Annotated in this window: 54 protein-coding genes (2 of these 54 only partly in view); 11 read left to right on the top strand and 43 right to left on the bottom strand. The window is 66.4% G+C overall.

Translation table 11 applies throughout. The features are described 5' to 3' along the window. The 3 genes from HNQ73_RS13075 to HNQ73_RS13065 form a co-directional block, all read right to left on the bottom strand. Positions 1-542: the start of a GGDEF domain-containing protein gene (locus HNQ73_RS13075; RefSeq protein WP_183335301.1), read on the bottom strand. It extends 703 nt beyond the left edge of the window; only the first 542 of its 1,245 coding nucleotides appear in the window; the start codon lies at positions 540-542; its stop codon lies beyond the left edge, outside the window. Between the two features lie 211 nt (positions 543-753). Beyond that, entirely contained in the window at positions 754-1,095 is a 342-nt protein-coding gene (gene hmuQ / locus HNQ73_RS13070; RefSeq protein WP_183335300.1) for a heme-degrading protein HmuQ, read from the bottom strand. A gap of 313 nt (positions 1,096-1,408) precedes the next feature. Then, on the bottom strand, positions 1,409-3,532 hold the full coding sequence (locus tag HNQ73_RS13065) for a TonB-dependent hemoglobin/transferrin/lactoferrin family receptor (protein ID WP_183335299.1): 2,124 nt from the start codon (positions 3,530-3,532) through the stop codon (positions 1,409-1,411). Between the two features lie 300 nt (positions 3,533-3,832). Here HNQ73_RS13065 and hemP point away from each other — a divergent pair, with 300 nt between their 5' ends. From hemP to HNQ73_RS13045, 4 genes are read left to right on the top strand one after another with little or no spacing between them, the layout of a single operon-like run. After that, positions 3,833-3,946 carry a hemin uptake protein HemP gene (gene hemP, locus HNQ73_RS18240; RefSeq protein WP_244650183.1) on the top strand — a complete coding sequence of 38 codons (114 nt, stop codon included), beginning with the start codon at positions 3,833-3,835 and terminating at the stop codon, positions 3,944-3,946. 4 nt (positions 3,947-3,950) lie between these two features. Further along, entirely contained in the window at positions 3,951-4,868 is a 918-nt protein-coding gene (locus HNQ73_RS13055; protein ID WP_183335297.1) for a heme/hemin ABC transporter substrate-binding protein, read from the top strand. Positions 4,869-4,882: 14 nt separating this feature from the next. Further along, positions 4,883-5,959 (top strand): FecCD family ABC transporter permease, encoded by a 1,077-nt coding sequence (locus HNQ73_RS13050; protein WP_183335362.1) that lies wholly within the window; start codon positions 4,883-4,885, stop codon positions 5,957-5,959. After that, the gene (locus tag HNQ73_RS13045) at positions 5,956-6,753 is read left to right on the top strand and encodes a heme ABC transporter ATP-binding protein (RefSeq protein ID WP_183335296.1); all 798 of its coding nucleotides are present in this window, start codon (positions 5,956-5,958) and stop codon (positions 6,751-6,753) included. Before HNQ73_RS13050 ends, HNQ73_RS13045 begins: the two co-directional genes overlap by 4 nt. Positions 6,754-6,771: 18 nt before the next feature. Here the strand turns inward: HNQ73_RS13045 and HNQ73_RS13040 are convergent, their stop codons facing one another. The 6 genes from HNQ73_RS13040 to HNQ73_RS13015 all read right to left on the bottom strand — a co-directional run bounded on the left by HNQ73_RS13040 (position 6,772) and on the right by HNQ73_RS13015 (position 12,006). Next, complete coding sequence (locus tag HNQ73_RS13040; protein WP_183335295.1) at positions 6,772-9,531, bottom strand: HAD-IC family P-type ATPase; 2,760 nt, start codon at positions 9,529-9,531, stop codon at positions 6,772-6,774. 167 nt (positions 9,532-9,698) lie between these two features. Beyond that, positions 9,699-10,085, bottom strand: coding sequence for a periplasmic heavy metal sensor (locus HNQ73_RS13035; protein WP_183335294.1), 387 nt, complete (start codon positions 10,083-10,085; stop codon positions 9,699-9,701). Continuing rightward, positions 10,082-10,510: a hypothetical protein gene (locus HNQ73_RS13030; protein WP_183335293.1), complete on the bottom strand. Its 429-nt coding sequence runs from the start codon at positions 10,508-10,510 to the stop codon at positions 10,082-10,084. Before HNQ73_RS13030 ends, HNQ73_RS13035 begins: the two co-directional genes overlap by 4 nt. Continuing rightward, positions 10,510-11,109 carry an RNA polymerase sigma factor gene (locus tag HNQ73_RS13025; protein WP_183335292.1) on the bottom strand — a complete coding sequence of 200 codons (600 nt, stop codon included), beginning with the start codon at positions 11,107-11,109 and terminating at the stop codon, positions 10,510-10,512. The genes HNQ73_RS13030 and HNQ73_RS13025 overlap by 1 nt, the downstream gene beginning before the upstream one ends. Before the next feature lie 21 nt (positions 11,110-11,130). Continuing rightward, the gene (locus HNQ73_RS13020) at positions 11,131-11,520 is read right to left on the bottom strand and encodes a hypothetical protein (protein ID WP_183335291.1); all 390 of its coding nucleotides are present in this window, start codon (positions 11,518-11,520) and stop codon (positions 11,131-11,133) included. A gap of 48 nt (positions 11,521-11,568) precedes the next feature. Beyond that, a complete protein-coding gene (locus tag HNQ73_RS13015; RefSeq protein WP_183335290.1) occupies positions 11,569-12,006 on the bottom strand; it encodes an EF-hand domain-containing protein in 438 nt (145 codons plus the stop codon). Positions 12,007-12,178: 172 nt separating this feature from the next. On the opposite strand from HNQ73_RS13015, the gene HNQ73_RS13010 reads away from it, so the two are divergent. Continuing rightward, positions 12,179-12,601 (top strand): EF-hand domain-containing protein, encoded by a 423-nt coding sequence (locus HNQ73_RS13010; protein WP_183335289.1) that lies wholly within the window; start codon positions 12,179-12,181, stop codon positions 12,599-12,601. 145 nt (positions 12,602-12,746) lie between these two features. Here the strand turns inward: HNQ73_RS13010 and cydX are convergent, their stop codons facing one another. The 25 genes from cydX to HNQ73_RS12885 form a co-directional block, all read right to left on the bottom strand. Further along, complete coding sequence (gene cydX / locus HNQ73_RS13005) at positions 12,747-12,893, bottom strand: cytochrome bd-I oxidase subunit CydX (protein WP_183335288.1); 147 nt, start codon at positions 12,891-12,893, stop codon at positions 12,747-12,749. A 16-nt stretch (positions 12,894-12,909) separates the two neighbouring features. Beyond that, the gene (gene cydB / locus HNQ73_RS13000) at positions 12,910-14,067 is read right to left on the bottom strand and encodes a cytochrome d ubiquinol oxidase subunit II (protein ID WP_183335287.1); all 1,158 of its coding nucleotides are present in this window, start codon (positions 14,065-14,067) and stop codon (positions 12,910-12,912) included. Positions 14,068-14,072: 5 nt separating this feature from the next. Next, complete coding sequence (locus tag HNQ73_RS12995; RefSeq protein ID WP_183335286.1) at positions 14,073-15,650, bottom strand: cytochrome ubiquinol oxidase subunit I; 1,578 nt, start codon at positions 15,648-15,650, stop codon at positions 14,073-14,075. A 78-nt stretch (positions 15,651-15,728) separates the two neighbouring features. After that, positions 15,729-17,420, bottom strand: a complete 1,692-nt coding sequence (gene cydC, locus HNQ73_RS12990) for a thiol reductant ABC exporter subunit CydC (RefSeq protein ID WP_183335285.1) — start codon at positions 17,418-17,420, stop codon at positions 15,729-15,731. Then, complete coding sequence (gene cydD, locus HNQ73_RS12985; RefSeq protein WP_183335284.1) at positions 17,417-19,168, bottom strand: thiol reductant ABC exporter subunit CydD; 1,752 nt, start codon at positions 19,166-19,168, stop codon at positions 17,417-17,419. Before cydD ends, cydC begins: the two co-directional genes overlap by 4 nt. Positions 19,169-19,170: 2 nt before the next feature. Further along, on the bottom strand, positions 19,171-19,743 hold the full coding sequence (locus tag HNQ73_RS12980; RefSeq protein WP_183335283.1) for a GbsR/MarR family transcriptional regulator: 573 nt from the start codon (positions 19,741-19,743) through the stop codon (positions 19,171-19,173). A 366-nt stretch (positions 19,744-20,109) separates the two neighbouring features. Beyond that, a complete protein-coding gene (locus tag HNQ73_RS12975; RefSeq protein WP_183335282.1) occupies positions 20,110-21,000 on the bottom strand; it encodes a glycosyltransferase family 2 protein in 891 nt (296 codons plus the stop codon). Between the two features lie 68 nt (positions 21,001-21,068). Continuing rightward, entirely contained in the window at positions 21,069-22,148 is a 1,080-nt protein-coding gene (locus HNQ73_RS12970) for a glycosyltransferase (RefSeq protein ID WP_183335281.1), read from the bottom strand. Next, positions 22,145-23,038: an alpha-1,2-fucosyltransferase gene (locus tag HNQ73_RS12965; protein ID WP_183335280.1), complete on the bottom strand. Its 894-nt coding sequence runs from the start codon at positions 23,036-23,038 to the stop codon at positions 22,145-22,147. Before HNQ73_RS12965 ends, HNQ73_RS12970 begins: the two co-directional genes overlap by 4 nt. Before the next feature lie 245 nt (positions 23,039-23,283). Next, a complete protein-coding gene (locus HNQ73_RS12960) occupies positions 23,284-24,633 on the bottom strand; it encodes a glycosyltransferase family 4 protein (RefSeq protein ID WP_210305199.1) in 1,350 nt (449 codons plus the stop codon). Positions 24,634-24,648: 15 nt separating this feature from the next. Then, entirely contained in the window at positions 24,649-25,572 is a 924-nt protein-coding gene (locus tag HNQ73_RS12955) for a glycosyltransferase family 2 protein (protein ID WP_183335279.1), read from the bottom strand. Then, positions 25,559-26,509 carry a glycosyltransferase family 2 protein gene (locus tag HNQ73_RS12950; RefSeq protein ID WP_244650192.1) on the bottom strand — a complete coding sequence of 317 codons (951 nt, stop codon included), beginning with the start codon at positions 26,507-26,509 and terminating at the stop codon, positions 25,559-25,561. The genes HNQ73_RS12955 and HNQ73_RS12950 overlap by 14 nt, the downstream gene beginning before the upstream one ends. Before the next feature lie 167 nt (positions 26,510-26,676). Further along, the gene (locus HNQ73_RS12945; protein ID WP_338077628.1) at positions 26,677-27,423 is read right to left on the bottom strand and encodes a cephalosporin hydroxylase family protein; all 747 of its coding nucleotides are present in this window, start codon (positions 27,421-27,423) and stop codon (positions 26,677-26,679) included. Between the two features lie 10 nt (positions 27,424-27,433). Then, on the bottom strand, positions 27,434-28,516 hold the full coding sequence (locus HNQ73_RS12940) for a class I SAM-dependent methyltransferase (protein WP_244650179.1): 1,083 nt from the start codon (positions 28,514-28,516) through the stop codon (positions 27,434-27,436). Then, a complete protein-coding gene (locus HNQ73_RS12935) occupies positions 28,513-29,355 on the bottom strand; it encodes an NAD-dependent epimerase/dehydratase family protein (RefSeq protein WP_183335276.1) in 843 nt (280 codons plus the stop codon). Before HNQ73_RS12935 ends, HNQ73_RS12940 begins: the two co-directional genes overlap by 4 nt. Beyond that, on the bottom strand, positions 29,352-30,575 hold the full coding sequence (locus tag HNQ73_RS12930) for a class I SAM-dependent methyltransferase (RefSeq protein WP_183335275.1): 1,224 nt from the start codon (positions 30,573-30,575) through the stop codon (positions 29,352-29,354). The genes HNQ73_RS12935 and HNQ73_RS12930 overlap by 4 nt, the downstream gene beginning before the upstream one ends. Continuing rightward, on the bottom strand, positions 30,572-31,132 hold the full coding sequence (rfbC, locus tag HNQ73_RS12925) for a dTDP-4-dehydrorhamnose 3,5-epimerase (RefSeq protein ID WP_183335274.1): 561 nt from the start codon (positions 31,130-31,132) through the stop codon (positions 30,572-30,574). Before rfbC ends, HNQ73_RS12930 begins: the two co-directional genes overlap by 4 nt. Next, positions 31,132-32,190 (bottom strand): CDP-glucose 4,6-dehydratase, encoded by a 1,059-nt coding sequence (gene rfbG / locus HNQ73_RS12920; protein WP_244650176.1) that lies wholly within the window; start codon positions 32,188-32,190, stop codon positions 31,132-31,134. The genes rfbC and rfbG overlap by 1 nt, the downstream gene beginning before the upstream one ends. Next, positions 32,187-32,960, bottom strand: a complete 774-nt coding sequence (gene rfbF / locus HNQ73_RS12915; RefSeq protein WP_183335272.1) for a glucose-1-phosphate cytidylyltransferase — start codon at positions 32,958-32,960, stop codon at positions 32,187-32,189. Before rfbF ends, rfbG begins: the two co-directional genes overlap by 4 nt. Then, positions 32,960-34,228, bottom strand: coding sequence for an ABC transporter ATP-binding protein (locus HNQ73_RS12910; RefSeq protein WP_244650174.1), 1,269 nt, complete (start codon positions 34,226-34,228; stop codon positions 32,960-32,962). Before HNQ73_RS12910 ends, rfbF begins: the two co-directional genes overlap by 1 nt. 2 nt (positions 34,229-34,230) lie before the next feature. Further along, positions 34,231-35,067: an ABC transporter permease gene (locus HNQ73_RS12905; RefSeq protein WP_183335270.1), complete on the bottom strand. Its 837-nt coding sequence runs from the start codon at positions 35,065-35,067 to the stop codon at positions 34,231-34,233. A gap of 82 nt (positions 35,068-35,149) precedes the next feature. Continuing rightward, complete coding sequence (gene fcl, locus HNQ73_RS12900; RefSeq protein WP_276513679.1) at positions 35,150-36,100, bottom strand: GDP-L-fucose synthase; 951 nt, start codon at positions 36,098-36,100, stop codon at positions 35,150-35,152. Then, positions 36,093-37,169, bottom strand: a complete 1,077-nt coding sequence (gmd, locus tag HNQ73_RS12895) for a GDP-mannose 4,6-dehydratase (protein ID WP_210305197.1) — start codon at positions 37,167-37,169, stop codon at positions 36,093-36,095. Before gmd ends, fcl begins: the two co-directional genes overlap by 8 nt. Further along, positions 37,166-37,864: a winged helix-turn-helix transcriptional regulator gene (locus HNQ73_RS12890; protein WP_183335268.1), complete on the bottom strand. Its 699-nt coding sequence runs from the start codon at positions 37,862-37,864 to the stop codon at positions 37,166-37,168. The genes gmd and HNQ73_RS12890 overlap by 4 nt, the downstream gene beginning before the upstream one ends. A 115-nt stretch (positions 37,865-37,979) precedes the next feature. Continuing rightward, positions 37,980-39,410: a mannose-1-phosphate guanylyltransferase/mannose-6-phosphate isomerase gene (locus HNQ73_RS12885; RefSeq protein ID WP_183335267.1), complete on the bottom strand. Its 1,431-nt coding sequence runs from the start codon at positions 39,408-39,410 to the stop codon at positions 37,980-37,982. Between the two features lie 334 nt (positions 39,411-39,744). On the opposite strand from HNQ73_RS12885, the gene HNQ73_RS12880 reads away from it, so the two are divergent. After that, positions 39,745-41,076: a solute carrier family 23 protein gene (locus HNQ73_RS12880; RefSeq protein WP_183335266.1), complete on the top strand. Its 1,332-nt coding sequence runs from the start codon at positions 39,745-39,747 to the stop codon at positions 41,074-41,076. Between the two features lie 96 nt (positions 41,077-41,172). Here the strand turns inward: HNQ73_RS12880 and HNQ73_RS12875 are convergent, their stop codons facing one another. The 6 genes from HNQ73_RS12875 to HNQ73_RS12850 all read right to left on the bottom strand — a co-directional run bounded on the left by HNQ73_RS12875 (position 41,173) and on the right by HNQ73_RS12850 (position 46,086). Next, positions 41,173-42,078, bottom strand: coding sequence for an NAD(P)-dependent oxidoreductase (locus tag HNQ73_RS12875; RefSeq protein WP_183335265.1), 906 nt, complete (start codon positions 42,076-42,078; stop codon positions 41,173-41,175). A gap of 69 nt (positions 42,079-42,147) precedes the next feature. Continuing rightward, entirely contained in the window at positions 42,148-43,065 is a 918-nt protein-coding gene (locus HNQ73_RS12870) for a dihydrodipicolinate synthase family protein (protein ID WP_183335358.1), read from the bottom strand. 77 nt (positions 43,066-43,142) lie between these two features. After that, on the bottom strand, positions 43,143-43,949 hold the full coding sequence (locus HNQ73_RS12865) for a transporter substrate-binding domain-containing protein (protein WP_183335264.1): 807 nt from the start codon (positions 43,947-43,949) through the stop codon (positions 43,143-43,145). A 59-nt stretch (positions 43,950-44,008) separates the two neighbouring features. Further along, positions 44,009-44,737, bottom strand: a complete 729-nt coding sequence (locus HNQ73_RS12860) for an amino acid ABC transporter ATP-binding protein (protein ID WP_183335263.1) — start codon at positions 44,735-44,737, stop codon at positions 44,009-44,011. A 12-nt stretch (positions 44,738-44,749) separates the two neighbouring features. After that, positions 44,750-45,394 (bottom strand): amino acid ABC transporter permease, encoded by a 645-nt coding sequence (locus HNQ73_RS12855; RefSeq protein ID WP_183335262.1) that lies wholly within the window; start codon positions 45,392-45,394, stop codon positions 44,750-44,752. Between the two features lie 8 nt (positions 45,395-45,402). After that, positions 45,403-46,086, bottom strand: a complete 684-nt coding sequence (locus HNQ73_RS12850; protein ID WP_183335261.1) for an amino acid ABC transporter permease — start codon at positions 46,084-46,086, stop codon at positions 45,403-45,405. A 253-nt stretch (positions 46,087-46,339) separates the two neighbouring features. Between HNQ73_RS12850 and HNQ73_RS12845 the strand changes: the two genes are divergently transcribed. The 3 genes from HNQ73_RS12845 to HNQ73_RS12835 all read left to right on the top strand — a co-directional run bounded on the left by HNQ73_RS12845 (position 46,340) and on the right by HNQ73_RS12835 (position 49,607). Then, entirely contained in the window at positions 46,340-47,884 is a 1,545-nt protein-coding gene (locus HNQ73_RS12845; RefSeq protein ID WP_183335260.1) for a UxaA family hydrolase, read from the top strand. Positions 47,885-47,897: 13 nt separating this feature from the next. Next, entirely contained in the window at positions 47,898-48,875 is a 978-nt protein-coding gene (locus tag HNQ73_RS12840) for a GntR family transcriptional regulator (RefSeq protein ID WP_183335259.1), read from the top strand. Between the two features lie 75 nt (positions 48,876-48,950). Next, positions 48,951-49,607, top strand: coding sequence for a hypothetical protein (locus tag HNQ73_RS12835; protein ID WP_183335258.1), 657 nt, complete (start codon positions 48,951-48,953; stop codon positions 49,605-49,607). Here the strand turns inward: HNQ73_RS12835 and HNQ73_RS12830 are convergent. Genes HNQ73_RS12830 through HNQ73_RS12820 form a run of 3 tightly spaced genes read right to left on the bottom strand, consistent with a single transcriptional unit; the run spans position 49,604 to position 52,314 of the window. Continuing rightward, positions 49,604-50,347, bottom strand: coding sequence for an ABC transporter ATP-binding protein (locus tag HNQ73_RS12830; RefSeq protein WP_183335257.1), 744 nt, complete (start codon positions 50,345-50,347; stop codon positions 49,604-49,606). The genes HNQ73_RS12835 and HNQ73_RS12830 overlap by 4 nt on opposite strands. Positions 50,348-50,356: 9 nt before the next feature. Next, the gene (locus tag HNQ73_RS12825; RefSeq protein ID WP_183335256.1) at positions 50,357-51,166 is read right to left on the bottom strand and encodes an ABC transporter permease; all 810 of its coding nucleotides are present in this window, start codon (positions 51,164-51,166) and stop codon (positions 50,357-50,359) included. A gap of 59 nt (positions 51,167-51,225) precedes the next feature. Then, complete coding sequence (locus HNQ73_RS12820) at positions 51,226-52,314, bottom strand: glycosyltransferase (protein ID WP_183335255.1); 1,089 nt, start codon at positions 52,312-52,314, stop codon at positions 51,226-51,228. 557 nt (positions 52,315-52,871) lie between these two features. Between HNQ73_RS12820 and HNQ73_RS12815 the strand changes: the two genes are divergently transcribed. After that, on the top strand, positions 52,872-55,226 hold the full coding sequence (locus HNQ73_RS12815; protein WP_183335254.1) for a glycosyltransferase: 2,355 nt from the start codon (positions 52,872-52,874) through the stop codon (positions 55,224-55,226). Position 55,227: 1 nt separating this feature from the next. Next, on the top strand, positions 55,228-55,789 hold the start of the coding sequence (locus HNQ73_RS12810) for a glycosyltransferase family 4 protein (protein ID WP_183335253.1). 1,943 nt of this gene lie beyond the right edge of the window; only the first 562 of its 2,505 coding nucleotides appear in the window; its start codon is at positions 55,228-55,230; the stop codon falls past the right edge of the window.

Below are 55,789 nucleotides of genomic sequence, written 5' to 3'. Positions count from 1 at the left end.
GCCGCGCTGAGACAGAACAGCACCCGCTGCGCCGGCGACCGGTGCCGGTGCCGCCACAGGCTTGTGGCGATCAGCGTATAGGCGGAGAGCGCTGCCGTGTGGTAGAGCGCCATGCGGAAACTGACGCTGTCCGCGAATTGCGGCGCCGGCATCCCGGCCAGCCAGATGGCGAGCGGCAGGAGGAAGGCCGGGCGCAGCGGCTCGTCGTTGACACGGGCGATGCCGCAGAGCAGCAGCACAAGGCCGGCCAGCATCAGCGCATTGCCGAGATGGATGGAAAAAACGTCGGCGATCTGCCCTCGCGCGCCGATCAGGAGGCCGCCTGTCGCCAGCACCGTGAAGGCGGCTGCCCAGAAGAGGCTGCCATGATGGTGGCGGTTGCGCAGCCAGACATGGAACAGCACCCCGCCGACCGTCGCGACGACAGCCGAGAACACGACGAAGCCCGTCACAAGGTCCAGCACCGCCGCGCCTTTCGCACTGATGAAGCCGCCCGCCCCGGCCGGCCCGAAGGCCCCCACCTCGGCCGGCCTAATCCGCAAGCGTATCTATCATCCCTTGACGGGAAGCGAAATGCGGCTCTGCGCCGTCGAGGCCTGGCACCCACGAGGCTGGTGGGGCACCACGGCGCGAAGGCCTCGTTGCCGCGCGCCATGAGCCTGAAGCTTTCTTGGGACGCAGCCTCGTTGCGCAAACGACAAAGGGCGCGCCGGTGAGGCGCGCGCTTTCCGTTCCCCGGGAAGGCCTCCCACGTCAGGCGGCGGCGTTCACCCGCTCGCCGTCCTTGGTGATGGTCTGGATGACCTCGAAGCCCTCGAACTGCGGTCCGCCGATGTAGAGCACCTTGTTCCGGCCCGCATCCTTGTGCGCATTGCGGAACGCCTCGGACTTCGTCCAGTTCTCGAAATCCGCCTTCGTGGCCCAGATCGTGTGCGAGGAGTAGAGCACATGGTCGTCATACCGGGGGCCGCGCAGCAGGTGGAATTCGACGAAGCCCGGCACCTGGTGCAGATAGACTTCGCGATCGAGCCAAACCCGCTCGAAGTCGGCGCAGGAATCGGGATGAACCTTGAAGCGGTTCATGGCGATGAACATGGTCTCTTCTCCTTCGATGGACCTGGGCAGGCGCCCTGCGGCGCCCGGGGCGCGCCGTGCCCTGCGAGGCCCGCATCCTCGCAGGGCTCGACGAATTCGCGCAATTCGCGGCCGGCAACAACCTCTTTCCCGTGCTGCGGCAGGTCCGCGGCGGCGCGGCTCCGCGGGCCACGGGCCTTTCGGTGGCGGCTGGCGGGCGCAAGTCCGCTCCGTGCGCGACAGGTGTCCGGGCACGGAAGGCCGCGACTGGGCAGGGCCGGCATCGCAATGTCCGTCGGCACCTTCGGCATCGGCTTTCCCCGGCGCGGGCCCGTCACTTCGCCGCGAACTTGACGGTCAGACCGAACTTCGCCGTCAGACCGGGGCTCGCATCAGAGTTGAGGTACTGGGTGTACTGGCGATCGAATACGTTCTTGATGATGATGTCGCCGCGGATACGGTCGCTGTACTGATAGGAGGCGAACAGGTCGACGAGCCCGTAGCCCTTCGTCGGGTTGGTCACGTTCTTCTTCGAATCGTCGACGAAGGTCAGGCGCGTGCCAATCGTCAGCTTGTCGTCGAGGAAGCGCAGACCGAGCGTCGTACTCACCTGGTCCGGCATGACACTGTTGAGCGGGCCGTTCGTCTGCTTGTTCTTGCCGTTGATGTGCGTGCCCGCCACGGAGATGAAGCCGCCACCCCAGTCATAGGCGGCCTCCACCTCGACACCCGTCAGGCGGGCCTTGGCGATGTTCTGGTACTGCTGGTCGTACAGCGAGATGCACATCGCCGGCACGAACTGGCACACGAAGGCCGGCATGCCAGGAACGATCGGCGTGAGGTGGGGCGTGCCAACGTCAACGCTATCGATATAGTCGCTGACGTTGTTCAGGAACACGTTGGCCTTGGCGCGGAACTTGTCGTTCTCGGTGAAGATGCCGTCATACTTCACGTTGACCCCGGCTTCCCAGTTGCGCGCCACTTCCGGCTTCAGGGCCGGGTTCGGCAGGATGTTGAAGGCCGGGAAGGGATGGACGCCGTTGACAAGGGTCTCCGTGATGGTCGGCGCGCGGTAGCCCTCGGCATAGGTGCCGTAAAGCTCGATGCCCTGGATCGGCGAAATGCCGATCGTGATCTTCGGCGACAGGCGGCTGCCGTCGGAATTGTAGCCGCCGCCGTCCAGCTTGTAGGAGTCGTAGCGCAGGGCGCCGATCACGCGCAGCCAGTCGCCATAGCGCAGCTCGTCCTGGATGAACGCGCCCGTCAGGCGGCGGTTGCCGGACGGCGTCAGGGCCGAGCCGAAGCCGCCCGCCTGGTCCTGCACGGTCACATGGTCGCGCAGAGCGTCGAAGCCGACGGTCACGGCATGATCGACGCTCCCCGTGCTGAAGCGGGACGTGTTGTGGATATCGACACCGGTTGTTTCGACGTCGAAGCGCCGCGCATCGCCGGCACGGGCTCCCGACGCGACGTAAGGTGAAGACGGATTGATGAGGCGCTGGTCATCCGTCGTCGTCACGTAGTAGCCCTTGATCGACAGGTCGAGCCACGGCACGTCCGGACGCTGGAAGCGATAGCCCAGCGTGTAGTTGCCGGTCTGCACCTCGTGGCCGAACCGGGCGCCATCGGTGCCGTTGGCGTTGTTCGTGAAGCGGTATTCCTGGAACAGCGCCGTGGCCGAGATGGTGTGGCCGTCGACCGGACGCAGGTTGAACTTGACGTTGCCGGCCGAAAGCTTCGAGCCGGTGTCCACGATCGTGTTGCCGGCGCCGTCCCTGTAGGGTGTCTCGTTGCGCCAGACGAACTGGCCGAAGATGTCCGCCGCCGTGCCGAGGCGCGCACCGACCATCGTGCTGTTCACGAAGTTGGCGCCATTGGTGCCGGCGCCGAGATGCTGGACAGCGCCGATCTGCTCGTCCTCGGCCAGCACGTCGTCGATGGACCGCGTGCGGAAGGACGCAACGCCGCCGATGGCGCCCGAGCCGTAGATCGTGGAGACGGGGCCGCGCGTGACGTCGATGCCACCGACGAGCTCCGGATCGAGATAGAACGTGCCGTTGGCGCCGTGCCCCTCCCTGCCGTAGTTCTGCCGGGCGCCGTCGATGAGGACGGCGACGCGCCCGTAATCCTGCATCCCGCGGATGTTGATGGCCTGGCCAGGGTCCTGCACGGTCGTCTGTGTCGTCACGCCGGGCATGCCGAGGAAAACATCCGAGATGCGCGACGGCTGAAGACGCTGGATGTCCTGCTCGCTCACCGTGCTCACGCCGGCGAGCGCATCGATGGCCTTTTCCTCGGTCTTCGTGGCCGTGACCGTGATCTCGTCGAGGGTAATGTCCCCGCCCGGGATCGAGGCCTGCCAGGCAGCCGGCTGATTGGCACCGTCCTGGGCCAGGGCGGCGGACAGAGCCATGAGAGAAACAGTGGCGCAGAGCGCCGCGCGAGCGAAGACGCGCATGAGAACGAAGCCCCCAATGTCCGAATGATGAGGTTCGGCTGGCTGGCTACGGGCTCGCGCCCCCGGCTGGCTGGCGTTGTGCGGCTCCCCGCAAGGAGGAGTTTGCGCTTCCTATACGTGTTGTGTATGCACGTCAATCGAAGCAAACCAACAATAGTTTTTTACAATTCAAAACTACTTCCAAGATCAGAATCATTCAAAAGAGACTCTTGAACAGTTAAAAGAAAGCGACCTGCCATGCCTACGCCAACCCCGCCTTCCGCGCCACACCCGGCGCCGCCCAAGGCCCCGGAACCGCCCGTGATCGACGTGCGCTCGCTCTTCGGGGGCGGGCGCGAGGTGGTGCTGCTGCACAACGGCGAGCGCTACCACCTGCGCATCACGGCCAACGACAAGCTCATTTTGACGAAGTGACGCCATGACCGGCAGACCGAACCGCTCCCTGTCGCGGCGCACCCTCGCCCGGCTCATCGCCATCGCCTTCCTCCTCGCCCCCGGGCCGGCGGCGCTCGCTCAGGCGGGCGATCCGCCGGGCGGCAACCGCATCGTCGCCCTCGGCGGTGCCGTCACGGAGATCCTCTATGCGCTCGGCCTTGAGGCGCGGGTCGCCGCCGTAGACACGACCAGCACCTTCCCCGAGCGCGCGCTGAAGGAGAAGCCGAACGTCGGCTACGTGCGCTCACTTTCGGCCGAGGGCATCATTGCGCTCAACCCGACGCAGGTCATCGCGATCAGCACAGCCGGCCCGCCCGATGCCGTCCGGCTCATCGAGGAGACAGGCGTGCCGTTCACGCAGCTGCCGGACGAGCCGTCGGCCGAAGGGGTCATCCACAAGATCGAGACCATCGGCAGGCTGACCGGAACCGAGGCGAAGGCCGAGGCGCTCGCCGCCGAGGTGCGCCGCGGCTTTGCCGATCTCGCCGCGGCGCGGGAGCGCATCGACAAGCCGGTGAAGGCGCTCTTCGTCCTTGCCATGCAGAACGGGCGCCCCCTCGTCGGCGGCCGCGGCACCTCCGCCGACGCCATCCTGCGCCTTGCCGGCGCGGAGAACGCCGCCACCGTCATCGAGGGCTTCAAGCCGATGACGGACGAGGCCATCATCGCCGCGGCGCCGGACGTCATCGTCATGATGTCCAACGGCGGCCATGCCGCCGGCCACGCCGAGGAGGTCTTCGCGGCCCCCGCCTTCGCCGGTACTCCCGCCGCCCGCGATCGGGCCCTGGTGACCCTGGACGGGCAGCTGATGCTCGGCTTCGGGCCGCGGGCGCCGCAGGCGGCCGCCGAGCTGATGCGTGCCTTCTATCCCACGCTGGCAACGGGCGAGAAGGCACAGTGACCACGGCCACGGATATGCCAGGCGAATCGATCGACGCCGCGCTGGCCCGCCGCCGGCTGCGCGCGCTTGTGCTCTTTCTGCTGCTCGCGGCGGGCGTCGTGATCGTCTCGATCCTGTCAATCGGCACCGGCGCGCTCGCCCTCGCCCCCTCCCGCGTCGTCGACGTGCTGCATGCCGTTCTTACGGGGAAGGTACCGGACGAGATGGCTCGCGATGCTCTCGTCGTCGTCGGTATCCGCCTGCCGCGCACGCTGCTTGGGCTGCTCGTCGGGGCGGCGCTCGCCGTCTCGGGCGCGCTCATGCAGGGGCTGTTCCGCAATCCCCTCGCAGATCCGGGTCTCACCGGCGTTTCCTCCGGCGCGGCCCTCTTCGCCGCCGGCATGATCGTTTTCGGAGAGCGTCTCGCCGCGGGAACGGGCCCCCTGCCCTTCGTTACCCTGCCGACAGCGGCCTTCGGCGGTGCACTGCTCACCACCTTCACACTCTACCGCATCTCGACGCGCGCCGGCCGCACCTCCGTCGCCACGCTGCTCCTTGCCGGCGTCGCGCTCGGCGCCGTTGCCGGCGCGATCACGGGCGTGCTCACGTTCATCAGCGACGACCGGCAGTTGCGCGACCTCACCTTCTGGTCCCTCGGCAGCCTCGGCGGCGCCACCTGGGCGAAGACGGCCACGGTCGCCCCAGCCATTTTGCCCGTGCTGGTCGCTGTCCCGTTCCTCGCCCGCGGGCTCAACGCCCTCACGCTCGGCGAGGCGGAGGCTTTTCACCTGGGCATTGCCGTCGAGCGGCTGAAGCGGACCGCGATTTTCCTCGTTGCCGTGGCCGTCGGCGCCTCGGTTGCCGTCTCGGGCATCATCGGCTTCGTCGGCATCGTCGTGCCGCACCTGCTCCGCCTCGCGGTCGGCCCCGACCATCGCGTGCTGCTGCCCGCAAGCGCCCTCCTGGGCGGCATGTTGCTCGTCCTTTCCGACATGCTGGCCCGCACCCTCGTCCAGCCGGCGGAGTTGCCCATCGGCATCGTCACAGCGGCCATCGGCGCGCCCTTCTTCCTCTGGCTGCTGCTTGCGGGCCGCCGGAGCCTCGCGTCATGACAGCCGTCGTTACCGCCACCGGCATCAGCCTGCACGCCGCGGGCCGCACCATCCTGATGCCGACGAACCTCGCGCTCGCCGCCGGCGAGCTCACCGTCGTCGTCGGGCCGAACGGCGCCGGCAAGTCGACGCTGCTCAAGATCCTCGCCGGCGAGATCGCCCCGGCGAGCGGCTCCGTCCTCTACGGCGACACGCCCGTCTCCGCCATGCCGCCCTGGCGCCTCGCCATGAAGCGGGCCGTGCTGCCCCAGAGCGTGCAGCTCGTCTTTCCCTTCACGGTCGCCGAGGTGGTGCGCCTCGGCCTCGACGGGGCCGGCAGCGCCGCCGAACGACTGGACATGATGCGCCGCGCGCTCGCGGCGGCTGACGTCGCCCATCTGGCCGCGCGCAACTACCAGACCCTGTCCGGCGGCGAGCAGCAGCGGGTGCAGTTTGCCCGCGTGCTCGGCCAGCTCATGGCCGGCGGGCGGAGCGAGAAGCATCTCGCCCTCTTCCTCGACGAGCCGGTCTCGAGCCTCGACCTGCGCCACCAGCTCGGGCTGCTCGAGCACGGCCGGCGCCTTGCCCGCGAGGGTGTCGCCGTCTTCGCCATCCTGCACGACCTCAATCTCGCCGCCGCCTACGGCGACCGGCTGGTGGCGATGAAAGGGGGCGCCATCGTCGCCGACGGGCCGCCGCGCGTGGTCCTGACAGACGCCTTGTTGCGTGAGGTCTTCGACGTGCAGCTGAAGGTTGGCGCCGTGCCCGCCGGGCCCTTCGTGCTGCCCCACCCGGCGGCAGGGGCCGCGGCCTGAGGGGCGGCACGCCGCCCCTCAGCGGACGACGAGGCGCTTCTCCACCTCGACGATGAGAAGGAGCACCACGCCGACGCCGACAATCACCAGCCCGTCAGCGAACGCGACCGGCCCGCTGCCGAAGATGCGCTGCATGAACGGCAGGTAGGTGAAGGCGAACTGCGCCAGCACGACCGCCACCAGCCCCAGGAGCACGGCCGGTGTGCCGAGCACGCCCTGGAAGGTCAGCGACGTGCCGTGCACATAACGGACGCTGAACAGGTAGAAGATCTCCATCACCACCACCGTATTGACGGCCATGGTGCGGGCGGTCTCCACGGGCAGGCCCCGCGCGCTCGCCCAGGCGTAGATGCCGAAGGTGCCGCATACCATCAGCGTCGAGACGAAGAGGATGCGCCACAGGAGACGGCGGGACAGCAGCGGCTGGTTCGCAGGGCGGGCCGGCCGCCGCATGGTGCCGGGCTCGGTCGGCTCGAAGGCGATCGTCAGCCCCAGCGCGATGGCCGTGACCATGTTGATCCACAGGATCTGGACCGGCGTGATGGGCAGGGACAGGCCGAAGAGAATGGCCACGACGATGGTCAGAGCCTCGCCGCCGTTCGTCGGCAGCGCCCAGGAGATCGATTTCGTCAGGTTGTCGTAGACCGTCCGCCCCTCGCGCACGGCCGCGACGATGGAGGCGAAGTTGTCGTCGGCGAGCACCATCTCGCTCGCCTCCTTCGCCGCCTCCGTGCCCTTGCCGCCCATGGCCACTCCGACGTCGGCCCGCTTGAGGGCCGGGGCATCGTTCACGCCGTCACCGGTCATGGCGATGATGGAGCCGTCCTGCTGCAGCGCCTCCACGAGACGCAGCTTGTGCTCCGGGCTGGTGCGGGCGAAGACGGTCGCCTCCCGCGTATACCGCGCGAATTCCTCCGCATCCGCGGCGTCGAGATCATGGCCCGTCACCGCCACCGGATCCTCCGCAAGCCCGAGCTGCCGCGCAATGGCCCGCGCGGTGGCAACATGGTCGCCGGTGATCATCTTCACCTTGATGCCGGCCGCCCGGCATTCGGAAATGGCTGCGATCGCTTCCGGGCGCGGCGGATCAATGAGCCCCACGACGCCGAGCAGCGTCAGGTCGTGCTCGACATCGGCCGCTTTCAGCTCACGGGTGCCGCTCTCCATCGTCCGGCGCGCCAGCGCGATGACGCGCTGCCCGTCGGCGGCAAGGGCCTCGATACGCTCGTGCCAGGCGGCAGCGTCGATGGGCTGTTCGCCGTCCAGCGTCGCGACCCGCGTCGCCATGGCAACGATACGCTCCGGCGCACCCTTCACATAGGCCACCGGCCGGTGCCCGTTGCGGGCGTGCAGCGTCGCCATGTAGCGGTGGCGCGAATCGAACGGCACCTCGTCGAGGCGCGGAAAGCCTGCGCGCGCCGCGGCCGTGTCGTGCCCCGCCTTCATCGCCAGCGACACAAGCGCCCCCTCCATCGGGTCGCCGTCGACGATCCAGTCCTCGCCGCTTTGCCTCAGATGCGCGTCGTTGCACAGCAGCCCCGCGAGGGAGAGCTCCTCCAGCACGGGATCGGCGGCTGGATCGAGCTGCCGCCCGTCCACCGTGCGGAACTCGCCCTGAGGCCGGTAGCCCGTGCCGTCGACGCTGAGGGTGCGATCGGCGGTGACGACGGCGCTCACCATCATCTCGTTGCGGGTCAGGGTGCCCGTCTTGTCGGAGCAGATGACGGAGACCGACCCCAGCGTCTCCACGGCCGGCAGCCGCCGGACGATGGCCTTGCGCCGGGCCATGCGCTGCACGCCGACGGCAAGCGTGATCGTCATGATGGCCGGCAGCCCTTCCGGGATGGCAGCGACAGCGATGCCGACGACCGCCATGAACGCCTCGTCGAGGGCATAGGAGCGGACGAGCACGGCAAAGGCGAAGACGGCGGCCGCGATGCCGAGCACCACGGTGGTGACGAGCCGGGCAAAGTCGTCGATCTGGCGCAGGAGCGGCGTGGTGAGCTGCTCGACAGCGCCGATCATCGCGCTGATGCGGCCGAGCTCGGTCGCCGCCCCGGTCGCGACGGCGACGCCCGCACCCTGGCCGGCCGTGACGAAGGTGCCGGAGAAAGCCATGGACAGACGGTCCCCGAGGGCGGCATCCACGGCAACCGGCTCCAGCGCCTTGTCAACAGGCACCGATTCACCCGTCAGGACAGCCTCATCCACCCGCAGGCTGCGCGCCTTCACGAGGCGCAGGTCGGCAGGCACCCGGTCCCCCGCCTCGAGCAGCACGATGTCGCCTGGGACGACCTCATCGGCCGGGATCGTGAGGCGCCGGCCGTCGCGGATCACCGATGCCTGCGGATCGATCATCGCCCGTATGGCCTCGAGCGCCTCCTCGGCCCGCCCCTCCTGGACAAAGCCGATGACGGCGTTGACGAGAACGACGGAAGCGATGACGAGGGCGTCGGTCACATGGCCGATCGCCGCCGCAAGGGTCGCGGAACCGACGAGGACGTAAATCAGCCGGCTGTGGAACTGCAGCAGAAAGCGCCTGAGGGCGCTTCGCCGCGGCCCCCGCGGCAGGCGGTTGGGACCGAAACGCGCGAGGCGCCGCGCCGCCTCCGCGGCGCTGAGCCCGTCCGGACCGGACCCTGTCGCCTGCAGAGCCTCCTGTAGCGGAACGGCATGCCAAGCCCGGTCGAGATCGCGGACCGGCTCTCCCGACCCGGCTCCGGCCTGCGCAGGTGGCACTGTCGACACGGCACCGGATGCGGGGCTCTGGCTGTTCATGCCGTCGGCATCTCCTGTAAAGCTAGTCGCATTCTGCCACAGATGGCAGACATCAGGAGCAGCCTAACCGCATCGGCGCAGGAAGCGCTTGACGAGGATCAACGGCGCGGCTGCACGCAACGGGCGGGCGTGCTGCTGCCCCCCGCTTGGGCCGGCCATGTCTGGCATCAGGACCGGTCCGCGCCCTGCCGCGCTCGCAGGGTCTCGAGGAGGAGCTCCTGCATGAGCCGCTGGAGCGCGTCCGTCGCCGTGCGCACGTCCGTCATGGCCCGTTCCACCGCCGCTGCGTCGAGAGGTACGGCATTTGCTGTTTCGGCGAGCGCGCGCCGCGCCGCACGCAGGTCGCGCAGCGCTGCCAGGACACGCGGCCAGTTGTCCCGCAACCGCTGGCGGAAGCCGGCGCGGACGTCGTCCGGATAAGCGGAGGCAATGCTCTGTGCGAGGAAGCCACCGCGTGGCTGCCGTTCGCCCCGGACGATGAAACCGACGAGAAATGCGTTGGCCAGGAGCGAAACGGCAAGGCCCGTGGCCAGAAGGAGCCGGACACGCTTCACAGCTCGCCTCCGTCCGATCCGAAGCCTTCCATGACCTCGCCAAGACCCGCCGCATCGCCCACGGCAAGGGCAAGAAGCATGTCCTGCTCTACGCCCGTATCGCCGTCGCCGAACCGGCAGCCGACGGCAGCGGCCGTGACGAGGACGAGGGCAAGACAGGTCGCCAGCACGGGAGACGGGACAGGCCGCAGGATGCCGCCGAGAATGCCGGCCACGCCGCGCGATCCCTCGATGCGCGACAGGACTGTGCGGGCGAGAGCCCCTTCGTCACCGGGGACATCGATGGCGGCGAGGAGGCTGTCGAGGTCGTCGTCCGCATCAGCCGCCTCCAGAAGCGCCCTCGCCTCCTGCCGGTAGGGCGGCGGCCATGTCGTCCAGTCCTTGCCGAAGCGGCGCTGCAGCCGCTCGAAATCGTCCCTGTTCATCACGTCATTCCTTCTTCTTGTTCGTTCTTCCTCCCGCCTGCCGTGAGCTGGCGCAGCGTGCGCCGCGCCCGTACGAGCAGCTGCTCGACAGAACCCGTGCTCGTGCCCATCACCTCGGCGATGGCCGGCACGTCGAGATCGGCTACAGCCCTGAGCAGCAGTGCCATGCGCTGGCGCTCGGGCAGGCGTGCAAGGCCCTCGCGTACCGCTGCCAGTTCCTGCCGGGCGGACAGACGGGAATCGGCATCGACGCTGCTGGCCCGCAGCGTCTCTGCCACCTCGTCGAGGCCGATGAACGCGCGCAGGGCGCGCCAGCGGCGCAGATCGACGCAGCGGTTGGCGGTGATGCGGTAGAGCCAGGTCGTCGCCCGCCCTCTGGCGGGGTCGAACCTGCCGGCCCGCTTCCAGACCGCGACGAACACGTCCTGCACGACGTCCTCGGCGTCGTCCGGGTTGCCCAGATAACGGGTCGCGAAGAGGCGCAGGCCGCGCCCGTGGCGGTCGATGAGGCGGACGAGCGCCGGCTGCTCGCCAGCCGCGATGCGGGCAAGCAGGCGCTCGTCCTCGCCCTCTTCGGGTGTCTGCGCCTCATCACGCATCCGGCTCCACACCACGCCGCCTCACCTCCAGTGCCGGCGGCCAACGACCACGGCACCGCCGTTCGGCCCCGTGATGCGGCCGATGGACCGGGCGCGAAACGGCCCCCGCGCCCCTGCACGCTCGCCGGAATAGGTGCGGCCTCCCGGCCCCGTCGCCGTGTAGCTGCGGCGACAGCGGTCGGCGATGCCGTCGAAGCAGGTGTGGGTGGAGCTGTAGGTGCCGCCATTGGGGCCGACGCGGGTGGTGTGCCCGGTATAGAAGGGCCCGTCGCCGGAGACGCTGCGGCTGACCTGCCCGCCGCCGACGGTGCCGCGCGTCCATTCCGCGGTCCGGGCGCCATCGAGGGGGGCTGAAAGAGCGAGCGCGACGAGACCCGCGAGGACCGGAACAGGCTTGACTGGGAAACGCATCGGAGCACTCCCTCAACGAAACAGGGGCTGCCGGGGCCCGGGTCTTCGTCAACCGCGGCGGCCGAGAAAGAGCCCGCGCATGAAGGCGAGCTCGGTCGCAGTCAGCCGGCCGTCGCCGTCGCGATCGGCAAGGTCGAACAGCATCGTGCGGGCGCGAAACTCATCCGCCGAAACGCGCCCGTCGGCGTTCGTGTCCATCCGCCGCCAGGCACTGCCGAGGCGCGCCTGCAAGGCGACGGCATGATCCATGATCGCATCGCGCAGGGCGAGGGTCTCCTGCTCGTCGATGACGCCGTCTCCATTGCCGTCGAGCCGGGCGAAGAGCCGCTGCCGTGCCGCAGCCGCCTCCTCCCGGGACACGGCTCCGTCTCCGTCGGTATCGAGGCGCGCGATGAAAGACTCGTGCGCGGGCGGGGTCTGGGACGCCGCAAGCGATGCCGCCCCCACGGTCGCGAGCGCCGCAAGGGCCGTTGTCAGGGTCTTCATGGCAGTTTCTCCATCTGGCTGAGCAGCCGCAACTGCGCCTGCCTCGATCCATACGGGCGGGGGCGCCCCCTCCTACGCCGCCGGCCGCCCCGCGGACCGCGTAGGAGTGGCCTGCGCAGCCCGTAGAACCGTCGTCGGAGCCCAACGGCGCTCCTCACAAACGGAGATCGGCATGACGATGAAGACCCTCGCAGCGGCGGTGCTGCTGCTCGTTCCGGCCAGCGCCTGCGCTTGGGATGGACCTGGCCTGCACCAGATGTTCAGGCAGATGGATCGCAATGGCGACCGCGCCCTGCAGTTCTCGGAGATCGCGGACGCTCGCGCGCGGCTCTTCGACCGGATGGACAGCAACGGCAACGGCTATCTCGAGCCGCAGGAAATGAAGGCTGCAGCGGCGCGCGCGAGGGAGGCCGGACGGTTCCAGGCCGCATCGCTCGAAAGGCTCGAGGCCACCGCCAGGCGCATGGACACCAACGGCGACGGGCGCCTTTCGCGGGAAGAATTTTCCCGCTTCATCCCCGATCGCCTGCGCCGGGCCGACGTGAACGGCGACCGCACGCTGTCGCTTTCGGAACTGCGGGCGCTCAGGCGCTAGGCCAGCGCGGCAATGGCAGATTCGTGGCCCGCGACCTGGTTGCCGTGAGCACTGCCCAAATGACAGGCCGGCCCGCCCGACGCAGCAGCGCATGGGACGGCCGGCCGGAAAGGAAGACGCCGCCCGAAGGCGGCGTCCTGATGCTTCAGCGAGACGGACGCCTGCGGTCCGTGGCGGGCGCCGACGCGGCCAGCTTCTTCGCCTCGTCGTCCATGAGCTCGTACCACATGGCGTTGAGAACAGCGAAGGCAGCCGCGAGGGGCAGGCCGAGAAGCCAGGCGAAATACCACATTGCACCCTCCTTAAGTTCAGTAGGCGTGGCCGCTGCCGTCGCGGATCGCCTCGGCGTCCACCTTGCCCCACAGCACGCGGTAGACCCACGTGGTGTACGAGGCGACGAGCGGGATGAAGATGCCGGTGACCACGAGCATGATGAACAGCGTCAGGTGGCTTGAGGAGGCATCCCACACCGTCAGGCTCGACTTCGGATCAATCGTCGAGGGCAGGATGAAGGGGAACATCGACAACCCGACCGTCGAGATGATGCCGAGGATCGACACCGTCGAGGCCAGCACCGCCGGCACCTCGCTGCGCGCCCGCAGGAAGGCGAGGCAGCCAAGAGCGCCCGCGAAGCCGAGGATCGGCGCGATCATCATCCACGGATGCCGCGCGTAGTTCTCGAACCAGACGCCGGGAGCCACCTCGACGGTCTTGGCCAGCGGGTTCGACGGGCCGCCCGTGACGACCTCGCTGGTGATCCGGTAGCCGTCGATGCCGAGCCACAGCCACAGCCCGCCGAGCGCGAAGAGGACGACCGTGAGGAAGGCCGCGATCGTGCCATAGGTCCGCGAGCGCACGGCCACCGGGCCCTCGCTCTTCAGCACGAGCCAGGCGGCGCCATGCATGACCAGCATGGCGACCGACAGGAGGCCGCACAGCAGGCCGAAGGGATTCAGCAGTTCGAAGAGCGTCGTGCCCTCATAGAAGACGCGCAGGTCCGAATCGAGCCGGAAGGGCACGCCCTGAAGGACGTTGCCGACCGCGACGCCCATCACGAGCGCCGGCACCACGCCGCCCACGAACAGGGCCCAGTCCCATCCGTTCCGCCAGGAGGCGCTTTCGCGCGTCGAGCGGTACTTGAAGCCCACCGGCCGCAGAATGAGCGCGAAGAGGATCGCGAACATCGCCAGGTAGAAGCCGGAGAAGGACACGGCATAGAGCGGCGGCCAGGCGGCGAAGATGGCACCGCCGCCGAGGATCAGCCAGACCTGGTTGCCTTCCCAGACCGGCCCGACCGCGTTGATGACGACGCGCCGCTCCACGTCGTCCTTTGCGACGAAGGGCAGCAGCGTGGCCGAGCCGATGTCACCGCCGTCCATCACGGCGAAGCCGATCAGCAGGACGCCGAGCAGCACCCACCAGATGACGCGCAGGGTTTCGTAAGAGATCAGTTCATGCAGGATCATGGCATCTACTCCGCAGCAACGAGAGACCGCGGAACGAGCTCGGCCTCCGGCTCCTCGTCCGGTTCCGGCCCCTTGCGGATGGCGCGGACCATGAGGGCCATCTCGATGACGATGAGGATGGTGTAGATCAGCGCGAAGCCGAGGAGCGTGAACAGCACGGTCGTGGCGCCGAGGTTCGAGACGGCGGCCGCGGTGGGCAACACACCCTCGATGATCCAGGGCTGACGGCCGAACTCGGCCACGATCCAGCCGAACTCCGCCGCTATCCACGGCAGCGGAATGGCGAAGACCGCAAGACGCAGCAGGCCGGGGTAGCGATCCAGCCGGCGGCGGGCCGACAGGTAGAAGAACACCGATGTCAGGGCGATGAAGAAGAAGCCGAGCCCCACCATGACGCGGAAGGACCAGAACAGCGTGGGCACGTGCGGAACCGTGTCCCAGGCCGCCTTGCGGATGTCCTCCGCACTCGCCTGGCGCGGATCGTCGACGAAGCGCTTGAGCAGCAGCGCGTAGCCGAGATCATGGCCATTGTCCTCGAAGGCGCTCCGGACCTCCGGGGCAACCTTGCTCACGACGCCGGCGGCGCGGATCTGCTGCAGGGCGTCGAAGGCGGTGATGCCCCGACGGATGCGCTCCTCGGCCCGGACGACGAGCTCGTCGATGCCGGGGATCTCCTGCGTCAGCGTGCGGGTGCCGATGAGGCCCATCACCCACGGGATCTTCACCGCATAGTGGGTCTCGCGCGCAGCCTGGTCAGGGAAGCCGAAGAGCGTGAAGGCAGCCGGCGCCGGCTCCGTCTCCCACATGGCCTCGATGGCCGCGAGCTTCATCTTCTGGTGCTCGGTGGAGAGATAGCCGCTCTCGTCGCCCAGCACGACGACCGACAGCGAGGCGGCGAGGCCGAAGGACGCGGCAACCGTCATCGAGCGCTTGGCGAGCTCGGGATACCGGTTCTTCAGCATGTACCAGGCCGAGACGCCCAGCACGAAGATCGCGGCGGTGACATAGCCGGCCGAGACCGTGTGCACGAACTTGGCCTGTGCCACGGGGTTGAACAGCACGGCGTAGAAGTCCGCCACCTCCATGCGCATCGTCTCGGGGTTGAAGGCCGAGCCGACCGGGTTCTGCATCCACCCGTTGGCAATGAGGATCCAAAGCGCCGAGAAGTTGGAGCCGAGTGCCACCGCCCAGGTCGAGATGAGGTGCCCGACCTTGGACAGCTTGTCCCAGCCGAAGAAGAACAGCCCGACGAAGGTGGCTTCGAGGAAGAAGGCCATGAGGCCCTCGATGGCCAGCGGCGCGCCGAAGATATCGCCGACGTAGTGGCTGTAGTAGCTCCAGTTCATGCCGAACTGGAACTCCATCACGATGCCGGTTGCGACACCGAGCACGAAGTTGATGCCGAATAGCTTGCCCCAGAACTTGGTCATCTGGCGCCAGATCGGTCTGCCCGTCATGACATAGACCGTTTCCATGATGGCGAGCAGCACGGACAGGCCCAGCGTGAGGGGCACGAAGAGGAAGTGGTAGAGTGCGGTCAGTGCGAACTGCAGCCGCGATAAGGCGACAATGTCGAGTTCCATTTGACGTCAGGTCCGGCTTGTCCGGGCTCCCTGTGCTTGCGGCGTCGCCGGAAGGCGGCGCCTTTCGATCGAAAACAGTCAGTCTGGTCGCAGAGCGGCGAGCGCGGCATCGAAACCGGCGTCGCCGCGGGTGACGATTGCGGTGACGATCCCCCCCTCCATGATGATGAGACGGTCGGCGGCTTCCGCCTCGCGCCGGATGTGGGTTGCAACGACGACAGTCCGGCCTGCGGCGCGCGCCCACAGGCGGGTGAGGACATCGCGCGCCGTCGCCCCGTCGAGCCCTTCGGTTGGCTCGTCGAGAAGCCAGAGCGTTGTCGGGCGCAGCAGGAGCCGTGCAAACGCCAGCCGCCGCGCCTGCCCGCCCGAGAGGCCGTGGCCTCCTTCCCCGAGGCGGGTATCGAGCCCCTGCGGCAGCGCCTCCACGTCCTCGCGCAGGCCCGCGGCCTCCAGCACCTCCATGAGGCGGGCGTCGTCGGCCTGCGGATCGGCCAGGCGCAGGTTGTCGCGCAAGGAATCCTGGAACAGCTCGGTGCGCTGGGTGAGCAGCGTCGCGGCGCGGCGCGACACGCGCCCTTCCTGCGGCGCGACCTCGCCGGCGAGGAGACCGAGCAGGGTCGACTTGCCGGCGCCGCTCGGCCCCACGATGGCGATGCGCTCGCCCTCGGCGATGGTGAGGCTGACGGCGCCGAGCGCCGGCCTTTCCGCCCCCGGATGCCGGACGATGACGCCGTCGAGGCGGGCGGCGACGCCCGCAGGCGGAACATCGGCGGCGGCGGTCTGCACGGCCGGCGAGAGCCGCGGCGCGATGCGTTGGACGGCGACCAGCGTGCGGCCGAACTCGATGGCGCCGCGCCGCAGGGCGGCGAAGGGCTCGATGGCCGCGAGTGCGACGAGCAGGCCGAGAGCCGCCAGCGGCGCGTCGATGATGCCCTGCTCCGCCAGCCACGCCATCGCCACGAGCGTCGCGGCGAGCAGCAACGCCCCCGCCACCATGAAGCCGGCGCCGATGCACACCTCGATCCGGTTCAGCACATCGTCGCAGGCCGCAAGATAACCGTCGGCCGCCGTGAGGCCCTCCCGTCGTGCGGCGAGCTGACCGGCCATGATCCACTCGCTCTGGCCGCTCACGAGGTCGATGACGCGCGAGCGCAACACCTCGAGGCCATGCGCCCGGCGGCGCGCGTGGCGCCGCGCCGCCATGGCGGCGACGACCGGCAGGCCGAGGCCAGCAAGGATGAGGAAGCCCGCCGCGCACAGCCCGACGAGCGGCTGCATCAGCCCCAGCACGACACCCGTCACGACGGCCACAGCGCAGGCGCCGAACAGCGGCACGAAGACGCGCAGATAGAGCGAGTCGAGCGCATCGATGTCGAGCGTCAGGCGGAACAGCAGGCGCGCCGGGCGCTTCAGAAGCTCCCTCGCCGCGCCGCGCCGGGCCCAGCCGCGGAACAGCCGCTCGCGCAGATCGGCAAGCACGGCAAGTGTCGCCTCATGCGTCGTCAGCCGCTCGCCGTAGCGCGCGGCCGTCCGGGCCAGGGCGAGAAAGCGGATGCCGGCGGACGGCACGAAGACATCGAAGGCGAGCGCCGTGGCCGCCGACAGGCCCGCGATCCCCGTCGCGGTGATGAACCAGCCCGAGAGGCCGAGCAGGGCAACGCCGCACACAGCTGTGACGGCCGACAGCACGACGCCGATGAGCAGCATGGCGCGACTGCCGGAAACAAAGAGCCCCGCGACGGGACGAAGCTGGCGAACGAGCGCGATCATGCGGCGTCCTCCAGACGGGTAGCGGCAAGGTCGATGACGCGATCCATGCGCCCGGCGAGGACCGGGTCATGGGTCGCCACGATCAGCGTCCGCCCCTCGGAGAGGCGCATCAGCGCCTCGGTGATGCTCGCGGCGGTCTCGCTGTCGAGGTGCGCGGTCGGCTCGTCGGCGAGGATGAGGCGCGTCTGCGGCGCCACGGCGATGCGCGCGAGCGCCAGGCGCGAGGCCTCGCCGCCCGACAGGCCAACACCATTCTCGCCTACGGGCACGGCGCCCCGCCGCCGCGCCACCTCGGCGAGGCCGGCACTGGCGAGAGCCGCCTCGACCGCCGCCCGGCCGATGCCCTCCCGCCCCAGTCTGACGTTTGCCGCGAGCGACCCCGCGAAGACGTGCGGGCGCTGGCCAATGAGCGCGATGCCGCGGCGAAGGCGTGCGGCGCTGCGGGCCGTAAGCGGCTCGCCGGCGATGATGATGCGACCGCTCTCGGGCGTGACGAGGCCGGCGAGAAGCGCAAGCAGCGTCGACTTGCCGCCACCGCTCGGGGCCAGCAGCGCCACCCGCTCGCCCGGCGCGACCGTGAGGTTGAAATCGTCGAAGACTGGTTCGCCACGCCCCGGGTGGCTGAAGCGCAGCTTCTCGATGCGGACCGATGGCGCCTCAGCGGTCACGAGGGCCGGGGCCGGGGCCGGGTCCTCGTCCTCCGCTCCGGGCAGCTCACATCCCTTCCGCGACAGGCCCACGAGCGCCTCGAGCGCCGCCTCGCCGGCCGCCCGGTCGTGCCAGACGGCGGAAAGGTCGCGCAGCGGCTCGAAGAATGCGGGCGCGAGGAGGAGGATGAAGAGCCCCTCCGCGAGCGTGAGCGGGCCGCCCCAGGTGCCGAAGGGCAGCTGGCCGAGGAGGTGGAAGCCGATGTAGACGGCAACCAGCGCGACACCGAGGGCCGAAAACAGCTCCAGCACGGCCGACGACAGAAAGGCGATCCTGAGCACGGCCATAGTTCTGGCACGCAGGCTCTCGGCGTCGGCCCGCAGCCGCCGCGCAGTGACATCGACGGCATCGAGCGAGCGGATCGTGGCAAGGCCGCGCAGCCGATCGAGCAGGAAGGCGTTCATGCTGCCGAGCTCGACGAGCTGGGCCTCGCTCGCGGCCTTCGCACGCCAGCCGACAAGCGCCATGAAGACCGGGATGAGCGGCGCGGCGACGAGGAGCACGAGCGCCGCCGCCCACGACGAGGCAAAGACGACGAGAAGGATAACAAGCGGTACGATGCTCGCCCGCAGCCGCGCCGGCTGGAAACGGGCGAGATAGGGGACGACTGCCTCGGCCTGTTCGGCCAGTGTGCTGGCGGCAAGGCCGGCCGCCGGGCGTTCGATGTCGACCGGCGAGCGGGCGGCGAGCGCCGCCACAGCCTCCGCGCGCCACTGGGTAAGCACGGCACGCGCCTGGCGAAAGGCCACGCGGCTGCCGAGCGCGTCGAGAAGCGCGCGCGCGATGCCGATGGCGAGGACACCGGCCGCGTGGCCGAGAACGGACCCGGCACCTTCGCCGGCGACGATCGTCCCGACCGCCATGGCGAGCAGTCCGGCCTGCGGCACCCACAGCAGGGCGGCTGCCACCTGCAGCATCGCGCCCGTGCGCGTTGCGGCAGCCTGCCGCGTAGCCGCGGCGGCACGCCGCCCTTCCACCGGACGGACGGTGGCGGTCGTCGTCGCCGCGGGAGCGGTGCTGATCGTGCCGGCCTGGGCCATCGCTATTCCCCGTTCGCCTTCGGCTTCCTGCGGCCGATGGAGACGATTCTGTCCTTGGCTTCGAGCAGCTTCGTAATACGGGAGCCAAGGCCAAGGAGCGTGGCGAGCCGGTCGGTATCGAGTTGCTTGACGTCGTCATACCAGGTCGTCAGACGCTCGATCAGCCCGCACATCTCGGCCATGCGCTCCTGGGCGAAGCGTTCATCCTCGCTGCCCGGCTTTTGCATCAGGATCTCGCGCAGAACCGAGAGGGTCGGGTCGATCTCCCGCTTCTTCCGTTCCTCGGCGAGCGTCCGCAGGATCTGCCAGACGTCATCCGGCGTGGTGAAGAAGTCCCGCCGGTCGTTCGGCAGGTGCTTGAGCAGCACCAGGTTCCACGTCTGCAGCTCGCGCAGGCTCATCGAGACGTTGGAACGGGAGATGCCGAGCGCCTCGACGATCTGGTCGGCGCAGAGCGGCTGCGGGGAAACGTAAAGGAGCGCGTAGATCTGTCCGACGGTGCGATTGATGCCCCAGCGACTGCCCATCTCGCCGAAATGCAGGACGAAGGACTGCACGAGGGGGGGGAGGTTCATTGGTTCGCACCATCGGTCACGAGTTTCAGAATTTTCTGAAATGTCTATATGCCTTGCACCCTGCGTGGACAAGTGCGTAAGATTGCGTATATCCGTCGCCCCGCGGCAGGGACCGGCGCGTCCCTTCGACCGGTATCGCGACAGTTCCGACGGTGCCCCGGGGCAGGGCGACCCGCATTGACGCCGATCAAGGGTGCTCCGCGCGGTCAGCCCGCGGCAGGAACGCTGTTTTCAAGCGAACACAGGACGTGAGGCCGAGCTGAGGACGGAACAGTAAGGGCCGGAAGACAGCCGACACAGGCATTCGAGCCGGCGTTGATCCCGCGATGAATGGCCGGCAACGCCCTCTTGCCCGACGTTCGCGCATCAGCGCGGCATCGTGCCGAGGCATTTGCGCTTGAGGAACGGCCACAGGATGATGCGGAAGGCCTCGTTGCGCACCGGGGCAAGCATGAAGCTTTCTGCAAGATGCCGGATCGCCGCGAGATAGCGGCCACGCGCTGTCTCGTTGGAGGACCGCGCGAAGGCAATGGCGGCACGGAAGAGCCGGCCGAGGGTTTTCTCGCGTCGGGCCAGACGCTCCAGATGGTCGTCGACCATCAGGTCGAGCCCCTTGTCGACAAGGGCGGCATTGGCCGACGAATCACGCCAGACATCGGCGAGATACTCGTTGAGGTAGCCGAGCACCACCTCCGGATGGTCGGCCAGGCGCAGGAAAAGGTCCCAGTCCTCATAGCGCGGGTAGCGCAGGTCATAGCCGCCAACCGCCGTGATGAGGTCCCGGCGGGCGATCAGCGTCGAGCCGGGGCAGGTAAAGCACCCCCAGACGTAGTGCCCGATCTCCATGCGCGGCGGATAGGGCCGGTAGGCCGGCTCCACTTGCCCGTCTGGCCAGATGAGGGCGCAATTGGTGCAGCAGACGTTGGTGCCGTGCTCGGTCATAAACGCGAGCTGACGCGCGAGCTTCTCCGGCCGCCAGGCGTCGTCGCTGTCGAGAAACGCCACCCACGCGCCCTTCGCCGCGGCAATCCCGGTGTTGCGCGCGGCAGAGGCGCCGGCATTCGTCTCGTGCCGGACGATGCGGATGCGGTCCGCATACGGTGCGAGCACCTGCGCCGTGTCGTCGCTTGACGCGTCGTCCACCACGATGATCTCTCCGGGCACGAGCGTCTGCGAGAATACGCTTTCGAGCGCGCGCAAAATGCTATGCGCCCGGTTGTAGGTGGGTATGACGACGCTGATCTCGGAGGAATGCATCGGTTCGCAGGGTTCCATCAGGCTTGTGGAGGCTACTATGCCAGCCGTGCCCCGATGCCAAGGCCCGGCTAACGGTCGCCCCGCGACATAGCGCTTGCCCCAGCGCGCCGTAATTTTCCATGCAGAAGCTGCAGTGCAACGGTTGGATGCCGCATCAGTGCACGAATGACGAGCCGCAGCGAGGCGGCGCGCCGGCGGTGCGCCCAAAGTCCGCGTGCCGCGCGCATCAGGAAATGCGCCATACTCGAGTCCCGCTGCGCCTGCGCAGGCAATCGGTCATAATCGCGCAGGGCTTGCTCGATCGTCGGGACATCGGCGAGGGAGAGCATGTTGTGCCTGCGGACGAACAGCTCGGCATCCACAAACCCCCTGAGAGACGGGGGAAAGAGCTCGACCGTGCTCTCGTCGATCGCGGCGATGTCATCAGTCGGATCCGGCAGGCCTGCCATCCGGGCGCGATGGGCGAGACGCGCGACAAAGGCGGTCAGGGTCTGCTGCTGGCTGTGCTGGAACGACACCTTCTCAGCATGCTGCCGGTAATGCAGCACGGGCTCGGCAACATTCTCGAGGGCGTAGCCGGCATCGTGCATCCTGAGCCACAGGTCATAGTCCTCGGCGTGCTTGTATTGCCTGCGGTAGCCGCCAAGGCTGCTCACGACATCGCGCCGCATGATGACAGCCGGATGGGCGAGAGGGGAATCGCGCTCCAGGAGACGCAGCAGCTCTGCGCCTCCGGTTGGATAGTCGCCGCGGCGGATCGGCTTTCCGGCCTCGTCGATGAGGATGATGCAACCACCGACCGCCGCGAGATCGGGCCGGTTCTCGAAACGGTGGATCTGCAGCTCGAACCGCCGCGGCAGGGAAATGTCGTCCGCGTCCATGCGGGCGATCAGCGGCGCACGGGCGAGGGCGACGCCCCGGTTGAGCGTCTCGACCAGGCCGCGATTGTCCTGGTGGAAAGCCCGGATACGGGCGTCGCGGGCGGCATAATCGTCGATGATGGTGCCGCTGCCGTCCCGCGAGCCATCGTTGATGATGATGAACTCGAAGTCCGTGAAGGTCTGGGCAAGGATGCTCTCGATGGCCTCGGCCAGAAAGCGCTCGCCATTGTAGACCGGCAGAAGGACGCTGAGGGCCGGCGTGCTCATTTGAGGATGATCCAGCCTTCGGGGTAGAGGTCCATCACGTTCGTCGTCGCGAGCCTCTCCCTCGTGAACCACTGCCCCGGCGCGATCACCACCTTCTCCCGCGACGCGTTGAGCCACGCGCCCCACCAGGAATAGGAGCTGTTGGCGATGATGTGATGGTTGCAGCGCGCCATGAGGAACATGTCCTCCCAGCTGCGCTGCGGATCCGTGCGCACGACATGAGCGCGCGGCAGGTCGGCAAAGGCCTGCTCAACAAAGTCGGGCTCGTCCGAGAACAGGAAGAAGTCGGCCCCCTCCCCGACGAGACGCTGCATGAGTGCAATGGCCCTGCGGTAATAGCCCTCGCCCACTGCATTGTGGACGGCAGCCGCATGCGGGTTGCTGACATAATCTCCCCGCCGGACGTGCAGGGATACGCTGCAGGCCGACGCCGCGATGCGCTGCGACCATTCCTGCGCAGCGCGACCAAACGGCTCGACAGGCCGGAAACGCTCGCGCAGAACGGCCTCGCAACGGTCGAAATAGAGCGGGCTCTGGAAATAGCCCTCGAGCCGGATCTCCTCCCCCGAAAGGGCGAAGAAGTCCTTGTCGAAATGGAAGTGAGGCTCGCGATAGCCACCGCCGTGCGGTGTCCGCCACCGGGTCAGGCGCCGGATGACGCGCGCTGGCAAAGATCGCCTGTTGCGCCAGGGCTGCAGCCGCGCGGGGAGAATGTCCTGCGGTACGCACAGACGGTCGAGCTCGTAGTTGCGCAGGGGGTCGCTCTCGAAGGCCGACACGTCCATGAGCACGCGCGCCTGTCGCTCCTGCGCCAGCGCGCATGCGGCGGCATACTGAAACATCTGGTTGCCGAGCCCCCCGACGAGGCGAACAACGACGGTACTAGCCAACGAAACGGCTCCGATCATTCAGAAAAAGTGCCGCCTCACCCGCGACCGGTTAGAGACGCCAGCGCGACAGGATCGGGGACAACGAAGGCAGTCGCAAACCTCTTCTACTTCGTTAAAGCGCACGCCCTCGTACACGCCGTCCCGCCCGGGGGACTGGCGCAGCCAAAGGTCATCGGGCAGCGAGAGGAATTGGACAGTCAACATGGTCGCAGACCCACAGGAGGCCACCCGCTCATCCCTGGCCGTCACGCGTTCGGCGCCGCCCTAGGCCCGCGAAGAATTTCTTCGTACTGTTCGGATATGCGCTGCCACGTGAAATGAGCGCGCCAGGCGGCGCGTCCGCGCCGTCCCATCTCCTTCAGCTTCGCGCGATCCTCCATAGCACGCTGCATCGCCACGGCAAGCTCTGCCGGAGCAACCCGAGTGAAGCCCCACTCGTCGATCGGGGCGGGACATATCAGCCCGGCCCCCGTGCGGCGGGCGATCTCCTCCGCATTGCCGACGGGAACCGAGAGGAATGGCGTACCCGCGGCCGCCGCCTCGTACAGCACGAGTGGCGAGTACTCAATGTTGGAGGCGAAGACAAACAGGTCGGCCGTCCGGTAGGCATCGACCAGATCGGATCGGGGCAGGTCTACGAGCACAACCTGCTTGCCAAGCTGTGAAGTCGCGATCTGCGACCAGTAGCGGATCTGCCCCTCGACATCGCTCGCGCCACGCCCCTCGAGCCTCGCCCACACCCGCCGGGCGGTCGAGCGCAGCCCCCTCTCGCGTACGTTGCGCACGAGGTGCCGCCCCAGCTGGACGGCGAGCTGCCAGCGACCGGGTTGCCGCGTCGTGGCAAGACTCGGCTTGTTGCCGTTGATGATGAGCGTGGATGGAACGCCGCCGGTGTCCATTCGGGCGAAGGCCTCGACGGTTTCCGTGTGGCCCTTGATGCTCGTGAGGCTGCCCACCGACAGGAAGACGAATGCGTTCGCATCGACACCGAGGCGCGCCCGCAGGTCAGACCGTGGCTTGTCGTCCCCGAACTCCCGCTCGCACGCCCCGTTGGGGACGATGCTGAAGTTCCGCAAGCCGGCCTGCCGCACGAAGGCGATGTCACGGTAGTCCTCGGCGTAGAAAATGAAGTGGTCGATCTGGGGCAGCACGTTCCGCATCTGCTCGTAATAGGCTGCAAAATTCGGGTCGTAGAGCCGCGAGAAGCCGCAGGGGATGAAGATCTTGCGGCTGCTCAGGGCGCCCAGCACCGGCCACAGGGCGTCGAAGGTCCATTGCTGCGCCGCCTTGATGAGCACGGCATCGGCGCCGAAGCCTGCGACAAAGCTCCGGTAGCGTTCCACCTCCCCTTCCAGCCCCGAGACGAGGTTACCGGTGACCGCGAACTCCTCGATCGTGACGCCGTTGTGGACGCGGGTTCTCCTGTCCGGAAGCGCCGTGGTCGCGACGGTAACCTCGTGCCCACGTTCGACGAGGCGCTCCGCAACCTGACGCATCACCTCCTGCACGCCACCGACGCTCGGATGGTAGAATTCACAGCAAAAGAGAAAGCGCATGCCGGCGGAAGCTCCTGCTTGACGGAAAGAGACCGTCATGAATCCGGGTTCGCATCACGAAGAACGCCCCAGACGGTTGATCGCACGCTGCGGAAGGGACAACACCTTCGTCACCTGCTCCCGCGTTTGCAGCTCCCATCGACGCCGCCCCATCGCCGTTTTCACGATCATGCTCGTCGCACGATCCGGCATCCCTTTGCAAAGGCTGCGGGTATAAGCTTCGTGGACAGGCAGCGGGTAGTGGCCACGACACTCCACCTGATCATAGCGCCTGGCCGCGAGCGCACGGGCCGTCTGCTGGTCGCTCTCGCTGAGAACCCGTTTCAGAAGGACCTCATTGTGTACCCACAGATATCGGGCACGGGCGAGCGCGGCCGCGACGAAAGCCATATCCGCACCCCACCCGTCGAGGATATCGGGGATGCGGCAGACCGTCTGCAGGAGCGGCGTGCGAAAGACCGAATAGATCATGTTCGCCTTTCCATCCGCCTCACGGGCACGGATGAAGTTGCGAAGGCGCTGCCGGCGATCGGCAACGGCAAATGGGGCGAACGACCCGTATTCGCGCAGCTGCTGCCCTTCGGCATCAATATTGACCACCCGCCCGCCGGCAAAGCCGGCGTCAGGATGGGCTTCAAGCTGCGCCAGACACGCGCTGATATAATTGCTGCTCCACTCGTCATCATGGGCAGCCCACATGAAGTAGGGCGTGGCGGCCTGCTCAGCCAGGTAAAGGAAGTTGGCGACAGCTCCGAGATTGCGCTCGTGACGCACCAGCCGGATTCTCGCGTCCAGCCGGCAGAAGGCATCCACCACGGCACAGGTGCCGTCTGTGGAGCAATTATCCGCGACGATCAGCGTCCAGTCGCGGAAATCCTGCTCGAGCAGCGACGACAGCGCACGCGCAATGAAACGCTCGCCGTTGTAGACGGGCATGCCGACAGTGAGTGACGGCGCGTTCGGCTCAACCACCTGCATGACGCACGCGCGGTTTATAACCAAGAAGCAGATATAGAAAATGCCGAAGAAGCCCGCTTCGCGCGACAGCTTGGAGATCCGTCCTCTCCCTGTCAGGTAGAGGCAAGAGCGCAAGGGCGCTGTCAATATGGTTCAGGGCTTGGCTGTGATATCGCCACGTCCCCTTGATAGCACCCCAACTGGACAGCCGACATGGCGCTGGAAGGCGCCCGCCGCGCAGCTCCCATTTCACCTGAGCATGCACCTGTGCCGGCGCCTGCTTGTACAGCCCGACCTCAGGCATCACGAGTATTTCTCCGCGATATGCCACGTAGAGTAAGATCGGGATCTCGTTGAGGGACAGCAGACCCGTCTTCTCCCAGAATATCTCGCCATCCTGGATCAGAGCTTCCTTGCGGAAAAGCCCATAAACCAGATTCCCGAAATTATATTTCAACATGTGGCGCAGGCGGTCCACCGGCCCTTTGGCAAGCGGGCGACGGAATGCTTCGCCTTCGGGCAGGAACTCGAGCAGCTCGCCCTCCGGCGTCACATACTGAGCCTCCGATGAGGCGAGCACCAACGCTGGATCCTGCCGCAGCCGCTGAACGGCGCGCTCCACGAACCAAGGTTCAATATAGTCGTCGTCTGCCGCCCACATGAAGAATGGAGCACGAGACTGTTTGACAACAAAAAAGAAATTCTTGGAAGCGCCGATATTATCCGCCTGTCTGAAATATCTAATGCGTGAATCTTTTTCACAGAATTCTCGCATTACCTGCTCTACTGCGGGGTCCGGTGACGCATTATCGGAGACAATGATCTCGATATTCTTCCAGCTCTGGTCCAGAAGGCTCTTCAGCGTCCGCGCAAGCGAACGCGGCCGATTGAAGGTGGGCACCCCAATGCTAACCAGCGTGTCTTGCGCGACCGCATCCTGTCGAGCATCACCAACCATCGTCACCTGTTCTCCCGAACAACCCGAACCGGACCGGCCATTCTCGTCACGCTAGATCGCTCTCATTATTCTGGGACAAGGCCCAGGCCTTCACCGCGCAGTACCATTTACTTTGCCTTGCAACGCTCTACTGCCTCCCAGCTCCCCTGCCACTGGCAACTTTCTTATTACCGGCTCCGCCGCAGATAGCCGTCCGGTGCGACCGTCAGCAGCAGCTTGTTCTGGATGTCGCGGTCGATCTCGAACTCGGGGTGCGACTTCAGGTATTCGTGGACGGCCGTCTTCGGGTTGTTGCCCGGCCCCCAGGGACGGTCGGGGAACATCGACTTCGGCATGTCCTCGACAACGGTGTCGAACACCACACAGTAGCTGCCGACGCTGGTCAGCGGGGCGTAGGCTTCGAGCTCGGCCAGCACGTGCTCGTGCGTATGGTTGCTGTCGAGGCAGACAAGCACGCGCGAGTAGTCCCTGGCGAAGGCATGCACCTCGTCGACCACCTCCGGCGCGATGCTGGAACCCTGGATCATGCTGATGCGCGAGGCCATGGGATGCGCCTCGATTGCGCGGCGGTTGTGCTCGCGGATGTCGATGTCGATGCCGAGCACACGGCGGCGAGAAACTCTGGGATCGAGCGTCGTTGCGTCCCTGGTCGCATCCACAAGGTCGAGCAGGGCGAGCATCGACGCACTAAGGATCAGGGAGCCACCGTGAGCGATTCCGGTTTCGATAATGAGATCCGGCTTCACCTGCCAAATCAGTTCCTGCATGGCCGTGATATCCTGCGGATACTGGATGATCGGTCGGCCAAGCCATGAAAAATTGTAGGAATACCTAGCCCGCAGGGATTCGCGCATGAAGGCCGTCGCTGCCTTCTGCAGCTCGTGGTCCTCCGCGTTCGCCGCTAGCCGCGACATCACTTCATCCTCAAAGGTTGTCATCTTCGACCTTCAAATACTCATAAGCGTGGTTGGACATGTCCTTGATCTCGGCAAGATAATTCGGGTTCATGACGTAAATGGTGGACCCCGGCGGGAGTGCAGACAGCGCCTCCGCCGGTGACTGCGCGCGAAGACCCGTGCCGGGAAGATATCGGCCTTGTTTGGCCGGATTGATGTCAATGACGGTCTCGATCGGCCGTCCCGCTCGCTCCCGATGCAGTGCAAAGATCACGCCTTTCGAGGCGCCGCCCCAGATCGCAGCCGGCCGCGCTGTCCGCTCATCGTGGCGCAAAGTCGCTGCCAGAGACGCCAGGAAGTCACTGGGAAAGGACACCGCGTGCGCCGGCTCGAAGCGCGGCGTGCGGAGCGTAGCCAGATCCGCCACCACATAAAGGTATTGCCCGCCGAACAGATGACCGCTCTCGACAATCCGCCCGAACATGCGTTCGAAATCCGAAATACGGAAATAGTTTACATGTTCGTAGAAGATGTCGAACCACGAGCGATGCTGGCAGATCCACTCGAAACAGGGCACCTCGATATAGATTAGCCCACCTCCTCCATTCGCTCGGGCGATGGCGGATAGAAAGTCAAACGGCCGTGCGATATGCTCCAATACGTGACGCAGAATAAGGCCCGTCGAGCGAAGCCCTTGGTTTTCATCGAAATAGGTCTTGCGAATGCGCGGATTGGTGCCCTCGTAGGCCGGATCATGCCCCCAGATGTCGAAGCCGCGTCGCTCCAGCATTTCGAGAAAATAACCTTTGCCGCATCCCACCTCCGTGATCTGCCGACGACCGAGCAGACGCTCGACGATATCCGCAACCTCTTCAAGATGAGAGCGGAATTGAGCACTAAATCCCTGTTCGTTCTGATAGTTCCCATCGTAATTGAGCTTCGCCGGATCAAAGGCGCTATTATAGATGAGCCCCGTCTCACCGTCCTCGACGAGAACAACGTTTCCTTTAGGACAGCTGCGTGCTTCTTCTCTGCTGTCATACATGCGGTTCTGAAAAACCGGCAGGTCGTCGAACCGGCACAAGATGCGATTATCGGGTCTTTTGTTCATGCTGGCCTTGCTCCGGGGCGTCCCACGACGCATGGTGGATCGAAGTCGTTGTTGGGTCGCGCCCCGAACCGAAGCAGGTCGCGACGGCCATATTCATCTGCCACCTGCTCGACCAGCTGGCGGACGGTCCGCGGCACTCCCGAGCAGACGTTGAAGGCGCCCGTCTCGGCCCCAAGGCTGATATCAACAATCATACGCGCCGCTTCTGCTACGTCGATAAAATCCCTGATCTGGTTGCCGTCGCTGAGGTCTACGGGCAGCCCAGCTGCAAGCTGGCGCCGAACATGGGGCAGAAGCCGATCCTCATGCTCACCCGCTCCATAGAGATAGAACAGTCGGCACCAGGCAAATGAGACCCCGAGCTCGGCGAACAGGGCCGATAACAGCAGGAAGCTCGCCGCCTTGGCGCTGCCATAGAGCGTGTGAGGGCGCAGCGGAGTGTCGATCGAGAGCAGGCACTGGTCGACGTCATACTCGGCGCAGGTCCCGATACCGACAAACCGGGATACCCCTGCCTGCGCAGCGCCTCTAGCAAGACGAAGAGTGCCTTCGACACAGGCCAGGTTCTCCGTCGCCCGTTGATAACGACCAGGCACCGTATACCAAGCGAGGTGGATCACGGTGTCGATCCCGGCGCAGGCTTGCGTCCACCATTCCAGGGATTCAGCAAAGAGATCGTTCGTTTGAAGCCTACGGCAATGGGCCCCCTCGCCGTCGACAACGACCGGATGCGACGGACGTTCCGTGAAGGAAACGACCTGACCGCGCGACAGAAGCTCGCGCACGACATGCCGCCCTACGAAACCTCCCGCCCCGGTAACAAGAACGTTTCTGGTCATCGAACCTCCAGGCACGGAACGGCCGTAACGAAACGGGTGCCGGCTTCGGCGAGATCCCGGCATTGCTCCCGTACCTCGTCCGCGATGTTCCACGGCAGGATGACGAGAAAGTCGGGTCGCTCGGCGCGCAGCTGCGACGGCGCGACGATGGGGATGTGGCTGCCGGGCATGAACTTGCCCTGCTTGGCAGGCGCCGCGTCAGCGACGAGCGGCAGAAGATCGGGCCTGACGCCGCAGAAGTTGAGCAGCGTGTTGCCCTTGGCGGCGGCGCCGTAGGCGGCGACGCGCTTGCCGGCCCGTTTCTGCTCCAAGAGAAAGCTGAGGAAGTCGAGCTTGATGCGCTCGGCCCGTTGCTGGAAGGAGAGGAAGGTCGACAGCTCCTGCAGCCCCCCCTCCCGCTCCCGCGCCAGCACGTCACGCACTGCCGCCGTGGTCGGGCGCCTGTCGTCGGCGTGGCAGCCGAAGACCCTGAGGCTGCCGCCGTGTGTCGGCAGCTGCTCGACATCGAAGACCCGCAGGCCAGCGGCCTCGAAGATGCGCCTCACCGTACCAAGCGACAGATACGAGAAGTGCTCGTGATAGATGGTGTCGAACTGACCCAGCCGCACGAGGTTCAAGAGGTGCGGGAACTCCAGCGTGATCGTGCCGCCCGGCTTCAGCGCCTCCTTCAGCCCGCGCGTGAAGTCGTTGATGTCCGGCACGTGAGCATAGACATTGTTGCCGGCAATCAGATCCGCCCGGCGGCCTTCCTGCCGCAGGCGCGCGCCGAGCGCCTCGCCGAAGAATTCGCGCAGCACGGGCACACCCAGTGCCTCGGCGGCCGCCGCCGTGCTCGCCGTGGGCTCGATGCCGAGGCAGGGAATGCCCCATTCGACGAAATTCCGCAGGAGATAGCCGTCGTTAGAGGCGACCTCGATCACGAAGCTGCGCCCGTCGAGGCTGAGGCGCGAACGCATGTCCTCACAATAGCGCCGGGCATGCGCGAGCCACCCCTTCGAGGTGCTGGAAAAATAGGCGTACTCCGCATTGAAGAGCTCGTCGGCGCGGGTAAAGTCCTGCGTCTGGACGAGCCAGCATTCCGTACAGACGAGCACGCGCAGGGGATAGGTCGTCTCCGGTCGGCGCAGATCATCCTGCGTCAAATAGGCGTTCGACGGCGGCGCATGGCCCAGATCGACGAAGCTGTGCTCCAGCGGAGCCGAGCAGTGACGACATCTCATAGGATCACCCCCGCGTACGACGGCTCAAGGAAGGGCCGTGTCGCATCCCGCTGCGACAGATCCGCGACCGGCAGCGGCCAGGCAATGGCGAGCCGCGGATCCTGCGGGTGGAGCCCCGCCTCGGCCTGGGGCGAATAGGGCGCGGAGTGGCAATAAAGCAGCTCGGCTCCGTCCGACATCACCTGAAATCCATGCGCGAAGCCTTCCGGAATGAGCAGGGCTCTCGCATTCTGCGCCGACAGACACTCCGCATGCCATTGCAGGAAGGTGGGCGAGCCCGCCCGCAGATCAACCGCCACGTCCCACACCTCACCCTTCAGGCACGAGACCAGCTTCATCTCGGCGTACGGCGGCAGCTGGAAGTGCATGCCCCGCACGGCGCCCTGCCTGACCGTGCACGTGTGATTGATCTGCACGACAGGCTTGCGCCAGCCTGCCGCAGCCAGTTCCTCGCTGCAGAACAGCCGGGCGAGAAAACCGCGCGCGTCGCTCATTAGCCGGCGCTCGACGAGCTTCAGGCCCGGCAGGGGCAGCTCCGTGACAGTGAACCGGCTCATCAGGCACACTCCCAGGCCGCGATGTCATCCTCGCAGAGGGCGCGCGCCGGTGCGCCTTCCTGAAGGCGCCGGTACCAGACCACCGTCCGCCGGACAGATTCCTCAAGGTCCCAGCGCGGCCGCACGTCCAGCAGCTCCCGCGCCTTCGCCGTCTCCAGCGTCAGGCGCCCGGCCTCGTGGGGCCCGGTATTCTCCCCGTAAACAACATCGGCCGCGCCCCAGGCACAGCGGGCAATCTCGATCACATCACGCACGCTCGCACTTTGGGACGTGTCGGGCCCAAAGTTCCACGGCCCCGCGAGATCCGGCCGTTCCCACAACGCCTGTGCCAGCACGAGATAGCCGACCAGCGGCTCAATGACATGCTGCCAGGGCCGCACCGACGCGAGGTTGCGAATGACGAGCGCCTTGCCCGCCTGCCAGGCGCGGACGGCATCGGGCAGCAGCCGGTCTTCCGACCAGTCGCCGCCGCCGATAACGTTGCCGGCCCGCGCGCTCGCCAGCGCAATCCCCGCCTCGCGCAGAAAGGCACTTCTGTAGCTGGCGATGGCAATCTCGCTGGCGGCCTTGCTGGCGCTGTACGGATCATGCCCGCCGAGCGCATCGACCTCGCGGTAGGGCCATGGCCATTCGCGGTTCTCGTAGACCTTGTCGGTCGTCACCATCACAGCGACGCGGCAGTCCGCGGCGCCGCGCAGGGCCTCGAGCAGGTGCACCGTGCCCATCACGTTGGTGGCGAAGGTCTCGACCGGCTCGCGGTAGCTGGCCCGCACGAGCGGCTGCGCCGCCAGGTGCAGCACCACCTCCGGCCGCGCCTCCCGCACGAGCCGCGTCAAGGCCTCGCGGTCGCGAATGTCGCAGAAGCGGCTGTGGCAGATGTCGCCAACGTCGGCCACCTCGTAGAGGCTGGGCGTCGTGTTCGGCGCAAGGCCGATGCCGGTCACCTCCGCCCCAAGACGGTGCAGCATCATCGCGAGCCAGCCGCCCTTGAAGCCGGTGTGGCCGGTCAGCAGCACACGCCTGCCGCGCCAGAATGTGCGAGACGGCACCGCGCTCATTGCCATGTCTTCCATGGCGCAGCGCCGGAAGCCCAGAGCTCCTCGAGCATGTTCTTGTCTCGCAGGGTGTCCATCGCGGCCCAGAAGCCGTGATGCTCGTAGGCCATCAGCTGGCCTTCAGTCGCGATCTGCACCAGCGGCTCGCCTTCCCAGCTCGTCCTGTCACCCTCAATGTAGGAGAGCACCTTGGGCGAGAGGACAAAGAAGCCGCCGTTGATCATGCCGCCGTCGCCGCGCGGCTTCTCGACGAAGCCGCGCACGACGTTGCCCTCGCGCTGGAGCGCGCCGTAGCGGCCGGGCGGCGCCACCGCCGTCACCGTGGCGAGCTTGCCGTGCTCGCGGTGGAAGGCGATGAGGCGCCCGATGTCGATATCCGCGACGCCGTCGCCATAGGTAAAGCAGAAGGCCTCCTCGCCCTCGAGGTATTCCTTGACGCGTTTCAGGCGCCCGCCGGTGAGCGTGTTCTCGCCCGTGTCTACCAGGGTGACGCGCCACGGCTCCGCCGTCTGCCGGAGCACGGTCATACGGTTCTCCGCCATGTCGAATGTCACGTCCGACATGTGCAGGAAGTAGTTGGCGAAATATTCCTTGATCACATAGCCCTTGTAACCGCAGCAGATCACAAAATCGTTCACGCCATGGGCGGAATAGATCTTCATGATGTGCCACAGGATGGGCTTCCCGCCGATCTCCACCATCGGCTTGGGCTTGAGATGCGTCTCCTCCGAGATACGCGTGCCCAGCCCGCCTGCCAGGATCACCGCCTTCATTATCTTGTCTCCTCGATGGTCCACTTCAGGCGCGGACGCACGACGCCGGGCATGACGTTGACATAGCCGTGCCGCCCCACGCTGCCCTCCATGGGGTCGCGCACGTTGAAGGTCAGCGCGCTCTGCTCGAAGAAATGGAGCACGGGCCCTTCCGTATAGGACGTGATGGCCAGGCCGACGAAATAGCTGCCCTCGTTCAGGAAGTCTCCCGGGATGTGGCATATCGCCTCGTAATCGCCCGGTGGCAGTGAGACGGGGGCGTCTGGCGTGCTGACGAAGGCATAGGTGCCGCCGGGGATGACGAAATGGAAGTTGGGGATGAAGGCGATGTCGCTGCGGCGTCTGACGCGAAAGCCCATGCGCACAGCGACAGGCCTGCGGATGTCAACCTCCAGAGTGGCCCGGCCATTTTCGTCGATGACCTCGCCGTAGAGAAGCTGGACATCATCGTCGCCGACCACCTTGCCCTGGCTCGCGAAATCGGCGCGACCGCTGAACTCGCCGTCCCCGCCGAGATATTCGAGGATAACCTCGGACGGCGTGCCGTCCTTGCGAATGCGGCCCCTGTCCAGCAGGATGCAGCGGCTGCACAGTGACGTGACGGTCTGCATGCTGTGGCTGACGAAGAGCACCGTCCGGCCGCTACCGCTGATATCCTGCATCTTGCCGAGGCACTTCTTCTGGAACTCGGCATCACCGACCGCCAGAACCTCGTCGACGATCATGATTTCGGGGTCGAGATGCGCCGCTACCGAGAAGGCGAGGCGCATCTTCATGCCGCTCGAATAGCGCTTGATCGGGATGTCGAGAAAATCGGCGACACCGGCAAACTCGACGATCTCGTCGAAGCGCGCACGGATCTCGTGCTTGCGCAGGCCGAGGATGGCGCCATTGAAGAAGATGTTCTCACGCCCGGACAGCTCCGGGTGGAACCCGGTGCCGACCTCGAGCAGCGAGCCGACGCGCCCGCGGATCCGCGCCTGCCCCTCGGTGGGAGACGTGATGCGCGACAGCACCTTCAGCAGCGTGCTCTTGCCGGCGCCGTTGCGCCCGACAATGCCGACGACATCGCCTTCCCTCACCTCGAAGCTGACGTTGCGCAGGGCCCAGAAATCCTTCGCAGCCCTTGCCTCGATGACCGGCTCGCGCCGGAGGAAACGGCGCGCCGCGTCCGCCATCACGTCGCGCAAGGTGCTGTAGGCCGGCGCTGCCGTGTTCGCCAGCGAATAGCGCTTGCCGAGATTTTCGACCGTTATGACGCTCGACATCATCAGATCCTGTCGACGATCGCCGGCTCGAGCTTGCGGAAGACGCGCAGGCCGAGCGCGAGGAAGCCGACGGTCCACAAGAGGAGAAAGGCGTAGCTGAGAAGGCCGGGCCAGTCAGCCCGCACAACGACGGCCCGCATGGTATCGATCAGCGTCGCGGCCGGATTGAGCGCGTACAGCCACTGGTATCGCTCCGGGACGAAGGCGACGGGATAGATCACCGGCGTCACATACATGGCGATCTGGATGAAGAACGGCAGGGCAATCCCGATATCGCGATAGATCGCGTTGAGCGGCGAGAGCACAAGACCGATACCATAGCCCAGCAGTCCCGCCGCCACGACGACGACTGGCACCAGCACGATCAGCGGTGACGGAACCATGCCGTAGAGCAGCATGACCGCGACCAGCACGAGGAGCGCGATGGCGAACTCCACGGCCGCCGAAATGGCCGGGATCAGCGGCAAGATGAGGCGCGGGAAGAAGACCTTGGTGATGATGGCCTCGTTCTTCACCAAGGATCCTGCGGCCTCTCCGACGACCCGGCTGAAATACTGCCACATCAGCAGACCCGAGAAGACGAAGACGGGATAGGGAACCTCCCCCGTCGGGATGCGAGCCAGATAGCTGAAGACAAAGGTGAAGATGGCCGTCGTCAGAACGGGTTGCAGCAGCGCCCAGGCGATGCCGATGACGGACTGCTTGTAACGGACCTGGATTTCGCGCAGCGCCAGCGTCCAGGCAATGTCGCGGTTCGCCCACAGGTCTGCCATGTCGTGCAAGAAGGTGTGATCGCCGCTTGCGCGGATCACCACCTCGACGGGCTCGTGAGCGGGCATTGATGTTGTCACTGCTCGGGTCTCGACTGGTTCGATCAGCGGCGGCACGAAGGGCCGCGCGGCTCCGGCAAGGAGGGCGAGGTCACCGCAGGCTGTCCTTGAATGCCTGATAGGTCTTCGCCACGCCCTCCGGCAGGCTCGTGCGTGCGCGCCAGCCCATGGCGGAAAGCTTCCCGACGTCCATGAGCTTGCGGGGCGTCCCGTCGGGCTTGGAACTGTCGAACACGAGCTCGCCCTCGAAGCCCACCGTGCGGCAGATCAGCTCGGCGAGCTCCCGGATGGTCACGTCCTCGCCCGTGCCGACATTGATGTGGCCGGGCTCGGAATAGTGCTTGAGCAGGAAGACGAGCGCGTCGGCGAGATCGTCCACGTAGAGGAACTCGCGGCGCGGCGTGCCCGTGCCCCACACCTCCAGCGAGCGCGCCCCGGCGAGCTTCGCCTCGTGCGCCTTGCGCATCAACGCCGGCAGGACGTGGCTGGTCCGCAGGTCGAAGTTGTCGCCGGGGCCATAGAGGTTCGACGGCATCGCCGAAATGAAGTCGGCGCCGTATTGCTTGCGATAGGCATCGCACAGTTTGATGCCGGCGATCTTGGCGAGCGCATACCACTCGTTCGTGGGTTCCAGCGCCCCGGTCAGAAGTGCATCTTCCGGAATCGGCTGCGGCGCGAACTTCGGATAGATGCAGGACGAGCCCAGGAAGAGCAGCTTGCGCACGCCCGCCTGGAAAGCGGCGCCGATGACATTCGTCTCGATGACAAGGTTGTCGTAGAGGAAATCCGCCGGGTAGGTATCGTTGGCCAGGATGCCGCCGACCTTGGCCGCCGCCAGGACCACGACCTCGGGCCGATTCCGGTCGAAGAATGCCTTGGTCGCCGCTTGGTCGCGCAGGTCGAGCACCTCGCGCCCTGCCGTCAGAATCTCGCAATCCTCCGTCTGCAGGCGCCTGACCACAGCGGAGCCGACCATGCCGCGATGACCGGCGACGAAGATGCGCTTGCCGGCAAGATCGAAGGGCATGCTGCGGTCAGTCATGACGGTTCCGACGCTCCGCTTCGTTCCTGACGGTCTTGAGGTCGCTCTCCACCATCTCCTTCACAAGCTCGCGGAAGCTGGTGCGGTGCCGCCAGCCGAGCTTCTCGCGGGCCTTGGTGGGGTCGCCGAGAAGGAGGTCGACCTCGGTGGGCCGGAAGTAGCGCGGGTCGATGCGCACGAGCGTCTTGCCGCTCGCCTTGTCGATGCCGACCTCGTCCACACCCTGGCCCTGCCAGACGATCGTGCGGCCCACCTCGGCGAAGGCAAGCTCCACGAACTCGCGCACCGAGTGGGTCTCGCCCGTGGCGAGCACATAGTCGTCGGGCTTGTCCTGCTGCAGGATGCGCCACATGCCTTCGACATAATCGCGCGCATGGCCCCAGTCGCGCTTGGCGTCGAGATTGCCGAGATAGAGCGCCTCCTGCAGGCCGCATTCGATGGCCGCCACCGCGCGGGTGATCTTGCGGGTGACGAAGGTCTCGCCGCGGATGGGGCTCTCGTGGTTGAAGAGAATGCCGTTCGAGGCATGGATGCCATAGGCCTCGCGGTAGTTCACCGTGATCCAGTAGGCATAGAGCTTGGCCGCGGCATAGGGGCTGCGCGGATAGAAGGGCGTTGTCTCGCGCTGCGGCGTCTCCTGCACCTTGCCGTAGAGCTCGGAGGTCGACGCCTGGTAGAAGCGCGTCTTGCCCTCGAGCTTCAGCAGGCGGATCGCCTCCAGCAGGCGCAGGGTGCCGAGGGCATCGGCATTGGCCGTGTACTCCGGCGTCTCGAAACTCACCTGCACATGGCTCTGGGCGGCGAGGTTGTAGATCTCGTCCGGCTGGATCTCCTGCACGATGCGGATGAGGTTGGTCGAGTCCGTCATGTCACCGTAGACCATGCGGAACTTCGGATCGCCCTCGTGCACGTCCTGGTAGAGATGGTCGACACGCGCCGTGTTGAAAGACGAGGAACGGCGCTTCACGCCCCAGACGCGGTAGCCCTTGGCGAGAAGGAGCTCCGCCAGGTAGGCGCCGTCCTGGCCGGTCACACCGGTGATGAGTGCACGTTTGGACAAGTTGCTCATCCTTCCATTGCAGGCGCGCGCAGCGCGCCGGGATCCTTGCGGTCTCCATCCGTCACGGGCGTATCCAGGTCCTCCTCCGCCGCATTCGGCACGGCAGAAAGCGACACGTGCAGCAGCGGCGGCGTCACGATGCGGTTGAAGTCGACCTGCCCCTTCAGGCGGTCGTAGGTCGCCTGGGGGGTGCGTGAATCCGTCACCACCACGGCGTCGAAAGCCGGCGCTTCCTGCAGGGTGCGCACCACCGGCACGCCGGCCACACGGGAGCGGTTCGTCCCGCCGTCGAGCACCGCGACGACCTCGATCGCGCCATCACGGGCAGCGAGGATGGCGATCTCGGCGAGCTCGCCCGCCCCGGCGAGGATGACGCGGCGCAGCCCGGCCGCATCGAGGCGGCGGAACCCGTCCGCATACTGCTCCCGCGCGTCGCGGAAAAAGCGCAGGGAAATATCGAGGTAATCGGCCAGGAGCCGGCTCTTCTCGGAAAAGCCGCTCGGCGTCAGATAATAGGCGTAGCGCTTGTAGGGCGCGGCCTTCGCCTTCACGTAGCCCTTGCGGATGGCGCGCTTGAGCAGTGCGTTGACGAGGCCGATGGACACGCCGATGCGCCGCGACAGCGACATCTGCGTCACCACCTCCCCGCTTTCCAGCGAGGTGAGCAACTCAAGGTCCACCTCGGTCGGGAGCTTGTCCGCCATCTGCCCCTGTGCCTCGCTCAGTCCGGGGCGCTCGATAGACGTTCACGGCGTGAACGTCAAGGCGTGACGTTCACGCCGTGAACGACGGTCAGCTCTCCATCCACCCCGCGCGGGATCAGATCCGCTTGTAGATATCCTCGAGGCGGACGATGTCGTCCTCGCCCAGATAGGGACCGGACTGCACCTCGATGAGATTGAGCGGCAGCTTGCCCGGATTCTCCAGGCGGTGGACGCAGCCAAGAGGCAGGAAGACCGATTCGTTCTCGCGCAGGAGGATCTGCTCCCCGTCCCGGGTGACGAGGGCCGTGCCGTTGACCACGATCCAGTGCTCGGAGCGGTGGAAATGCTTCTGCAGCGACAGCTTGGCACCGGGATTGACCGTGATGCGCTTGACCTGGAAGCGCTCCCCCTCGTGCACCGACTGGTAGAAGCCCCAGGGGCGATAGACACGCTGCGTCTGTGTGGCCGCGGCGTGCCCGTCCTTCTTCAGCGCCGCGACGAGCTGCGAAACCTTCTGGTCGCTGTCGCGCCGCGTCACAAGCACGACATCGGGCGTCGCCACCACGACGAGGTTCTCGACGCCAAGGGCGGCGACGAGACGTCCCTCGCCGCGCAGGTAGGATCCCCGCGTCTCCAGCGCCACCACGTCGCCGACGCACAGGTTGTCGTCGGCATCCCGTGTGCCGATCTCCCACAGGGCCGACCAGCTGCCGACGTCGCTCCAGCCGAACTCAGAGGGCACGACGGCGGCCTTGTCCGTCTTCTCCATCACCGCATAGTCGATGGAGATCGATGGCCCGGCCGCAAACGGCGCTTCCGCGAGGCGCAGGAAGTCGAGGTCGCGCACGGCGCCCTCCAGTGCTCCGCGCGCAGCCGCGAGCACGTCCGGCGCATGCCGATCGAGCTCCGCGATGAAGGCGGCGGCGGGCAGCAGGAAGATGCCGCTGTTCCAGAGATAGTCGCCGCTGGCGAGATAGCGCTCGGCCGTCGGCTGGTCGGGCTTCTCGACGAAGGCGGCGACGGCGTCGATGCCGGCAAGGCCCGGCAGCGGGTCACCGCGGCGGATGTAGCCATAGCCGGTGGCAGGCTTGTCCGGACGCATGCCGAAGAGCACGAGCCGGCCCGCAGCGGCCGCCGCCGCGCCGGTCTCGACCGCGGCGCGGAAGGCGGCCGGATCCTGCACCACGTGGTCAGCCGGCATGATGAGGATCAGCGCATCGGGATCATCCGCCATTGCCATCAGCGCCGCAACCGCAGCCGCCGGAGCAGTGTTGCGGCCGACGGGCTCCAGAACGATCGTCACGTCAGCGATGCCCGCCTGGCGCGCCTGCTCGGCAATGACGAAGCGGTGTTCCGCGTTGGCGATCACGACGGGCGCCGCAAAACCCGGCTGGCCGGCGACGCGCGCCAGCGTCTGCTGTAGCAGCGTCTCCGCCCCGGCGAGGGCCAGGAGCTGCTTGGGGTAGGATTCGCGCGACAGCGGCCACAGGCGCGTGCCGGTGCCACCGGACAGAACGACCGGGACAATCCCCGGATGCTTCCTCATGCGGGCCCTCCTGCCAGGTCGACGGAATCTGTCGGCGCCGGGCCTATCCGTCGGGTGCCATCGCGCGAGTCGCGACGATGCGGGCTTCCTAGCGCAAAGCCACCATCAAGGAAATGCCGGCTCTGCCGCCGCGCCCGGGCAGTTGCTCCGACAGAGCGCCGCGGCGCATTCTGGACACGGCTGTGAATAGCTGACCTTGCGCTTTTGCAGTAGGCAGGCCACCCGATATTGGCAATTTTCCAGGCAACGCGACCGCGAGACTCGGTCAAGCTGTCGGCGGGCCGCCTTGCGGCGGCTCCGCGCAATCCCGCCAACGCAGAACGAGAGGGACATCATGGGACAGGACAGAGGGGGCGGCTGGTTCCCGGCCTGGCGGCTGAAGGCCGAAGGCACCATCGCGCCGGACGAGAGGCTGCCGTGGCCGCAGACCGTGATCGCGGGACTTCAGCATGTGGTCGCCATGTTCGGGTCGACCGCGCTCGCCCCGATCCTCATGGGCTTCGATCCCAACGTCTCGATCCTGTTCTCGGGGATCGGCACGCTCATCTTCTTCCTCATCGTCGGCGGGCGCGTGCCGTCCTATCTCGGCTCGAGCTTCTCCTTCATCGCCGTCGTCATCGCCGCCACCGGCTATGCGGGCTCGGGCCCGAACCCGAACATCGCCGTTGCCCTCGGCGGCATCATCGCGGCCGGCGTGCTCTATCTCGCCATCGGCCTGGCCGTCATGCGCGCCGGCTACCGCTGGATCGAGACGCTGATGCCGCCCGTGGTCACGGGCGCCGTGGTGGCAGCCATCGGGCTCAACCTGGCGCCCATCGCGGTCAAGGGCATCAGCGCCAGCGGCTTCGACCTCTTCGTCGGCCTCACCACCGTTCTCGCCACCGGCCTCACTGCGGTCTACGTGCCCGGCCTGCTGCGGCGTATCCCGGTGCTCGTCGGCGGCTTCGTCGGCTACATTGTCTATGCGGTCGGCGCCAGCAGCTTCGGGCTGGCGAACCCCATCGACTTCTCCGCCGTCGGCGCCGCGCCCTGGTTCGGCGCGCCCAACTTCGTGACGCCGACCTTCTCGGCGGGCGCGATGACGCTGATCGCGCCGGTGGCGATCATTCTCGTTGCGGAGAACCTGGGGCATATCAAGGCCATCAGCGCGATGACGGGGCGCAACCTCGACCCCTACATCGGCCGGGCCTTCGTCGGCGACGGCATCGCCACCATCGTCTCTGGCGCCGGTGGCGGCACGGGCGTGACGACCTATGCGGAAAACATGGGCGTGATGGCCGTGACGCGCATCTATTCGACGCTCGTCTTCGTCGTCGCGGGTCTGTTTGCCATTCTGCTTGGCTTCTCGCCCAAGTTCGGCGCCACGATCCTTACCATTCCCGGCCCCGTGATCGGCGGCCTGTCGGTCGTGGTCTTCGGCCTCATCACGGTGACGGCCGGGCGCATCTGGGTCGAAAACCGGGTCGACTTCTCGGACACGAAGAACCTGATTACCGCCGGTGTGGCGGTGATCGCCGGCGCGGGCGACCTCGCGGTCACGGTGGGCGGCTTCCAGATTGGCGGCATCGGCACGGCGACCTTCGGCGCCATACTCATCTACGCACTGCTCAACCGCCGCGCCTCCGGACAGCACGACGAGGCGAAAGCGCCGGCAAAGGCCTCCTGACCGATCGCACGGCAAGAGCCTTCCGCACATAAAGAGCGCACGGGGCGAACCCCCGTGCGCTCTCGCTCTTTCCTATAACGACGCAATGTCGGCCGGTCAGTCCGCCCTCACGCGGGTGCCGTTGACCTCGCCGAGCACGTCGAAAAGGTGCGCGACATACTTGTCGCCGTGGCCGAGGGCCGTGGCGAGCACATAGGTCTGGTAGATGGACTGGGCGGCGAAGGCCGTCACCGAGGCCATCTCGGCAAGATGCGCATAGGCGCGCATGTCCTTTACCACGTTGCGCAACGTGAACTTCTGGTTGGAGTCGTCCCCTTCCAGGACGAAGGGCACCAGCCGGTCGAAGGTCTTGCTGTGGGCGCCGCTCAGCCGGCACAGGTCCGCGAAGGCCCGCAGGTCGAGGCCCACCTTCGAGGCCGTCGCGAAGGCCTCGGCCAGGACAACGGCGTTGCCCTGCGCGATGAAGTTGTGAATGAGCTTGGCCTTGTGCCCGGACCCCACGGGGCCGAGATGGTGGATGGTCTCGGAATAGGCCTCGAGCACGGGCCGGAGCTGCTCGACCACCGCGGCATCCCCGCCGATCAGAACATTGAGGCGCCCCTCTGCGGCCTCCTTGGGGGTGCGGTTAACCGGGGCATCGACATAGACGCCGCCGCGCTCGCGAACCATTGCCTCGGCACGCTCGGCAAATCCCGGATCGGCCGTGCTGGCATCGACCACGACGAGGCCGGGATGGACGCCTTCCAGCAGGCCGCCCTGCCGCGTCAGGACATCCTCCACCTGCAGCGAACCCGTGACGCAGATGATGACGACATCGCTCTGCCGGGCGAGGTCGGCGGCCGTGGACGCCTCCTGCGCGCCGCGTGACACCAGCTCGTCGACGGGCTGACGGTTGCGATGCGCCAGCACCGTCAGCGGGAAGCCCCTGGCCAGGATGTTCCTTGCCATCCCGCTGCCCATCAGCCCGAGGCCGATGAAGCCCACCCTCTTCCTTGCGGACATGAACGCTCCTCCTCCTGCGGGGCGGGACCTTTCCCCGCCCGAGATCTGTTGTTCAGTTTGCCGGGATGGTCACAGGCCCCAGCGCAGCACGAGCGGATCGAGCCCGCGGGCGATCTCGAGAAGCCCCTTGCGGGTCTCGGGGTGCAGGGGCTGGAGCGGATGGCGGACGAAATCCGAGCGGATGACCTTCCCCTCCTTCATCAGCGCCTTGGCCGCCAGAAGCCAGCACTGCCTGTTCTCGTAGTTGATGAGCGGCAGCCAGCGCGCATAGGCGGCGGCCGCCTCGTCCCGCCGGCCGGCGACATAGGGGTCAATGATCTGGCGGATGCCGTCGGGATAGCCGCCGCCCGTCATGGCGCCGGTGGCGCCGGCGTCGAGGTCGGCCATCAGCGTGATCGCCTCCTCGCCGTCCCACGGCCCTTCGACCGCGTCACCGCCGAGCGCGATGAGCTCGCGCAGCTTGCTGGCGGCGCCGGGCACCTCGATCTTGAAATAGGAGACGTGCTCAATCTCCCGCGCCATGCGCGCCAGGAAGGCCGCCGACATGTTGGTGCCGGCCATGGGCGCATCCTGGATCATAATCGGGATGTCGATGGCCTCCGACACGCGGCGGAAGAACTCGTAGATTCCCGCTTCCGGCACCCGGAGCGTCGCGCCGAAGAAGGGCGGCATGATCATGACCATCGCCGCGCCGAGCTGCTGCGCCTGCCTGGAGCGCTCGACGCAGATGTCGGTACAGAAATGGCTGGTGGTGACGATGACCGGAACCCGGCCCGCCACGTGTTCCAGGACCGTCCTCGTGACGAGGTCCCGCTCCTCGTCCGTGAGCATGAACTGCTCGGAGAAGTTGGCGAGGATGCACAGGCCATGCGAGCCCGCGTCGATCATGAAGTCGATGACGCGCTTCTGCCCTTCGAGATCGAGCCTCCCGCTTTCGTCGAAGATGGTCGGCACCACCGGGAACACGCCGCGATACGGTCGAGTCATCATTGTCACCTGTCCGCTACGGGTTAACGCCGCGAAGAAAGGGATTCCCCTCGCAGCGAAGGGAATCCCCCGTCCCGTCAGTCGAGCATCTCGGCCGGGAGATCCATCTTGAAATACTTCTTGTAGATCTCGTTGAGCTTGCCGTTCTTGAGATTGGCCGTCACCCAGCCATCCACCCACTCGCGCAGCGCGTCGTCCTTCTTCCGCAGGCCGATGGCCATCGGATAGGCCGCAAGGGTCATCTTGACCTCGAGCTTCTTGTCCGGGTTCTGCTCGGCGAGCTCGTTCGCCGTCGACAAGGCCGCCGCGAAGATGCTCTGCTGGCCCGTGGCCACGGCCGTGTTGGTCGTCGCCTCGTCCTCGTAGCGGACGATCTTCGCGCCGCTGACGGGCTTCAGAAACTTCGTCAGTTCCATGTCGGCGGTCGTGCCGCGCGCAACGGCCACCGTCTTGCCGTCGAGATCAGCGGCAGCGGTGACCTTCTCGCCCACCGGGGCCGCAAGCACGACCGGAACGACACCGTAGGGGCGCGAGAAGTCGATGACCTTCTTGCGCTCCTCGGTGATCGAGAAGGACGCGATGACGATGTCGGCCTTTCCGGAGAGGAGGAAGGGAATGCGGTTCGCGCCCGAGACCTGCACGATCTCGAGATCGACGCCCAGATCCTTGGCGAGGAGCCGGGCCGTCTCCACGTCGGAGCCGGTTTCCTTGGCCTTGTCGTCAAGCATGCCGTAGGGCGGATGGGCGACGTCGATGGCGATGAGGATCTTGCCGCGCTGCTTGATGGCGTCGAGCGTGTTGGCCTGGGCCGCTGCCGGCAGCAGCGCAGCCGCCGCAAGGCCGAGGCCGACGAGGGCCCGACGGGTAACTTTCGCAAGTGACATGGACAAACCTCCCTAGATGGTTCGCCGCCCAAGCGGCGCTCTGACGCTGGCGAGCCGCCTCACAGGCCGCTGCCGACGAATTGCTGGAGTTCCGGCGTCTTCGGGGCGCGGAGCATCTCGCCCGAGCCCAGCTCCCAGACGGTGCCGTGGTGCATGAAGGCGATCTGGTCGGCGACACGCTCAGCGAAGTTCATCTCGTGCGTCACCAAAACCATCGTCATGCCGCTTTCGGCCAGTTTCTCGATGACCTTCAACACCTCGCCGGTAAGCTCAGGATCGAGAGCCGATGTAACCTCGTCGAACAGCATGAGCTTCGGCTTCATGGCGAGCGAGCGGGCGATGGCGACGCGCTGCTGCTGCCCGCCGGAGAGCTGTTCCGGATAGTTGTCCGCCTTCTCGAGCAGGCCGACCTGGGAAAGGACTTCCTCGGCGAGGGCGCGCGCCTCATCCTTGCCTATCTTCTTTACGCGCCGCGGCGCCAACATGATGTTCTGGGCGACGGTGAGGTGCGGGAACAGGTTGTAGCTCTGGAAGACGATGCCGACATCCTGACGCAGCGCCCGCAGGTCGAAGCCGCCGTTATGGAGGGCGCGGCCGCAGACGTGGAGTTCCCCGCCGTTGATCTGCTCGAGCGCGTTGATGCAGCGCAGCGCTGTGCTCTTGCCCGAGCCGCTGCGGCCGATGAGGGCGGTCACGGTGCCAGGCATGATGTCGAGCGTGACGCCTTTCAGCACTTCGAGTGTGCCGAAAGACTTGCGGACGTCCTTGAAACGAACAATCGGCTCCATCGGTCGATCCTTTCAGGCGCGCTTCAGCTTCCGCTCGTACCTGCGGCTCAGCACCGATAGCGGGTAGCAGATGACGAAGTAGAGGAGCGCGGCGATGGTGAAGACGGTGAACGGCTTGAACGTGGAGTTGTTGAGAACCTTGGCCGAATACGTCAGGTCGAAGAAGCCGATCACGACCGAGTAGGACGTGTTCTTGACGATCTGGACCAAGAACCCGACCGTCGGTGGAATGGCGATGCGCACTGCCTGCGGCAGGATGACGTCGACGAAGCGCTGCACGGGGGTGAGCGCGAGGCACTCGGCAGCCTCCCACTGCGTCTTTGGCACCGCCTCGATGCAGCCCTTCCAGATCTCGCCGAGGTAGGCACTGGAATAGGCCGTCATCGCGATGCCCGCCGCCACCAGCGCCGGAAGCTCATAGCCGCCGATGCTCAGTCCGAAGTAGACCACAAACATGATGACCGGCAGCGGGATGCCCTGCACCAGCTGCACGTAGGCGCTCGACACCACGCGCAGGGACCTCATCTTCGAGGATCGGCAGAGAGCCACCGGCAGGCCGACGATCGTGCCGCCCACGAAGCCCAGGAGTGACAGGACGATCGTCCAGCCGGCGCCGCGCAGGAGGAAGAGGAGATGTTCGGGAGACAGTCCGAGCATGGCGGACCTCACAGGGGGGTGCCGAGACGACGGCGACGGGGGAAGATGACCTTCCCGAGCCCCGTCAGGATGGCCCGCAGCAGCGTGACGACCGCGAGGTAGATGACGGCGATCACGAGGTAGACCTCGAAGCCCCGGAAGGTAAACGCCTGGATCTGGTACGCGACGCCGGTGAGCTCGGGCGCCGAGATCTGGGACATGATCGAGGTTGCCAGCATCATCAGGATGAACTGGCTCACGAGGGCCGGATAGACGCGCTCCACCGCCTGCGGCAGCTGGACATAGAGCAGCGACTGCCAGCGCGAGAGCGCGAGGCAGGACGCGGCCTCGATCTGCCCCTTCGGAATGCTCTCGAAGCCCGCACGCATGATCTCCGCCGTGTAGGCACCGACGTTGATGACGAGTGCGATCACCGCGGCATAGAAGGCGTCGATGCGGACGGAGAGAACCGCAAGGCCGAAGAACAGCCAGAAAACCTGTATGACCAGCGGCGTGTTGCGAATGGCCTCCACATAGACCGTGGCCGCCTTGCGGACCCAGGGCGGCCCGTACAGCCGCCCGACGGCACAGGCCGTGCCGACGACGAAACCCGGGATGATGGATACCGCCGTCATCCACAAGGTCAGCAGCGTCCCATCCCAGAGATCCTGGCCATATTCGCCCAAGAACGAGAAATCGAACTCATAGTTCATGGTGACGCCGGCGCCCTTGTCCGCGTTCGCCTTGCCACATCAGGGAAAAATGATCGCCATTACGCGGCAGAACCCCGCATACGTGACGACGAATAACAGGACACTTGACAAATTCGACACACGGACACGGCGTTTCCTCTTCACTGCACTCTTGCGGCGCTGTTGACATCTTTACGGGTAGCATGGTTGTATATTGCACGCAATAGCCAATTTGAGCCATTTCAAGGCTTGCTCACCCCAGGAGAAAAAACGGATGTCCGCCAATGCCCTGCCGAAGGAGGCCCGCGTGATCGTGCTGAACGCGGCCGACAACGTCGCCGTCGCGCGCGACGCCATCGGGGACGGGAATCGCGTCGGCGTGGGGGATGTGGTGGCGACCGGCGACATCCCGCGGGGGCACAAGGTGGCCATCCGGCCGATCGCCGAGGGTGAGGCGATCATCAAGTACGGACAGGTGATCGGCTTCGCCACGCGGCCGATCCTGCCGGGCGAACACGTCCATCTCCAGAACCTGGCGATGCGGGACAGCAACGTCGCGCACGAGTTCTGCGCCGATGCCCGTCCCACGCCTCTCCTGCCCGAGGGCGAGCGGCGCACGTTCATGGGCTTCCGGCGGCCGAACGGCACGGTCGGCACCCGCAACTACATCGGCATCGTGAGCTCCGTGAACTGCTCCGCCACCGTCGCGAAGGCGACTGCCGACTACTTCAACCGCGGCGGCGGCCTGAAAAACCACCCCAATGTGGACGGCGTCGTGGCCCTTACTCACGGGGGCGGCTGTGCAATCAACACGGCGGCGGAGGGCTATCGCTATCTGGTGCGCACGCTGAGCGGATATGCCCGCAACCCTAACTTCGGCGGCATCCTCATGATCGGTCTCGGCTGCGAGACGAATCAGATCGAGATGCTGCTGGAGCGCTCAGGATTGAGCGAGGGCCCGTTCCTGCGCACAATGACAATCCAGCGGATGGGCGGGACGAGGAAGTCCATCGAGGCCGCCACGGCGGCGATCAACGACATGCTCGACGCGGTCAACGCGGTGCAGCGCACCGAGCAGCCCCTCTCCGGGCTCACGCTCGCCCTGCAGTGCGGCGGCTCGGATGGCTATTCGGGCATCTCAGCCAATCCCGCCCTCGGCTATGCGGCTGATCTCCTGGTGCGCCACGGCGGAACGGCAGTGCTCTCCGAAACGCCCGAGATCTACGGCGCCGAGCACCTCCTGACGCGCCGCGCGACATCGCCCGAGGTGGCCCGCAAGCTGATGGAACGCATCGAGTGGTGGCGCCAGTACACTGCCAAGAACGAGGCCGAGCTCAACAACAATCCCTCCCACGGCAACAAGGCGGGCGGTCTTACGACCATCCTCGAGAAGTCACTCGGGGCCGTGGCGAAGGGTGGAACCATGCCGCTGGAGGCCGTCTACGAATATGCCGAGCAGATTGACAGGACCGGCTTCGTCTTCATGGACACACCCGGCTACGACCCCGTTGCCGTGACGGGTCAGGTCGCAGGCGGCTGCAACATCATCTGCTTCACCACCGGCCGCGGCTCCGTCTCCGGTTTCAAGCCCGCCCCCTGCATCAAGATCGCCACCAACACCACTATGTACGAGCACATGCAGGAAGACATGGACATCAACTGCGGCGGCATCGTCACGGGCGACGACACCATCGAGGCGGCCGGCGAGCGGATCTTCGAGAAGATCATCGCCGTAGCATCCGGCGAACGCTCGCTCAGTGAGACGTTCGACTATGGTGACAACGAGTTCGTGCCGTGGCCTCTTGGTGCGGTCACCTGATCGCTGGCACAGCATGATCGAGCGCAAGCGTCCGGCCTATCTCCTGATCAAGGAAGCCGTGCAGGCGGCAATTGCGGCCGGGCGCGTGCCGGCCGGCGCCGTCCTGACCGAAAGCCTGCTCGCCTCGGTCTTTCGGACCACCCGCTCGCCCGTCCGCCAGGCCATCGCGGAGTTGCAGCGGGAAAGGGTGGTGCACCGCTTCGACGGCCGCGGCGTGATTGTCGGCGACGAAAGCTCTGCCCCGACACGCATCCCGATCACCCCCGAGATGTTCGACCTCGGCGGCGATCCGGCCGGGGTCGTCCGCAGCGATGCCTGGGAGAGCCTCTACTACGACCTCGAGCGCAGTCTCATCCACCGCTCGGTCTTCGGCCGCGCGCGGGTGAACGAGCTGGCACTTGCCCGCCACTATGCCGTCGGTCGCACAGTCGCCCACAAGCTTCTCGTCAGAGCCCAAGCGTCCGGCCTGCTGTGCAAGGTGGAGAACGCTCACTGGCAGATTGTTCCCCTCACCGACCAGCGCATCCGCGATCTCTACGAGCTGCGCATGGTGCTCGAGCCGCGGCTGGCCGAGAGCGCCGTGGCCAGCGTTCCCGCGGCCGAGCTCGAGGACATGGAGCGGCGCCTGCACACGGTTGCCGGCGCGATGCCGGAGGTCACGGTCAACGAACTCGACCAGCTCGAGAATGATCTGCACGTCCAGTGCCTGAGTTACGGCCGCAACCACGAGATGTTCGAGGCACTGAAACGAACGCGCTGCACCCTGGTGGTGGGCAAGCACATCCAGGCGGCGCTCGTGAAGCACCCGCAGATCGACCCCTTCATGGACGAGCATCTGGCGGTCATCGGCGCTCTCAAGCGAGGCGACGGTGCTCTGGCGGCGGTAGCTCTGGCCGACCACCTCGCGGACAGCGGCAAGAAGGCCGTCCAGCGCCTCGAGGCATTCCGCGCCACAAACGACATGCCCGAGCTTCCCTACGTTGTGGACTGACGCCGCTTCAACATGTGATACATCGAGGGAGTATCCGGGCGCCGAGGCGCGTCACGTACCGCAGCGCGAGGCGCCATGGCCGAAGGAACCGACGAGCACTGTGCGCCTCGCGGCTGGCGGGAAGCTCTTGCGTCCACCCTCGCCCACATCCTCGACGGCCCGCTCTCCGGGCTCGCCCCCTGGATTTTCCTCGCCGTCTTCGAAGGCCCCGGGACCATCGCATGGGTGTCCGTCACAGCGCTGGCGATCTCCGTCTTCTTCTTCGCCTCGGATCTGTGGCGGGGCCGGTCGTTCAAGCTGCTCGGGGCGCTCGACGTCGTCTTCTTCCTCGGGCTGTTCGCCGCCCATCTCCTGCTCGACGCAGCGGGCCAGGCCTGGCTGGAGAAATGGGTCGGCGAGATTTCCAACATCACGCTGTTCGTGCTGGCGGCCGGGTCCATCCTCCTGCGCATGCCGTTCACCCTGCCCTACGCCCGCGACGAGGTTGATCCGCAGTACTGGCACTCGCCGCTGTTCCTGCGCATCAACTATTTCATCACGGCCGGATGGGCGGTGGCGTTTCTCGTCGCCGCGCTCTCGGGCTGGTATGGCGACGCGGTTCTGAACGACAGCAACAACATCTGGACCGGCTGGGTGATCCAGCTGGCGGCAATGCTGGCCGCGATCCGCTTCACCGCTTGGTATCCGGACCACGCAAGAGCAAAGGCGCTGGCGGCAAAGGCACGCGGCTAGGCGGCGCCCCCCTTGTAACGGTCCAGAACGTCCTCGATCGCCCCGTCAGCGATGATCCGCCCCTCGTCGAGCAGCAGCGCGCGGTTGCAATAGGCTCTCAGCGTCTGCAGGGAGTGGGAGGCGAGGACGAGAATGTGCGCCTCGTCGATCATCCGTTCCAGCCGCTCGCGCGCCTTGCGGGCGAAACTCTCGTCGCCGACGCTGATGAACTCGTCGAGCAGCAGGATGTCCGGCGTGCGCACCGTGGAGATGGCGAAGGCAAGCCGAAGGCGCATGCCGCTGGAATAGGTGCGCATGGGCAGGTGCATGAAGCTGCCGAGTTCCGAGAACTCCGCCACCTCCGGAATGTAGCTGCGGGCCTCGGCAATGCTCATGCCGAGAAAGACGCCGCGCAGGATCACGTTGTCCACCCCGGTCAGCTCGGCATCCATGCCCATCGTCAGATCGAAGAGGGAGGACACGCGCCCGTTGATGACGGCCGATCCGGCCGTCGGCTCGTAGGCGCCGGCGAGCACCCGCAACAGGGTGGATTTGCCGGCCCCGTTGCGGCCGATGAGCGCAACCCGATCTCCAGGGTTGAGCGTGATCGAGATGTCCTGCAGGGCCCGCACGGTCACAAGGTCCCCCTCCCCCGCCAGCCGGCCGCCGATCCGCGCCATGAGAGCATTGCGCAGCGAGCGGCTGCGCGAGTTGTAGATGGGGAAGTCGACCGAGACGTCGCGCAGCTCGATTAAGGGCATGACGCCTCCTTACAGCCAGTAGACGATGCGCGCCCGGAACCGCGCGAAGAGCGGGGCAGTCACGAGAACCATCGTACCGATGATCGCGAGCGCCTGCACATAGCGCCCGATGCCGGGCCAATGCCCGTGCAGCGGGTCGGCAACAAGCAGCAGGAAGATAGCGAAGGGGTTGAAGTCGATGACGTAGGGCACACGGCCACCAAGCTGGTCTACATGCCACATCACCGGCGTCAGGAAGAAGGCCACCTGCAGCAGGCTCTGGATGATCTGCGGCAGGTCGCGGAAGCGCGTGCACAGGAGGCCAATCGTCATCCCCGCCGGCAGCGACGCCACAGCAAGGAGCAACAGCCCCGGCACGGCCATGACGGCGGCCGCAGTCGGCACGATGCCGAACAGCAGGAAGACCAGCGCGATGATGACCAGGTTGTGCGCCAGGATGATGAGCTGGCGAACGATGACGCGCATGACGAAGATCGTCTTCGGCAACGCCTGCTGGCCCAGGATAGAGCCGGCCTGCGTGAAGGCGGCAGTGCTGTCGGTGACGATGCCGGCGAGCATTCCCCAGATGACGATGTTGACGGCAAGGTAGGGAATGTAGGTCTCGACCGGCTGGCCGAACAGGAAGGAATAGACGCTCCCGATGCCGGCGATGAAGATGCCGGTGCTCAGCGTGATCCAGAACTGGCCGAAGCGGGAGCGCTTGTAGCGCTGCCGGATGTCGTTGAAGGCAAGCAGCGTCCAGATATGCCAAGCCGCAAGGCCCTCCACGAGGTCCTTCGCGGCACGCCGCCAGTCTGCTCCGGTCGGGAAGAGGGACATGTATCGGCTTCTTGCTAATCCTGCCTGTGCGGTTGGGGAGCGGACATGGCGCCGGCTGCTCATTGCTCGGCCGTGCTGGTGGTGGGTGGGTCCGACGCGTCTACGTCGCAGCCGGGCTCGGGCAGCGCCGGCTGCGGCACCGGCGCCGACATGGTCCGCAGACCGTCCCACATACCGCGGCCGATTGCCTTCAGAGCATAGGCGCGATGCCGCCCCTTGACCGCGTAGACCACGGCCTGAAGACAGATGTAGGGCACCATCTTGACCTTCCATCGCAACGGCACGTGCCGCATTGCGAGCATGCGGACCTGATTGCGGACATAGGTGTAGAGCCTATGAGGCGGCTGCACGGGCAGCTTGAGGCGCAGCATGGGCACAGCGATCGACCCTTGCCCGAGTCGATGCTCCATCAGGGCATCCCGTGCGACCCAGCATGAAAACCCCCGGTGCCAGGCGCGAAAGCACCACTCGATGTCGACGGCATCGATGAAAAAGTCGTCCCGGAACGGTCCGACGGCCTCATAGGCGGAAACTGAAACGAGCGAGCCGGAAGAGATCACGAAGTCCACGGCACGGACCGTGGTGGCGTCGCTGCGGCCCGGACGCAGGAAGATGCGCACGTCCTTGAAGCGCCCTCTGGCCTGCCGGGGCCCGACGGGCTGGACACCGACCGCGGCGACCTTGTGTCCCGCCGCGCAGAGCTCCCTCATCGTATCGGCGAGATGTTGAACGACCTGCGGACGCAACGTCGAATCCTGGTCGACGAGCAGTACCGCGTCGCCGCCATACTGGCCTGCGCGCCGCATGATCTCGTTGTAGGCGCAGCCCAGGCCAACGTTCTCGCGCGACTGGATGATCTCGATGCGCGCGTTGCCACCGGCGGCGAGCAACCCTTCACGGCGAACCTGTGATAAAGGTGAGTTGGCAAAAATCAGAACGCATTCGGTCGTCCGGGCCAGCACGGACACCACCTCCAGGAGTAATTCCTGGTCGGGCCGATAGGCGACGACCGCCGAAAAGATGCGCAATGATAAGGTTAACACAATGTCCGTGCCAGCAACACACGCAGAGAATGACGCGGTACGTATTTTTTCGTTAATAAAACTCTTATGTTTTGAATCCTCTACCTTTCCCCGGACCGTTGTCAAGGCGGTCCAATCTCGGCAAAAAGGCGGAAACGCGGCGCAAGACATGCGGCATTACGCCGCACTTCGCCGGCCTAAGCGCATCAGCCACCAACTGGGATGCACAGCTGTGCACCTGTCGCCCCCTTCGCGAACGCCTCTCACGAGACGCCCGCCGGCGCCCTTGACGATCCGCGGGAGCGAAAATAAGGTGGCCTACAGTGCCGATATAGTTTGATTACGGCATCTGATTCAGTTTTATTGGAACGATTGCCATGCGCTCTTCTTGTCGACGCCACCCCTCCTGAAGCACTTCGACGTAATCGCCCACCGCGGGCCGGGCCTCCCGCGAAAATCTGCGCGTCAGCGCGGCTGAAGGCAGCCTTTCGTCGCCCTGACCGGATGTTTTCCAAAGCCCTGATTGGCTGATGGCTCCCGGACTTCGGCGATGACGAAAGTGGCTGCGAGAGCGCGGGCGCTCTCGCGTGCGTGAATCCAGCCCGCTGGCAAAGAGCCTGTGCCCGTTCCGAACACCGGAAGCCTGCCGGACAGCCGACGGGCAAGGTGGAAACGAACTGATAATGCGACAGCTTCCTATGGATATTGCAGCGCCAACCCTTTCTGCTGCGGACGATTCCCGTGCAACAGGCACGCCGCAGGCCGCGCCATGGCGCAGGGTCGCGGTCGTCACACGTACCCGCAACCGGCCGCTCCTCCTGCGGCGCGCGGCGCAAAGCGTCAGCAGCCAGACCTTCAAGGATTTCCTCTGGGTGGTCGTTAACGACGGCGGCGACGCAGAGACGGTACGGTCCATCGTCGAAGGTGCCGGGCTCGAGCGGGACAATATCCTCCTGGTATCCCTGTCGCAGAGCCGCGGCATGGAGGCCGCGTCCAATGCGGGTATCGCGGCGAGCCAGTCGGACTTCGTGGTCATCCACGACGACGATGACAGCTGGGCACCGGATTTCCTCGAAAAGACCGTCGCCTTCCTCTCGGGTCCGCAGGGGCAGCGCTATGGCGGCGTCATCACCCATTCGATCCACGTCTCGGAGGACATCCGCGACGGCGAGGTGATCGAGCGGCGGCGCCGTCCGTTCCAGACGTCGGTGCGCGACGTGCAGCTCTCACAGATGCTGCGCGGCAATTTCTTTCCGCCCATCTCCTTCCTCTTCCGACGTTCGATCTGGGAGGAGATCGGCGGCTTCAACGAGGACCTCCCGGTACTGGGCGACTGGTTCTTCAACCTGGAGTTCCTGCTCAAGGCCGATATTGGTGTCCTGCCGGAGCCGCTTGCCTTCTATCATCACAGGGATCAGGCGTCCGCGGGCACGGCCTATGCCAATTCCGTGGTCGCGGCGGGGCACCGGCACAGCGAGCTGGCGGCCGTCGTCCGCAATACCTTCCTGCGTCGCCACATCGACAAGAGCGCGGTGGCGCTCAGCCTCGTGCTCAGCCAGCTCGACGACCTGCGCCGCGACGAGCCCGTGGTCGATCAGGCCGCCGCCGAGGGCCCGGCGGGCGCGTCTCCGGTGGGCGCGCCCGTGGACGCCGACCGGGCGGATCTCGACTGGGTCATCGGCAGCGTCAACCGGCACCTCGCCAGGCGAACCCTCGGCAGCTTCGTGCGGTCTCTGCGCGTACGCCCCCTGGAGGCGGATGCTGGATGGAACCAGGCTGTGGAGGCCCTGAAGAAGCTCGGGGCGCCCATCCCCATTCCCGACCATTTCGACGAGACGTCCTATCTCGCGGCGAACCCCGATGTCGCTGACGCCGTGCAGAAGGGCCAGCTGCAGTCGGGCTATCAGCATTTCCTCCTGTTCGGCCGTTTCGAAGGCCGGCATCGCCCGGGCCGCTTCATCGTCCCCAGCGCCGAGCCGCGGGAGATTGCCAGGCCGGCACCCTCCCCCTCCACGAACGTCCTGAAGCCGGTGTTCGACACGCCGGCCATGCTGCGCGCGGCCCATCGCATCGCCGGTTTCGAGCGCGTCCTGCACGTGGCGCACCACGAGTGGCACGGCATCCGCCAGGCGACCGCCTATTGCCCCGGGCATAAACTCCTCATCCCTGCCGACGTGCCACTCGAGGAGACGGACAAGGCCCAGATCGCGGAGGAGATCCAGGCCCTCGGCATCACGCACGTCGTCTTCCAGGGCTATTCGGAGAATGCCGACCAGCTGCTCCTGGCCTTGCGTGCCCGTTTCGGCTCCGGTCTGCACTGCTACGCGGTCACGCACGTGACCACAGCGCAGTTCGAGCATTACTTCGAGATGAACATGCAAGCGCGCCTGCTCATCCGGCTGCGCATGGGCACGCTGCAGGGCCTGGGGTCGGTCAAGCCCGATTTTAGCTCCGTCATCGAGAGCTACTGGCCCGGCCTCATCATCAATTTCGCGCCGGATCTGCCGGTGTCCGGCGCCCTGCAACCGCCCGAGATCCGTTCGGTCTACACGCCGCTCGACCCCGGCTGGCGCAAGAACATGTACACCAATGTGCTCGGGGCCCTTGGCGCGAGCAACGTCGAGCTGGTCAAGACGGCCAACTTCCCCAATGGCCTCGAAAGCCTGGTGAATCTCGACCGGTTGCGGCTCGTCGGCTATCTGCGCGGGCGTGACCTCCTTGACGAGATGGCGCGCAGCTCGCTCGTGCTCTTGGCGACCCTCGCCGAATGCCAGCCCATGACGCAGCTCGAGAGCTTCGCCGTCGGCACGCCGGCCATGACGGGGCCGCTTTACATCCGCGAATTCGAGGATGATCCGCTGATCCGGCTCTGCACCACCCTGCATCTCGACAATCCGGCCCTCCTCGCCCGTGATGTCGAACGGTTGGTAGCCCTCAGGCATGACGACCCTGCGGCGATGGAAGAGATGATCGCCAACCACCTCTCCCGACGCCACGCCCTCGCGGCCGAGCGGTATGCCGATTTCCTGGGCCTGTGACATGTCGAAGCCGGCAATCTGCTTCGTCACCAACGAGCTCTATCCGCTCGGGCCCGGCGGCATCGGACGGATGCTTTACAATTTCGCCCGATACAACGAGATGATGGGTTTCCCGGCAGAGATCCATTTTCTCGTGCCGCCGGAACTGCTGTCGAGCCGGCCCGATGCGGCGATGCTGCTCAGCGGAACCTTCGACGGGGTGGCACAGGTGCACGTGTGCCCAGCCCTCGGCAGCCGGCCGGACCTGATGGCCCAGCTCCTCGCTCGTGCCGAATCTCACCCCTGGACGCTGGAGTGGTATCAGGCCAACTCCTATCGCTACTATCAGGGCCTTCTCGCTGCCGAGCGCAAGCGGGGCGCCCCCTTCGACATCATAGAGTTCCCGGATTTCGGGGGCTGGGCCGTGGCGAGCATCGAGGCGAAGCGCGCCGGCCTTGCCTTCTCCCGCACGCTCATCGCTGCCCGCATCCACTCCACCCAGGGGGTGCTATACCGGGCCGAACGTTTCCATCACCATCCCGGCCATTCCCTTGGCATCTTCTTCGATGCCGAGCGCCATCTGC

It is taken from the genome of Chelatococcus composti, from assembly GCF_014201415.1.
Taxonomy (GTDB): domain Bacteria; phylum Pseudomonadota; class Alphaproteobacteria; order Rhizobiales; family Beijerinckiaceae; genus Chelatococcus_A; species Chelatococcus_A composti.
This window is presented reverse-complemented; position numbering and strand designations above follow the sequence as displayed.

Bases quoted from the DNA above. Each gene is read 5' to 3' on its own strand.
- hmuQ (WP_183335300.1), bottom strand. From the start codon at position 1,095: ATGTTCATCGCCATGAACCGCTTCAAGGTTCATCCCGATTCCTGCGCC.
- HNQ73_RS13065 (WP_183335299.1), bottom strand. From the start codon at position 3,532: ATGCGCGTCTTCGCTCGCGCGGCGCTCTGCGCCACTGTTTCTCTCATG.
- HNQ73_RS13055 (WP_183335297.1), top strand. From the start codon at position 3,951: ATGACCGGCAGACCGAACCGCTCCCTGTCGCGGCGCACCCTCGCCCGG.
- HNQ73_RS13050 (WP_183335362.1), top strand. From the start codon at position 4,883: ATGCCAGGCGAATCGATCGACGCCGCGCTGGCCCGCCGCCGGCTGCGC.
- HNQ73_RS13045 (WP_183335296.1), top strand. From the start codon at position 5,956: ATGACAGCCGTCGTTACCGCCACCGGCATCAGCCTGCACGCCGCGGGC.
- HNQ73_RS13040 (WP_183335295.1), bottom strand. From the start codon at position 9,531: ATGAACAGCCAGAGCCCCGCATCCGGTGCCGTGTCGACAGTGCCACCT.
- HNQ73_RS13030 (WP_183335293.1), bottom strand. From the start codon at position 10,510: ATGAACAGGGACGATTTCGAGCGGCTGCAGCGCCGCTTCGGCAAGGAC.
- HNQ73_RS13025 (WP_183335292.1), bottom strand. From the start codon at position 11,109: ATGCGTGATGAGGCGCAGACACCCGAAGAGGGCGAGGACGAGCGCCTG.
- HNQ73_RS13020 (WP_183335291.1), bottom strand. From the start codon at position 11,520: ATGCGTTTCCCAGTCAAGCCTGTTCCGGTCCTCGCGGGTCTCGTCGCG.
- HNQ73_RS13015 (WP_183335290.1), bottom strand. From the start codon at position 12,006: ATGAAGACCCTGACAACGGCCCTTGCGGCGCTCGCGACCGTGGGGGCG.
- HNQ73_RS13010 (WP_183335289.1), top strand. From the start codon at position 12,179: ATGACGATGAAGACCCTCGCAGCGGCGGTGCTGCTGCTCGTTCCGGCC.
- cydX (WP_183335288.1), bottom strand. From the start codon at position 12,893: ATGTGGTATTTCGCCTGGCTTCTCGGCCTGCCCCTCGCGGCTGCCTTC.
- cydB (WP_183335287.1), bottom strand. From the start codon at position 14,067: ATGATCCTGCATGAACTGATCTCTTACGAAACCCTGCGCGTCATCTGG.
- HNQ73_RS12995 (WP_183335286.1), bottom strand. From the start codon at position 15,650: ATGGAACTCGACATTGTCGCCTTATCGCGGCTGCAGTTCGCACTGACC.
- cydC (WP_183335285.1), bottom strand. From the start codon at position 17,420: ATGATCGCGCTCGTTCGCCAGCTTCGTCCCGTCGCGGGGCTCTTTGTT.
- cydD (WP_183335284.1), bottom strand. From the start codon at position 19,168: ATGGCCCAGGCCGGCACGATCAGCACCGCTCCCGCGGCGACGACGACC.
- HNQ73_RS12980 (WP_183335283.1), bottom strand. From the start codon at position 19,743: ATGAACCTCCCCCCCCTCGTGCAGTCCTTCGTCCTGCATTTCGGCGAG.
- HNQ73_RS12975 (WP_183335282.1), bottom strand. From the start codon at position 21,000: ATGCATTCCTCCGAGATCAGCGTCGTCATACCCACCTACAACCGGGCG.
- HNQ73_RS12970 (WP_183335281.1), bottom strand. From the start codon at position 22,148: ATGAGCACGCCGGCCCTCAGCGTCCTTCTGCCGGTCTACAATGGCGAG.
- HNQ73_RS12960 (WP_210305199.1), bottom strand. From the start codon at position 24,633: ATGACGGTCTCTTTCCGTCAAGCAGGAGCTTCCGCCGGCATGCGCTTT.
- HNQ73_RS12955 (WP_183335279.1), bottom strand. From the start codon at position 25,572: ATGCAGGTGGTTGAGCCGAACGCGCCGTCACTCACTGTCGGCATGCCC.
- HNQ73_RS12950 (WP_244650192.1), bottom strand. From the start codon at position 26,509: ATGGTTGGTGATGCTCGACAGGATGCGGTCGCGCAAGACACGCTGGTT.
- HNQ73_RS12945 (WP_338077628.1), bottom strand. From the start codon at position 27,423: ATGTCGCGGCTAGCGGCGAACGCGGAGGACCACGAGCTGCAGAAGGCA.
- HNQ73_RS12940 (WP_244650179.1), bottom strand. From the start codon at position 28,516: ATGAACAAAAGACCCGATAATCGCATCTTGTGCCGGTTCGACGACCTG.
- HNQ73_RS12935 (WP_183335276.1), bottom strand. From the start codon at position 29,355: ATGACCAGAAACGTTCTTGTTACCGGGGCGGGAGGTTTCGTAGGGCGG.
- HNQ73_RS12930 (WP_183335275.1), bottom strand. From the start codon at position 30,575: ATGAGATGTCGTCACTGCTCGGCTCCGCTGGAGCACAGCTTCGTCGAT.
- rfbC (WP_183335274.1), bottom strand. From the start codon at position 31,132: ATGAGCCGGTTCACTGTCACGGAGCTGCCCCTGCCGGGCCTGAAGCTC.
- rfbG (WP_244650176.1), bottom strand. From the start codon at position 32,190: ATGAGCGCGGTGCCGTCTCGCACATTCTGGCGCGGCAGGCGTGTGCTG.
- rfbF (WP_183335272.1), bottom strand. From the start codon at position 32,960: ATGAAGGCGGTGATCCTGGCAGGCGGGCTGGGCACGCGTATCTCGGAG.
- HNQ73_RS12910 (WP_244650174.1), bottom strand. From the start codon at position 34,228: ATGTCGAGCGTCATAACGGTCGAAAATCTCGGCAAGCGCTATTCGCTG.
- HNQ73_RS12905 (WP_183335270.1), bottom strand. From the start codon at position 35,067: ATGCCCGCTCACGAGCCCGTCGAGGTGGTGATCCGCGCAAGCGGCGAT.
- fcl (WP_276513679.1), bottom strand. From the start codon at position 36,100: ATGACTGACCGCAGCATGCCCTTCGATCTTGCCGGCAAGCGCATCTTC.
- gmd (WP_210305197.1), bottom strand. From the start codon at position 37,169: ATGAGCAACTTGTCCAAACGTGCACTCATCACCGGTGTGACCGGCCAG.
- HNQ73_RS12890 (WP_183335268.1), bottom strand. From the start codon at position 37,864: ATGGCGGACAAGCTCCCGACCGAGGTGGACCTTGAGTTGCTCACCTCG.
- HNQ73_RS12885 (WP_183335267.1), bottom strand. From the start codon at position 39,410: ATGAGGAAGCATCCGGGGATTGTCCCGGTCGTTCTGTCCGGTGGCACC.
- HNQ73_RS12880 (WP_183335266.1), top strand. From the start codon at position 39,745: ATGGGACAGGACAGAGGGGGCGGCTGGTTCCCGGCCTGGCGGCTGAAG.
- HNQ73_RS12875 (WP_183335265.1), bottom strand. From the start codon at position 42,078: ATGTCCGCAAGGAAGAGGGTGGGCTTCATCGGCCTCGGGCTGATGGGC.
- HNQ73_RS12870 (WP_183335358.1), bottom strand. From the start codon at position 43,065: ATGACTCGACCGTATCGCGGCGTGTTCCCGGTGGTGCCGACCATCTTC.
- HNQ73_RS12865 (WP_183335264.1), bottom strand. From the start codon at position 43,949: ATGTCACTTGCGAAAGTTACCCGTCGGGCCCTCGTCGGCCTCGGCCTT.
- HNQ73_RS12860 (WP_183335263.1), bottom strand. From the start codon at position 44,737: ATGGAGCCGATTGTTCGTTTCAAGGACGTCCGCAAGTCTTTCGGCACA.
- HNQ73_RS12855 (WP_183335262.1), bottom strand. From the start codon at position 45,394: ATGCTCGGACTGTCTCCCGAACATCTCCTCTTCCTCCTGCGCGGCGCC.
- HNQ73_RS12850 (WP_183335261.1), bottom strand. From the start codon at position 46,086: ATGAACTATGAGTTCGATTTCTCGTTCTTGGGCGAATATGGCCAGGAT.
- HNQ73_RS12845 (WP_183335260.1), top strand. From the start codon at position 46,340: ATGTCCGCCAATGCCCTGCCGAAGGAGGCCCGCGTGATCGTGCTGAAC.
- HNQ73_RS12840 (WP_183335259.1), top strand. From the start codon at position 47,898: ATGATCGAGCGCAAGCGTCCGGCCTATCTCCTGATCAAGGAAGCCGTG.
- HNQ73_RS12835 (WP_183335258.1), top strand. From the start codon at position 48,951: ATGGCCGAAGGAACCGACGAGCACTGTGCGCCTCGCGGCTGGCGGGAA.
- HNQ73_RS12830 (WP_183335257.1), bottom strand. From the start codon at position 50,347: ATGCCCTTAATCGAGCTGCGCGACGTCTCGGTCGACTTCCCCATCTAC.
- HNQ73_RS12825 (WP_183335256.1), bottom strand. From the start codon at position 51,166: ATGTCCCTCTTCCCGACCGGAGCAGACTGGCGGCGTGCCGCGAAGGAC.
- HNQ73_RS12815 (WP_183335254.1), top strand. From the start codon at position 52,872: ATGCGACAGCTTCCTATGGATATTGCAGCGCCAACCCTTTCTGCTGCG.